53 protein-coding genes, 1 pseudogene and 1 riboswitch are annotated in these 57,671 nt (G+C 64.9%); of the genes and pseudogenes, 32 read left to right on the top strand and 22 right to left on the bottom strand.

What is annotated here, in order from left to right:
* Window positions 1–48: 48 nt before the first annotated feature.
* From LJE61_RS13285 to LJE61_RS13255, 7 genes are all read right to left on the bottom strand, one after another.
* Entirely contained in the window at window positions 49–444 is a 396-nt protein-coding gene (locus LJE61_RS13285; RefSeq protein WP_296911896.1) for a CPCC family cysteine-rich protein, read from the bottom strand.
* 115 nt (window positions 445–559) lie between these two features.
* Window positions 560–1,624, bottom strand: coding sequence for a class II fructose-bisphosphate aldolase (gene fba, locus LJE61_RS13280; RefSeq protein ID WP_296911894.1), 1,065 nt, complete (start codon window positions 1,622–1,624; stop codon window positions 560–562).
* Window positions 1,625–1,838: 214 nt separating this feature from the next.
* On the bottom strand, window positions 1,839–3,281 hold the full coding sequence (gene pyk, locus LJE61_RS13275; protein ID WP_296911892.1) for a pyruvate kinase: 1,443 nt from the start codon (window positions 3,279–3,281) through the stop codon (window positions 1,839–1,841).
* Window positions 3,282–3,357: 76 nt separating this feature from the next.
* Window positions 3,358–4,539, bottom strand: a complete 1,182-nt coding sequence (locus LJE61_RS13270) for a phosphoglycerate kinase (protein ID WP_296911891.1) — start codon at window positions 4,537–4,539, stop codon at window positions 3,358–3,360.
* Between the two features lie 324 nt (window positions 4,540–4,863).
* The gene (gene gap / locus LJE61_RS13265) at window positions 4,864–5,865 is read right to left on the bottom strand and encodes a type I glyceraldehyde-3-phosphate dehydrogenase (RefSeq protein WP_296911989.1); all 1,002 of its coding nucleotides are present in this window, start codon (window positions 5,863–5,865) and stop codon (window positions 4,864–4,866) included.
* 182 nt (window positions 5,866–6,047) lie between these two features.
* Complete coding sequence (tkt, locus tag LJE61_RS13260) at window positions 6,048–8,054, bottom strand: transketolase (RefSeq protein WP_296911991.1); 2,007 nt, start codon at window positions 8,052–8,054, stop codon at window positions 6,048–6,050.
* A gap of 379 nt (window positions 8,055–8,433) precedes the next feature.
* Window positions 8,434–8,991: a thioredoxin family protein gene (locus LJE61_RS13255; RefSeq protein ID WP_296911993.1), complete on the bottom strand. Its 558-nt coding sequence runs from the start codon at window positions 8,989–8,991 to the stop codon at window positions 8,434–8,436.
* Between the two features lie 187 nt (window positions 8,992–9,178).
* Here LJE61_RS13255 and metK point away from each other — a divergent pair, with 187 nt between their 5' ends.
* The 6 genes from metK to LJE61_RS13225 all read left to right on the top strand — a co-directional run bounded on the left by metK (window position 9,179) and on the right by LJE61_RS13225 (window position 17,171).
* A complete protein-coding gene (metK, locus tag LJE61_RS13250) occupies window positions 9,179–10,369 on the top strand; it encodes a methionine adenosyltransferase (protein ID WP_296911996.1) in 1,191 nt (396 codons plus the stop codon).
* A gap of 16 nt (window positions 10,370–10,385) precedes the next feature.
* Window positions 10,386–10,472, top strand: a riboswitch (S-adenosyl-L-homocysteine riboswitch).
* Between the two features lie 21 nt (window positions 10,473–10,493).
* The gene (gene ahcY / locus LJE61_RS13245; protein WP_296911998.1) at window positions 10,494–11,900 is read left to right on the top strand and encodes an adenosylhomocysteinase; all 1,407 of its coding nucleotides are present in this window, start codon (window positions 10,494–10,496) and stop codon (window positions 11,898–11,900) included.
* A gap of 60 nt (window positions 11,901–11,960) precedes the next feature.
* The gene (gene metF, locus LJE61_RS13240) at window positions 11,961–12,824 is read left to right on the top strand and encodes a methylenetetrahydrofolate reductase [NAD(P)H] (RefSeq protein ID WP_296918610.1); all 864 of its coding nucleotides are present in this window, start codon (window positions 11,961–11,963) and stop codon (window positions 12,822–12,824) included.
* A gap of 579 nt (window positions 12,825–13,403) precedes the next feature.
* The gene (locus tag LJE61_RS13235) at window positions 13,404–13,832 is read left to right on the top strand and encodes a sulfur globule family protein (protein ID WP_296912002.1); all 429 of its coding nucleotides are present in this window, start codon (window positions 13,404–13,406) and stop codon (window positions 13,830–13,832) included.
* 263 nt (window positions 13,833–14,095) lie between these two features.
* Window positions 14,096–14,875, top strand: coding sequence for a hypothetical protein (locus tag LJE61_RS13230; protein WP_296912005.1), 780 nt, complete (start codon window positions 14,096–14,098; stop codon window positions 14,873–14,875).
* Between the two features lie 97 nt (window positions 14,876–14,972).
* On the top strand, window positions 14,973–17,171 hold the full coding sequence (locus LJE61_RS13225; protein ID WP_296912007.1) for a sodium-translocating pyrophosphatase: 2,199 nt from the start codon (window positions 14,973–14,975) through the stop codon (window positions 17,169–17,171).
* Between the two features lie 138 nt (window positions 17,172–17,309).
* Here LJE61_RS13225 and LJE61_RS13220 read toward each other — a convergent pair whose 3' ends face one another.
* The 8 genes from LJE61_RS13220 to nifH form a co-directional block, all read right to left on the bottom strand.
* On the bottom strand, window positions 17,310–17,627 hold the full coding sequence (locus tag LJE61_RS13220; protein ID WP_296912010.1) for a hypothetical protein: 318 nt from the start codon (window positions 17,625–17,627) through the stop codon (window positions 17,310–17,312).
* A gap of 478 nt (window positions 17,628–18,105) precedes the next feature.
* A complete protein-coding gene (locus tag LJE61_RS13215; protein WP_296912012.1) occupies window positions 18,106–18,381 on the bottom strand; it encodes a DUF6129 family protein in 276 nt (91 codons plus the stop codon).
* Window positions 18,378–19,085, bottom strand: coding sequence for a dinitrogenase iron-molybdenum cofactor biosynthesis protein (locus LJE61_RS13210; RefSeq protein ID WP_296912014.1), 708 nt, complete (start codon window positions 19,083–19,085; stop codon window positions 18,378–18,380). The genes LJE61_RS13215 and LJE61_RS13210 overlap by 4 nt, the downstream gene beginning before the upstream one ends.
* Before the next feature lie 75 nt (window positions 19,086–19,160).
* Window positions 19,161–19,361, bottom strand: a complete 201-nt coding sequence (locus tag LJE61_RS13205; RefSeq protein WP_296912016.1) for a 4Fe-4S binding protein — start codon at window positions 19,359–19,361, stop codon at window positions 19,161–19,163.
* 26 nt (window positions 19,362–19,387) lie between these two features.
* On the bottom strand, window positions 19,388–19,606 hold the full coding sequence (nifT, locus tag LJE61_RS13200; protein WP_296912019.1) for a putative nitrogen fixation protein NifT: 219 nt from the start codon (window positions 19,604–19,606) through the stop codon (window positions 19,388–19,390).
* Between the two features lie 99 nt (window positions 19,607–19,705).
* Entirely contained in the window at window positions 19,706–21,277 is a 1,572-nt protein-coding gene (nifK, locus tag LJE61_RS13195) for a nitrogenase molybdenum-iron protein subunit beta (protein ID WP_296912022.1), read from the bottom strand.
* A gap of 127 nt (window positions 21,278–21,404) precedes the next feature.
* The gene (gene nifD, locus LJE61_RS13190; protein ID WP_296912024.1) at window positions 21,405–22,889 is read right to left on the bottom strand and encodes a nitrogenase molybdenum-iron protein alpha chain; all 1,485 of its coding nucleotides are present in this window, start codon (window positions 22,887–22,889) and stop codon (window positions 21,405–21,407) included.
* Between the two features lie 150 nt (window positions 22,890–23,039).
* Entirely contained in the window at window positions 23,040–23,921 is an 882-nt protein-coding gene (nifH, locus tag LJE61_RS13185; protein WP_296912027.1) for a nitrogenase iron protein, read from the bottom strand.
* A 182-nt stretch (window positions 23,922–24,103) separates the two neighbouring features.
* Here nifH and LJE61_RS13180 point away from each other — a divergent pair, with 182 nt between their 5' ends.
* The 8 genes from LJE61_RS13180 (at window position 24,104) to LJE61_RS13145 (ending at window position 29,938) form a co-directional block, all read left to right on the top strand.
* Complete coding sequence (locus LJE61_RS13180; protein ID WP_296912029.1) at window positions 24,104–24,961, top strand: NAD(+)--dinitrogen-reductase ADP-D-ribosyltransferase; 858 nt, start codon at window positions 24,104–24,106, stop codon at window positions 24,959–24,961.
* 413 nt (window positions 24,962–25,374) lie between these two features.
* Window positions 25,375–25,737 carry a L,D-transpeptidase gene (locus LJE61_RS13175; protein WP_296912031.1) on the top strand — a complete coding sequence of 121 codons (363 nt, stop codon included), beginning with the start codon at window positions 25,375–25,377 and terminating at the stop codon, window positions 25,735–25,737.
* Window positions 25,738–25,840: 103 nt separating this feature from the next.
* Entirely contained in the window at window positions 25,841–26,251 is a 411-nt protein-coding gene (locus LJE61_RS13170; RefSeq protein WP_296912035.1) for a Tat pathway signal sequence domain protein, read from the top strand.
* 33 nt (window positions 26,252–26,284) lie between these two features.
* A complete protein-coding gene (locus LJE61_RS13165; RefSeq protein ID WP_296912037.1) occupies window positions 26,285–27,091 on the top strand; it encodes a MotA/TolQ/ExbB proton channel family protein in 807 nt (268 codons plus the stop codon).
* Complete coding sequence (locus LJE61_RS13160) at window positions 27,081–27,470, top strand: ExbD/TolR family protein (RefSeq protein WP_296912042.1); 390 nt, start codon at window positions 27,081–27,083, stop codon at window positions 27,468–27,470. The genes LJE61_RS13165 and LJE61_RS13160 overlap by 11 nt, the downstream gene beginning before the upstream one ends.
* Window positions 27,471–27,475: 5 nt before the next feature.
* Entirely contained in the window at window positions 27,476–27,877 is a 402-nt protein-coding gene (locus LJE61_RS13155; RefSeq protein WP_296912044.1) for an ExbD/TolR family protein, read from the top strand.
* Window positions 27,874–28,710, top strand: coding sequence for an energy transducer TonB (locus LJE61_RS13150; protein ID WP_296912047.1), 837 nt, complete (start codon window positions 27,874–27,876; stop codon window positions 28,708–28,710). The genes LJE61_RS13155 and LJE61_RS13150 overlap by 4 nt, the downstream gene beginning before the upstream one ends.
* 460 nt (window positions 28,711–29,170) lie before the next feature.
* Window positions 29,171–29,938, top strand: a complete 768-nt coding sequence (locus LJE61_RS13145) for a hypothetical protein (protein ID WP_296912050.1) — start codon at window positions 29,171–29,173, stop codon at window positions 29,936–29,938.
* Between the two features lie 150 nt (window positions 29,939–30,088).
* Here the strand turns inward: LJE61_RS13145 and LJE61_RS13140 are convergent, their stop codons facing one another.
* Complete coding sequence (locus tag LJE61_RS13140) at window positions 30,089–31,045, bottom strand: acetyltransferase (protein ID WP_296912052.1); 957 nt, start codon at window positions 31,043–31,045, stop codon at window positions 30,089–30,091.
* Window positions 31,046–31,298: 253 nt separating this feature from the next.
* Here LJE61_RS13140 and ndk point away from each other — a divergent pair, with 253 nt between their 5' ends.
* The 8 genes from ndk to der all read left to right on the top strand — a co-directional run bounded on the left by ndk (window position 31,299) and on the right by der (window position 39,448).
* On the top strand, window positions 31,299–31,727 hold the full coding sequence (gene ndk, locus LJE61_RS13135; protein WP_296912054.1) for a nucleoside-diphosphate kinase: 429 nt from the start codon (window positions 31,299–31,301) through the stop codon (window positions 31,725–31,727).
* A gap of 9 nt (window positions 31,728–31,736) precedes the next feature.
* A complete protein-coding gene (gene rlmN / locus LJE61_RS13130; RefSeq protein WP_296912056.1) occupies window positions 31,737–32,831 on the top strand; it encodes a dual-specificity RNA methyltransferase RlmN in 1,095 nt (364 codons plus the stop codon).
* The gene (gene pilW, locus LJE61_RS13125) at window positions 32,828–33,622 is read left to right on the top strand and encodes a type IV pilus biogenesis/stability protein PilW (RefSeq protein ID WP_296912058.1); all 795 of its coding nucleotides are present in this window, start codon (window positions 32,828–32,830) and stop codon (window positions 33,620–33,622) included. Before rlmN ends, pilW begins: the two co-directional genes overlap by 4 nt.
* Window positions 33,623–33,633: 11 nt before the next feature.
* Window positions 33,634–34,716: a RodZ domain-containing protein gene (locus tag LJE61_RS13120; RefSeq protein WP_296912060.1), complete on the top strand. Its 1,083-nt coding sequence runs from the start codon at window positions 33,634–33,636 to the stop codon at window positions 34,714–34,716.
* A gap of 61 nt (window positions 34,717–34,777) precedes the next feature.
* Window positions 34,778–36,106 carry a histidine--tRNA ligase gene (gene hisS, locus LJE61_RS13115; RefSeq protein WP_296918607.1) on the top strand — a complete coding sequence of 443 codons (1,329 nt, stop codon included), beginning with the start codon at window positions 34,778–34,780 and terminating at the stop codon, window positions 36,104–36,106.
* Window positions 36,103–36,726, top strand: coding sequence for a tetratricopeptide repeat protein (locus LJE61_RS13110; RefSeq protein ID WP_296912065.1), 624 nt, complete (start codon window positions 36,103–36,105; stop codon window positions 36,724–36,726). Before hisS ends, LJE61_RS13110 begins: the two co-directional genes overlap by 4 nt.
* Window positions 36,727–36,743: 17 nt before the next feature.
* Entirely contained in the window at window positions 36,744–38,045 is a 1,302-nt protein-coding gene (gene bamB / locus LJE61_RS13105; protein ID WP_296912066.1) for an outer membrane protein assembly factor BamB, read from the top strand.
* Between the two features lie 5 nt (window positions 38,046–38,050).
* Window positions 38,051–39,448, top strand: a complete 1,398-nt coding sequence (gene der / locus LJE61_RS13100; RefSeq protein ID WP_296912068.1) for a ribosome biogenesis GTPase Der — start codon at window positions 38,051–38,053, stop codon at window positions 39,446–39,448.
* Between the two features lie 488 nt (window positions 39,449–39,936).
* Here the strand turns inward: der and LJE61_RS13095 are convergent, their stop codons facing one another.
* Window positions 39,937–40,788, bottom strand: coding sequence for an isocitrate lyase/PEP mutase family protein (locus LJE61_RS13095; RefSeq protein ID WP_296912069.1), 852 nt, complete (start codon window positions 40,786–40,788; stop codon window positions 39,937–39,939).
* A gap of 508 nt (window positions 40,789–41,296) precedes the next feature.
* Between LJE61_RS13095 and LJE61_RS13090 the strand changes: the two genes are divergently transcribed.
* The 5 genes from LJE61_RS13090 (at window position 41,297) to LJE61_RS13070 (ending at window position 47,987) form a co-directional block, all read left to right on the top strand.
* Window positions 41,297–42,724, top strand: coding sequence for an MBOAT family O-acyltransferase (locus LJE61_RS13090; protein WP_296918605.1), 1,428 nt, complete (start codon window positions 41,297–41,299; stop codon window positions 42,722–42,724).
* Between the two features lie 11 nt (window positions 42,725–42,735).
* Window positions 42,736–43,977 (top strand): alginate O-acetyltransferase AlgX-related protein, encoded by a 1,242-nt coding sequence (locus tag LJE61_RS13085; protein ID WP_296912074.1) that lies wholly within the window; start codon window positions 42,736–42,738, stop codon window positions 43,975–43,977.
* A gap of 442 nt (window positions 43,978–44,419) precedes the next feature.
* Window positions 44,420–45,136, top strand: coding sequence for a hypothetical protein (locus tag LJE61_RS13080; RefSeq protein ID WP_296912076.1), 717 nt, complete (start codon window positions 44,420–44,422; stop codon window positions 45,134–45,136).
* Window positions 45,137–45,386: 250 nt separating this feature from the next.
* Complete coding sequence (gene ald, locus LJE61_RS13075; RefSeq protein ID WP_296912078.1) at window positions 45,387–46,514, top strand: alanine dehydrogenase; 1,128 nt, start codon at window positions 45,387–45,389, stop codon at window positions 46,512–46,514.
* A gap of 351 nt (window positions 46,515–46,865) precedes the next feature.
* A complete protein-coding gene (locus LJE61_RS13070) occupies window positions 46,866–47,987 on the top strand; it encodes a cytochrome-c peroxidase (protein WP_296912080.1) in 1,122 nt (373 codons plus the stop codon).
* Between the two features lie 941 nt (window positions 47,988–48,928).
* On the opposite strand, the gene LJE61_RS13065 is transcribed toward LJE61_RS13070, so the two are convergent.
* Window positions 48,929–49,597: a hypothetical protein gene (locus LJE61_RS13065; protein ID WP_296912082.1), complete on the bottom strand. Its 669-nt coding sequence runs from the start codon at window positions 49,595–49,597 to the stop codon at window positions 48,929–48,931.
* 549 nt (window positions 49,598–50,146) lie between these two features.
* On the opposite strand from LJE61_RS13065, the gene LJE61_RS13060 reads away from it, so the two are divergent.
* Entirely contained in the window at window positions 50,147–51,079 is a 933-nt protein-coding gene (locus LJE61_RS13060) for a glutathione S-transferase family protein (RefSeq protein WP_296918603.1), read from the top strand.
* Between the two features lie 183 nt (window positions 51,080–51,262).
* Here the strand turns inward: LJE61_RS13060 and LJE61_RS13055 are convergent, their stop codons facing one another.
* The 4 genes and pseudogenes from LJE61_RS13055 to LJE61_RS13040 all read right to left on the bottom strand — a co-directional run bounded on the left by LJE61_RS13055 (window position 51,263) and on the right by LJE61_RS13040 (window position 52,786).
* Window positions 51,263–51,619 carry a hypothetical protein gene (locus LJE61_RS13055; protein WP_296912086.1) on the bottom strand — a complete coding sequence of 119 codons (357 nt, stop codon included), beginning with the start codon at window positions 51,617–51,619 and terminating at the stop codon, window positions 51,263–51,265.
* Between the two features lie 142 nt (window positions 51,620–51,761).
* Window positions 51,762–51,914, bottom strand: a complete 153-nt coding sequence (locus tag LJE61_RS13050) for a DUF3096 domain-containing protein (protein ID WP_296912099.1) — start codon at window positions 51,912–51,914, stop codon at window positions 51,762–51,764.
* Between the two features lie 9 nt (window positions 51,915–51,923).
* A pseudogene (locus tag LJE61_RS13045) lies at window positions 51,924–52,058 on the bottom strand (DUF3096 domain-containing protein); the annotation flags it as partial.
* A gap of 20 nt (window positions 52,059–52,078) precedes the next feature.
* A complete protein-coding gene (locus LJE61_RS13040) occupies window positions 52,079–52,786 on the bottom strand; it encodes a type 1 glutamine amidotransferase (protein ID WP_296918601.1) in 708 nt (235 codons plus the stop codon).
* Window positions 52,787–53,211: 425 nt separating this feature from the next.
* Between LJE61_RS13040 and LJE61_RS13035 the strand changes: the two genes are divergently transcribed.
* The 4 genes from LJE61_RS13035 to LJE61_RS13020 form a co-directional block, all read left to right on the top strand.
* Window positions 53,212–54,183, top strand: coding sequence for an SLAC1 anion channel family protein (locus LJE61_RS13035; RefSeq protein ID WP_296912089.1), 972 nt, complete (start codon window positions 53,212–53,214; stop codon window positions 54,181–54,183).
* A 91-nt stretch (window positions 54,184–54,274) separates the two neighbouring features.
* Window positions 54,275–54,589 carry a hypothetical protein gene (locus LJE61_RS13030; RefSeq protein ID WP_296912092.1) on the top strand — a complete coding sequence of 105 codons (315 nt, stop codon included), beginning with the start codon at window positions 54,275–54,277 and terminating at the stop codon, window positions 54,587–54,589.
* 147 nt (window positions 54,590–54,736) lie between these two features.
* Window positions 54,737–55,408: an ABC transporter ATP-binding protein gene (locus tag LJE61_RS13025; RefSeq protein WP_296912094.1), complete on the top strand. Its 672-nt coding sequence runs from the start codon at window positions 54,737–54,739 to the stop codon at window positions 55,406–55,408.
* The coding region (locus LJE61_RS13020) for an FtsX-like permease family protein (protein WP_296918599.1) at window positions 55,405–57,671 on the top strand (2,267 nt) is incomplete at its 3' end. The genes LJE61_RS13025 and LJE61_RS13020, both read left to right, overlap by 4 nt.

Below are 57,671 nucleotides of genomic sequence, written 5' to 3'. Positions count from 1 at the left end.
CAACAAACCAGCACGGCATCTTACGCCGCACGGGACGCGCTGAATCGTTCAGCCCACGACCCGGCGCCAGTACGTCATTCGCCAGTAGTAGAGGACCGTGGTGTCGGGCCAGGGGTAAGACTCCGCGTAAGAGGCGCCACGATGCGGTTGTTCGATATTGTCGCGCGTGGGATCGATCGGCCGCCATCCGTCGTCCAGCGTCTCGCCTTCTACTGGAGGGCGGGTCCTGCCGAGATTGCGGCGCTCCGAGGCGCCATAGTCGCGGTAATTCTGCTGCGCGTCCTGGAGGCTGACGGTGTTGCTGCTCCCGGGCATCTGGGCGAAGCGCAGTTGGGTGAGATCGTCCTCCCAGCCACAGATCGGACAGACCTGGTGAAATCCGGGCTCGTAGTCGTGTACGCGGTGGCCGCAACAGGGACAAGGAAACTTCTCATGCTCGGTCACGACGACCTCCGTCTGAACAGCCGGTTTATGGTCAACGAGCCTCCAAACCCTGCGCTCTACAAAAAAGGGGCGCTCGCGCGCCCCTGTGCCTCCTTTCCTGCCGGGCAGGGAACCCTCAGTTGACCTTTGGATCCAGCTCGCCCTTCGCATAGCGATTGGTCATGGCCTCCAAAGACAACACTTTGATCTTGCTTGCGTTTCCGGCTGTACCGAAGGCCTCGTAGCGAGCCTTGCAGATGCCCTTCATCGCCTTGGTGGCAGCAGAAAAGTATTTGCGCGGATCGAATTCCTTCGGGTTCTCGGCAAGGAACTTGCGGATGGCGCCGGTGGATGCCATTCGCAGATCGGTATCGATGTTGACCTTGCGGACGCCGTTCTTGATGCCTTCGGCGATCTCTTCGACCGGGACCCCGTAGGTCTCGCCCATGTCGCCGCCGTACTGGTTGATAATCGCCAGCCAATCCTGCGGCACCGAGGAAGATCCGTGCATCACCAGGTGGGTGTTGGGGATGCGCGCATGGATCTCACGGATCCGCTGAATGGCAAGGATGTCGCCGGTCGGCGGACGGGTGAATTTGTAGGCCCCGTGAGAGGTGCCGATCGCGATCGCAAGGGCATCGACATGTGTATCCTTGACGAAGCGGGCAGCCTCTTCCGGATCGGTCAGGAGCTGATCGTGCGTGAGCACGCCTTCCGCACCCGAGCCGTCTTCCTCGCCGGCCATGCCGGACTCCAGCGAGCCGAGACAGCCGAGCTCACCCTCGACCGAGACACCGCAGGCGTGTGCCATCTCGACAACCTGCCGGGTGACGCGCGCGTTGTACTCGTAGTTCGTCGGGGTCTTCATGTCCTCACCCAGCGAGCCGTCCATCATGACCGAGGAGAATCCCAGTTGAATCGAGCGCTGACAGATCGCGGGAGAGGCACCGTGATCTTGGTGCATGCAGACCGGGATGTGGGGCCACTCTTCGATGGCCGACAAGATGAGGTGGCGAAGGAAGGGCGCACCGGCATATTTGCGGGCACCGGCGGATGCCTGCACGATGACCGGGGAATCGGTCTCGTCGGCGGCCTCCATGATGGCGCGCATCTGCTCCAGGTTGTTGACGTTGTAGGCGGGAACGCCGTAGCCGTGCTCGGCGGCGTGGTCGAGCAGTTGACGAAGCGAAATCAGGGCCATGTAGGTTCTCCTCGTATCGGACTGACAGTGAACAAAACAGAATCGCGGGCCTAGGGGCCTGTCGGACTTAGGATGAATCGGCTACGGAAGCGGGACAATGGTCCGTCTCGCCCGGCTCTTTCGTTACATAGCCCCACTATGCGCCTCGAAACCGGAACGAAATGGCCTCGCTCTCCCACTCCCTCGCTGCTATCCCCCTAAGTCCGACAGGCTCCTAGTCCTTGGTAAGGAGCTTATGCTCACCGACCCGCATGATTTTCATGATATTCGTCTGACCTTCAACCCCCGAGCGGTCGCCCTTCGTGATGATCACCAAGTCGCCGTCGCGGACGGTGCCACGCCGCAGCAACTCGTCGATCACCTCGCAGTTCACCTCGTGGATGTCGGTGCTCGAGACGTCGAAGCTTACCGGATAAACACCCCGAAACACCCTTACTTTTCTGCGGGTTGGCGCGGATCTCGTGATCGCGTAGATGGGAATCCCCGAGCGGATGCGCGACATCCATTTCACCGTCGATCCGGTCTCCGTCAAGGCAGCGATGGCCTTTACGCCGAGATGGTTGGCGGTATACATGGCGGCCATCGCAATCGCCTCGTCCACGCGGCCAAAGACCGAATCCAATCTGTGCCCCGAGCGGGTAACGTGCTTCTCCGCCTCAAGACAGATCCGATCCAACGCCTCGACCACTTTGGCCGGATTCTTTCCAATCGAGCTCTCCGCCGAGAGCATAACGGCATCCGTGCCGTCGAGCACCGCGTTCGCCACGTCGAAGACCTCCGCCCGGGTCGGGATCGGATTCTCGATCATGGACTGCATCATCTGGGTAGCGGTGATCACGACGCTGTTGAGCTCGCGCGCCCGGCTGATCAAATGCTTCTGAGCTGCCGGCAGCTCAGCGTCCCCGATCTCCACGCCCAGATCACCCCTTGCGACCATGATGATATCGGCGGCATTGATGATGTCGTCGATCGCCCGCAGCGCCTCGGCGCGCTCGATCTTGGCGACGATGCCGCCGTGCCCGCCAGCCTCATGAAAGAGCTCACGGGCCAACCGAACGTCATCGCCGTTGCGCACGAAGGAGACCGCCAGATAATCGGCGTCGATCTCCGCCGCGAAGCGCAGGTCATCGTGATCCTTATCGGTCAAGGCGGGCGCGGACAGACCGCCACCCTTCTTGTTGATCCCCTTGTTGTCGGACAAGGTGCCGCCGACGACCACCCTGCAATCAATCCGCCCATCGCTGACGGCTTCCACCCAGAGCTCGATCGCACCGTCGTCGAGCAGCAGCGTATCGCCGTGGCCCACGTCACCCACGAGCCCCGGGTAGGTGGTACCAACCCGTTCCCGGTCACCTTCGTCCAGGGCACAGGACGTGTCGATTGCGAAGCCCTCGCCGCGCATGAGTGAGACCGGGCCATCAGCAAACTGGCCGATACGGATCTTGGGTCCCTGCAGATCGATGAGGACCGCAACCTCCCGTCCGGCCGCAGCGGCGCGCTCACGGATTCTCTCCGACCGGTCACGGTGGCGCGCATGACTGTCGTGTGAGAGATTCAGGCGAACGACGTCCACCCCAGCGGCGACGAGCTCGTCCATCACCGACGGCGAGTCGGTGGCCGGGCCGAGGGTGGCGACGATCTTGGTACGTCTTGGCATGTTCAGCCTCCGGCCTCCACCGTCCGGCCTCAGACCTCCCGCCCACGGGCGGAGGACAGCGGCCGGCGAGATTCGATCAGTCTTTCGCCCGCGCCTCCAGCATAGCTACCGCCGGGAGGGTCTTGCCCTCCAGATACTCGAGAAACGCGCCCCCGGCAGTCGAGATGTATGAGATCTGATCGTAGATCTGATATTTCTGAATCGCCGCGATGGTGTCGCCGCCGCCGGCCAGGCTGAAGCCCGGGGCGGATGCGATCGCCATGGACACGGTCTTGGTCCCCTCACCGAACTGGTCGAACTCGAACACGCCGACGGGGCCGTTCCAGACGATGGTCCCGGCCTTGCTGATGACATCGGCCAGCTGCTGGGCCGACCTGGGGCCAATGTCGAAGATCATGTCGTCCTCGGCGACCTCCGCGACATCCTTGGTCACGGCCGGCTCGTTCTCATCGAACTTCTTGCCACACACCACATCGACCGCGATCGGAATACTGGCGCCACGCGCGCTCATCTTCTCCATCAACGCCTTCGCGGTGGGGATGAGGTCGTGCTCGCAGAGCGACTTGCCGACCGGATATCCGGCCGCCGCGAGGAATGTGTTGGCGATGCCACCGCCAACCACCAGTTGATCGACCTTCTCCGACAGGGACTCCAGCACGGTCAGCTTGGTGGAGACCTTCGACCCGCCGACAATCGCGACCATGGGGCGTGCCGGATCGGCGAGCGCCTTTTCAAGCGCATCAAGCTCTTCGGCGAGCAGCAGTCCCGCACAGGCGACCGGGGCAAACCGACCGACGCCGTGGGTGGAGGCTTGCGCGCGGTGCGCAGTGCCGAAAGCGTCCATGACGAAGACATCGCAGAGCGCGGCGTACTGCTTGGACAGCTCCTCGCCGTCCTTGCCCTCGCCGCGGTTGAAGCGGACGTTCTCCAGAAGCACCAGCTCCCCGTCAGCCACTTCTGGCGCCCGTTCAAGGTAGTCGCGCACGAGTCGCACCTCTTGGCCCAGCTTGGCCCCGATGGCCTCGGCAACCGGCTTGAGCGAGTCGACGTCCGAGAAGACACCCTCCTCAGGCCGGCCCAGGTGCGACATCACCATCACCTTTGCGCCCGCCTTCAGACAATGGTCGAAGGTCGGAATGGAGGCCGTGATTCTAGCATCCGATGTGACCTTACCGCCCTTGACCGGGACGTTCAGGTCTGATCGGATCAGCACCCGCTTGCCGGACAGATCGAGATCCGTGAGTTTGATGAAGGACATGGGTACCCCCGCAGAGTGTCGAGATCGAAAGAATTCAGGACCAAGGCCGGCCTTGCCTGAACACCCTCATGGAGCGCACGGCCAGCACCTCTAGGAGCCTGTCGGACTTGGGGCCGATCTACTGCGCCGGCGGGAGAGCAGCCCATATCCGCACGATTTCTCGTTACATAGACCCACTATGCGCCTCAAAATCGGTCGAATCTGTCCTGGACCCCCCACTCGGCTCGCGACGATCGCTCAAGTCCGACAGGCTCCTAGCCACCAGCGCCCAGCCCGGACGCCTGAACACCGGCGGCTGGAGGCTGGTCGCCGAACGTGGATCGTTTAGGCAGCGACGTGCTCGACCATGCGCAGCATGTTGCAGGTATATCCGTACTCGTTGTCATACCAGGCGACGACCTTGATGAAGGTCGGGTCCAGGGCAATCCCGGCCTCGGCATCGAAGATGGAGGGGGTCGAGCGGCCGCGAAAATCGGTGGAAACGACCTTCTCGTCGGTGTAAGCGAGCACACCCGCCAGATCGCCCGACTCGGAGGCGGACTTCATGGCCGCGCAGATGGCGTCATAGGTGGCATCCTTGCTCAGCTCAACGGTCAGATCGACCACGGACACATCCGACGTCGGCACGCGGAAGGCCATCCCGGTCAGCTTGCCGTTCAGCTCCGGCAGCACCTTGCCCACCGCTTTGGCCGCACCGGTCGACGACGGGATGATGTTCTCGAGGATTCCCCGACCGCCCCGCCAGTCCTTCATCGAGGGACCATCGACAGTCTTCTGCGTCGCGGTGGCAGCATGCACCGTGGTCATGAGGCCGCGCTTGATGCCCCAGTTGTCATGCAGCACCTTGGCCACCGGCGCCAGACAGTTGGTGGTGCAGGACGCTGCGGAGATGATGGCCTGCCCCGCGTAGGCCTGATGATTGACGCCGTAGACGAACATCGGGGTCGCGTCCTTCGACGGCGCGCTCTGCACGACCTTCTTGGCGCCGGCGTCGATATGCTTCTGGCAGGTCTCCTCGGTCAGGAAGAAGCCGGTGCACTCGATGACCAGCTCTGCGCCGACGTCGCCCCATTTGAGATTGGCCGGATCGCGCTCGGCTGTCAGACGGATCGCCTTGCCGTTGACGACCATGGTGTTGCCGTCGACCGCGATGTCGCCCTGGAAGTTGCCGTGCACCGAATCGTACTTGAGCATGTAGGCCAGATAGTCCGGCTCGAGGAGGTCGTTGATGCCGACGACCTCGATCCCGGGAAAATCCTTTGCAATGGCGCGAAATGCCATACGGCCGATCCGGCCGAACCCATTGATGCCGACTTTAAGTGTCATTTAGAGATACTCCTGTGAGGGGAAGAGGGTGTTCGGTCTCTGGGCACCGGGTGCGCGATGGTTGACCAACGCGAGACCGGAGATCCATGCCAGAGGACGAGCGACCGATCGGTGTACCGATGCGCTGCATTCGCGCGGATCGGGCCGCCGCGGGATGGTCCGCCCGGACGGCCGGCCCACGGTCAGAGCACACTTCGGACCTGAGCCACCAGGTTCTCAACGGTGAACCCGAACTCTTTGAACAGCGGGCCGGCAGGCGCCGACTCGCCGAAACGGGTGATGCCGAGCACCGCCCCGTCTTGACCGACATACTTCCACCAGCCATCGGGGACCGCCGCCTCCACCGCGACCCGGGCGGTCACGGCCTTGGGCAGGACGGATTCGCGATAGCCGGCATCCTGTGCATCGAAGATGTCAGTGGACGGCATGGACACCACTCGGATTGCCTTGTCTACCATGGCCTCGGCAGCCTTCACCGCCAGCTCGACCTCGGATCCGGTCGCGATGATGATGGCGGCGGGGGTCCCGTCGCAGTCGCGCAGGATATAGCCACCCCGAGCGATCGCGTCGACCTGCTCGGGGCTGCGGCTCATGTGTGCCAGGTTCTGCCGTGAGAAGATGAGGCAGCTCGGACGATCACGGCGCTCGATCGCGAGCTTCCAAGCAACCGCGGACTCGACGGCGTCGCATGGGCGCCAGACACTCATATTCGGGATCATCCGCAAGGTCGGGATCTGCTCGACCGGTTGATGGGTCGGACCGTCTTCGCCCAACCCGATGGAGTCGTGGGTGTAGACGAAGATCGATTGAATGCGCATCAGCGCCGCCATGCGCAGCGCATTGCGGGCATACTCGGAGAACATCAGGAAAGTGGCACCGTACGGGACGAACCCCCCATGGAGGGCAACGCCGTTCATGATGGCCGACATGCCGAACTCGCGCACGCCGTAGTAGACATAGTTGCCGGCGGCCTGGCCCTTTCCGATGCCCTTGGCACCCTTCCAAAGGGTCAAGTTCGAGCCGGCCAGGTCCGCCGAGCCGCCGAGCAACTCGGGGAGCAGTGGCCCGAAGCCGTTGAGGGCGTTCTGAGATGCCTTGCGCGAGGCGATGGTCTCACCCTTGTCGACGACGGCAGCGATGAAGGCGTCGGCCTGCTCGGGCCAGTCCTGGGGCAGATCGCCTGCCATGCGACGCTTGAGCTCGGCGGCCTCGGCCGGGAAAGCAGCTGCATAGGCAGCGAACCTGTCATTCCAGTCCGACTCGGCCGCCGCACCGCGCTCTCTCGCATCCCACCCCTGATAGACGGCCTCGGGCATTACAAAGGGCGGATGGCTCCAGCCCAACGCCTCCCGGGTCAGCGCGACCTCATCCTCCCCGAGCGCGGCACCGTGGCACTCTTCCTTACCCTGCTTGTTCGGCGAGCCGTAACCGATGATCGTCTGACAGCAGATGATGCTCGGTCGGTCCGTGACCTCGCGGGCCTCCTCGATCGCGGCTTTGACGGCCTCCGGATCGTGGCCGTCGACCTTCGGGATGACGTGCCATCCATAGGCCTCGAAGCGCTTGGGCGTATCGTCCAGAAACCAGGCCGGGGTATCGCCGTGCCCCCGGACCTCGCCGTCGATCGAGATGTTGTTGTCGTCATAGATCGCGATCAGCTTGCCGAGCCCGAGGGCACCGGCCAGGGAGCAGGCCTCGTGGGAGATCCCCTCCATCAGACAGCCGTCACCCAGAAAGACGTAGGTGAAATGGTCGACAATCGTATGGCCCGGGCGGTTGAACTGGGCAGCCAACGCCCGCTCCGCCAAGGCCATGCCGACCGCGTTGGAGATACCCTGTCCAAGCGGACCCGTGGTGGTCTCGATACCCGGCGCATAGCCATACTCGGGATGACCCGGGGTCTTCGAATGGAGCTGACGGAACTGCTTGAGGTCCTCGATTCCGAGCTCATACCCTGTGAGATGCAGGAGCGCGTAGATCAGCATCGAGCCGTGACCATTCGACAGCACGAATCGATCACGATCAATCCAGGCCGGATTCGCCGGGTTGTGAGTCATGAAGTCGTTCCAGAGCACCTCGGCGATATCGGCCATGCCCATCGGCGCACCAGGGTGACCGGAATTGGCCTTTTGGACCGCATCCATGGCGAGCGCCCGGATGGCATTGGCGAGTTCTTTTCTTGAGGACATCAGCCCCTCCTAGGTTCGGAAGCAATGGTCGATTCGGCGAAACGTGCCGGGGATAACGACCGCCGATCATGTGGCGGGGTGCGCGGCACGGAAGGTGGCACGGCATTGGAAAGTGGTGTTTGGGGCTCGGGACCTTAGCGCCCTCGGGATCGCTCGACGGGGACTCGAGTGCTCGAACGAAATGGCCAGACCGCGCTCCTTTACAAAGGACCGTCATTGTGGACGAAGAGCACCCACCCGAAAATCAAAACAAACTTATACCTCCAAAAAGGAATTTATAAGTTCCTAATATTCAGACTTACGCAGCGAGGGGGTCAGTCATCTCAGCCGGTTCGTCGTCAGCGAAACGCCCTGCCCCATGTCCCATCCCGCCGGCACCCTAAGCGCGCTTCCATTTGATCGAGCAGCCCATGCTCGGAATCTGTTTCTCGGGACCCCTGCCCGTCTGCGCCACCCGCTTCATGGCCTCAAACAGGTCGCGCCCGGCATCATCCGGGGCCGTTTCCTTGCGACTCGCATCCAGTCGCCCACGATACTGGAGCTCGAGCGCCGCGTTGTAGCCGAAGAAGTCGGGGGTGCAAACCGCGCCGTACGCCTTGGCGACAGCCTGACTCTCATCGAGGAGGTAGGGGAAGGGGAAAGCGAGCGCCTCGGCGATTCGCCGCATGTTGTCAAACGAGTCTTCCGGATAGTCGCGGGTATCGTTCGACATGATCGCAACGCTGCCGATGCCGAAATCGCGGAGATCGCGCGCATCCCGGACGATGCGTTCGCGCACCGCTTTGACGTACGGGCAATGGTTGCAGATGAACATCACCAGCAGCCCGCGTTCGCCGGCGCAGGCATCGCGGGTCCAGGTCTTACCGTCGACGCCGGGGAGCGAGAAATCCGGCGCGAGACGCCCAAAATCGCAGACGGGGGTTTCAAGCGAGGCCATTCGGGGCCCTCCGAGTGAGTGACTGGGTCGGGCGGGGTGGGGCGGCATGTTACCGGAAGCCGAGCGGTTTCCAAACCTTTCTGCGCGAAACGGCCGGCGTCAGCGGTTTTGCAGTCACTCTCCGGATCGCTATTATAACGCGTCCAGACACGCCTCCTTCCGGCGCCAAACGCAGGCCATCGACACTATGAGCAAGGACTACATCTTCACATCCGAATCCGTCTCCGAAGGGCACCCGGACAAGATGGCGGACCAGATCTCCGATGCGGTGCTCGACGAGATCTATCGCCTCGATCCCAATCACCCCAGGGCGCGCGTCGCCTGCGAGACGTTGGTCAAGACCGGATTCGTGGTCCTGGCCGGGGAGATCACGCTCACCGATGGAAGCCTCAAGATCGACTACGAGGGCGTGGTCCGTGAGGTCGTCTGCGACATCGGCTACCTTGGGTCGGATGTCGGCTTCGATGGCCAGACCTGCGGTGTGCTGGTTGCACTGGGTGAGCAGTCCAAGGATATCGGGCAAGGTGTCGACCGGGAGAGCGAGGAGTCGCAGGGGGCCGGCGACCAGGGCATGATGTTCGGTTACGCCACCAACGAGACCGAGCAGCTGATCCCCGCGCCGATTGACTACGCGCACCGGCTGGTCAAACGCCAGGCCGAGGTCCGCAAGAACGGCACCTTGCCTTGGCTGCGTCCGGATGCGAAGTCGCAGGTGACCTTCCGATACATCGACGGCAGACCGGCTGCCGTGGATGCCGTGGTGCTCTCCACACAGCACAGCCCGGAGGTCAGCCAGGGCGTGCTGCACGAGGCGGTCATGGAAGAGGTCATCAAGCCCGTCCTGGGCGGCACGGGTTGGCTGACGCGCGAGACCAGCTACCATATCAACCCGACCGGGCAGTTCATCATCGGCGGCCCGGTCGGTGACTGTGGTCTGACCGGACGCAAGATCATCGTCGACACCTACGGCGGTATGGCGCGCCATGGCGGCGGCGCTTTCTCCGGCAAGGACCCGTCGAAGGTCGATCGATCGGCGGCCTACGCCGGCCGCTATGTCGCCAAGAATATCGTCGCGGCCGGTCTCGCCGAAAAGTGCGAGATCCAGGTCTCGTACGCGATCGGCGTGGCCGAGCCGACGTCGTTGTCCATTGATACCTTCGGAACGGCCAGCATCAGCGAGCATCGGATCATCGAGCTCATCCGTGCCCACTTCGACCTGCGCCCGTACGGCATCACGCGGATGCTGGACCTCAACAACCGCGATCTCATCAAGTTCCGCAACACGGCTGCATACGGTCACTTCGGACGCTCCGAGCCGGGTTTCACCTGGGAGCGGACAGACAAGGCCGAGATGCTGCGGGAGGCCGCGGGGATCTGATCTGTAGGCACACCTCGCCGCCGAGGAGCGTTGCAACCCGGATGGCCGGCATTCGGGCCAGGCTCGGCGGCCTGGTCGACACGACCAACGGCGCTCACTCACGATTCATCAGGAGCTGATAACCATGAGTGAGTTTACCGACTACAAGGTCGCCGACCTGTCCCTGGCCGATTTCGGCCGCAAAGAGATCGCCATCGCCGAAACCGAGATGCCGGGACTCATCGCCCTGCGCGAGCGGTTCGGGGGCAGCAAGCCACTTGCCGGTGCCCGCATCACCGGCAGTCTGCATATGACGATCCAGACCGCGGTGCTGATCGAGACCCTCGTCGCGCTAGGCGCCCAGGTCCGCTGGTGCTCCTGCAACATCTTCTCCACCCAGGACCATGCCGCCGCCGCGATCGCGGCTGCCGGAATCCCTGTCTACGCCTGGAAGGGGGAGACCCTCGACGAGTACTGGTGGTGCACCGAGCAGGTCTTGAACTGGCCCGACGGCGGCGGCCCGAACATGATTTTGGACGACGGCGGAGACGCGACCTTGATCGTCCACAAGGGCGTCGAGTACGAAAAGGCCGGGACGGTGCCGGCCCCGCGCGCCGACGACAGCGAGGAGTGGCAGGCCATCCTGGGCCTGCTCGCCCGCACCTTCGCCCGTAACCGGCTGCACTGGCACGGCATCGCCGAGGGGATCCGGGGCGTGACCGAGGAGACCACGACCGGCGTCAAACGGCTCTATCAGATGGCCCGTGACGGGCAGCTCTTGTTCCCGGCGATGAACGTCAACGACTCGGTCACCAAGTCAAAGTTCGACAACCTCTATGGCTGCCGCGAGTCCCTGGTGGACGCAATCAAGCGCGCGACCGATGTCATGATCGCCGGCAAGATCGCGCTGGTCTGCGGTTTCGGCGATGTCGGAAAGGGCTCCGCGGCGTCGCTTCGGGGGCTGGGCGCGACCGTCTGGGTAACCGAAATCGACCCGATCTGCGCCCTGCAAGCGGCAATGGAAGGCTTTCGGGTCGTCACCATCGAGGACGTCGTCTCGATGGTCGATATCTTCGTCACCGCGACCGGCAACACCGATATCATCACCCACGATCACATGGCGGCGATGAAGGATCAGGCCATTGTCTGCAACATCGGCCATTTCGACAACGAGATCCAGGTCCAGTCGCTCAAACGGTATCAGTGGGTCAACATTAAACCCCAGGTCGATCAGATCCTGTTTCCGGACGGGCATCGCATCACCCTGCTCGCGGAGGGCCGCCTCGTCAACCTCGGCTGCGCGACCGGCCATCCGAGCTTCGTGATGTCCAACAGCTTCACGAACCAAGTCCTGGCACAGATCGAGATCTTTACGAAACCCGCGGACTATCCGATCGGCGTCTATGTGCTGCCGAAGCATCTGGACGAGGATGTGGCTCGTCTACACCTGGGCAAGATCGGGGCGCACCTGACGACCTTGACGCGCGACCAGGCCGACTATATCGGCGTCGCCGTGGAAGGCCCTTATAAGTCCGAGCATTACCGTTATTAAGGAGACAGCCCCAGGTCGCGCGGCTCCGCGCCGCCTGGGAGGCTGGAGGGCCACAACGCCATGCCGCCCGAAACTGACCGAGCACCCGTCTACAGCGTCGAGCTCTTCCCGCCGAAGACGCCCGAGGGGATGGATAAGCTCAAGCTGGAGCTCGAACGGCTCAACAGCGTCGCGCCCGACTACTTCTCCGTCACCTACGGGGCTGGCGGGTCGACGCGAGAACGCACCCTCGAAACCGTCGCCTGGCTGCGTCGGCACGACATCGAGACCGCACCTCACATCGCCTGTGTCGGCTCGACGCGTGCCGAAATCCGCAACATCCTGAGCCTGTACCGGAAGCAGGGGATCCGACACGTCGTCGCCTTGCGCGGTGATCTCCCCTCCGGAATGGGTGGGGGCACCGGCGGCGATTTTCGTTATGCCAACGAGCTCGTCACCTTTATCCGCGCCGAGTTTGGGCTGGCCTTCAAGATCGAGGTCGCCGCCTACCCCGAGTACCACCCGCAATCCGGAAGCCCCGCCCGCGACCTGGAGAACTTCAAGCGCAAGGTCGAGGCAGGCGCCGACGCCGCGATCACCCAGTACTTCTACAATTCCGATGCCTACTTCGCGTTCGTCGAGAGCTGCGACCGGGCACACATCAGAGTGCCGATCGTACCCGGCATCATGCCGATCACGAATTACACCCAGCTGGCCAGGTTCTCCGACGCCTGCGGTGCCGAGATCCCGCGCTGGGTTCGCCGCCGCCTCGAAGGCTACGGCGATGACGTGGACAGTCTGCGTGCGTTCGGTCACGAGGTGGTTCTCCACCTGTGCCGCCGACTCATGGAAGGCGGCGCCCCGGGCCTGCACTTCTACACCATGAACCAATCCGCCCCGACCTTACGGCTGTGGAAGGAGCTCTCGCTGCCTGGATCGACCTGAGCGCATGGATGATGCTGCCCTGGAGCGGAACAAGATCCGCGTGGATTCCCGGCCCGACTCCAAGACCAAGTCAGAACCTGTGGCTCGGATCGACCCGAGCCGTCCGGACGCGACACTCAGGACGCGTCCCATGTGATGCGGAAGGTCCCTGCGCACCATCGGGTGACGCGCCGGTGGGCATCTCAGGCAAACCAAGCAACGGACTCTTCCGGCCGGCCGGGCGCAGTTCGCTGCCGTGTGAGGACTCGATAAGACGTTGCGTCCGGAGCCCGGGAAGCCTACACTCACGGCGCCATCATCGGTACATCAAAGGCTTCCTGCTCGTATCGAGGGGCCTTTTCCGTTGGGCCGTCGAGCCCGCAACCTCCCCTTCAGTCCTGATTTGCGCATCACGGCAAATCGCGCCGTTCGGCAGCTTGCGTTTTCATACGGTTTTCTTCGGAGATCCACCCCGATCAACGGGCTGGAATCCCGTTCCCGCTTCAGGTCCACGGTCGGGGCCAACGACGTCCCCCGTGGTGGGGACGAGCCCGCGGCAATGCCCGCATTTAACGTTTCGTGACAACAGGTAGGATGACAATGAAGAGAGCGATCAGAGTGTCCGGTCTTGCAGCCATCGTTGCCCTGGCCGGCGCGTCCTTCTCGGCGGGCGCCTGGTGGGGCGGCCCGGGCTATGGCGGCCCCGGTTACGGCAGTGGCCTGATGGACAACTTCGGCGACATGTTCGGCGACGGCACGGGCGACTTCGACATGAACATGAGCGGGAGCGGCAGCGGCTACGGTCGCGGTCTGGGCCGTGGCTATGGGCGCGGTTATGGCTACGGCGAACCCTACGGCTATGGCTATGGCGCACCCTACGGTGGCTATGGCGCGCCTTTCGGCGGAGGCTACGGCGCCCCGTATGGCGGCGGCTATGGCATGCCTTACGGCTATGGTGCCGGACCTTATGGTGCGGCGCCCCCGATGCCGGCTCCGGCAGCGGCCCCGCAGGCCACCCCGGCCCAATAACCGGGAGTCGCTTCGGACGAAGCCGAATCGGCAGCCCCAACATCCGGAGCTTTGCAGGATACAGGGACGTATCCGCCCCCGGCCATTCCGACCTGTGTGCCGCTTGACCTCGGCGCGCCAGCCAGGTTGCGCATTCCGGTCCTGACCGTCGGCCCCTCATCCGCCGGAACGGCATCGCATCTCCACACCGCTCGAATTTACGGCGATAATGACCAGGCACCGGTTCCAGTCGGACACCCGGGCACATTACGGCGAGGCTCGGCATGGCTGAAAAGCACCTCTATCTGTCCCTGATCCCTCAGGCCCTGATCGCTTCGATGCTCAAGCCGGAAGAATTCGGCAGCTACTATGCGGTCGGCACCAAGGTCCATGTGAAGGGCGAGGCCATCTTTTTCGAGGTCGATCCCTCGTTCCGCTCCGACGACTTCCCCTTTCGTTTGGTGGATGAGCGTTGTGTCGTCCAGCCCGACGGCGCCCCCAAACGCTCGGTCTACCTCTCCATCTACCACGTCCTCTCGCGGATGCCCGTTTCGGCGCTCGGCCACCTGTATCTGGTGACGAATGACGGCAAGACCCTTGAGCTGCAGCGCGCGCCCTACGTCCCCGAGTCTGGCGGACGGCTGCACCTCTACCAGGAGTTCTGTCCGATCACACCCATGGTCGCCAGCCGTTCGGAGCCGCACGATTTCTGTAACGCCATCACTGATCCGGCGCAACCCATCCATGTCCCGCGGATCGTCTTCTCCGAGCTGCGGCTCGGCGAGCTCGCCCGCGATCCCGAGAACGGCTCGGCCGACGATCTCCCCTATTCGAACCTCGCCCACCTGCGCGACGTGCTGAGCGAGCTGCAGCAAAACGACACCAAGCCGAGCAAGCTGGTGTTGAAGCAGGTCAAGGAGGGCGTGCTGTATCGCATGGTCCAGGGCGGCTTCTACGTCGGTGACCAGGACGATTTCGCCTTCTATCGTTTCCCGGACGCCGAGGAGTTGGAGAACCGCCATCGAAGCTGGTGGCGATCGGCCCAGGTGACCGCCCTGGAGTGACGCGCCGCCCCGGATTCGCCCGGACTCAGTCCAACTCGGTGCCCGACGCACCATTCGTGGCGGGCTTCTTTGTCATCCCATATCGCTTGGAAAACCCATGAACGAGCCTGTCTTTTGGATTGCGCCGCTTGCCGCGGTCTTGGCGATGGTCTATGCGTGGATCTTTTTCAAGGACATGGTCCGTCAAGACCAGGGGACCGCGCTGATGCAGGAGATCGGCGATCATGTGCGCCACGGCGCCATGGCCTATCTTCGCCAGCAATACAAGGTCATGGCGCTAGTCTTCGTGATCCTGGCCCTGATCTTTGCGTTCCTCGCCTATTACCTGAAGGCCCAGAACCCCTGGCTGCCCTTCACCTTCGTCTTCGGCGGCTTCTTCTCTGCACTCGCCGGCTATTTCGGTATGCAAACCGCCACCCGTGCCTCGACACGGACCGCCGCGGCCGCACGCTCGTCGCTCTCGGACGCCTTGCGGATCGCATTTCGCAGCGGGGCGGTCATGGGGCTCGTCGTGGTCGGTCTGGGGCTCGGCAACATCGTCGTCTGGTTCATCCTCGCCAATTGGCTGATACCCGGCGGCGACGCCGGCGAAGGGGTGCGGATGGTCCTCATCACCACCACCATCCTGACCTTCAGCGTAGGTGCCTCGATGCAAGCCATGTTTGCGCGGGTCGGGGGCGGCATCTTTACCAAGGCGGCAGACGTGGGCGCCGATCTCGTTGGCAAGGTGGAGTCCGGCATCCCCGAAGACGACCCGCGCAACCCGGCGGTGATCGCCGACAACGTCGGCGACAACGTCGGCGACGTCGCCGGGATGGGGGCCGATCTCTTCGAGTCTTACTGCGGGTCGATCCTGGCCGCATGCGCCTTGGGCGCGGCCGCCTATGTCTCCGAGCCCACGCTCCAGATCAAGGCCGTGGTCGCCCCCATTGCCATCGCCGGCCTCGGCATCCTGCTCTCGATCGCCGGGGTGTTCCTGGTCAAGACCAAAGAAGGCGCAACCCAAAAGGACCTGCTCGGGTCACTCTCGCGCGGGATCAACGCCAGCGCCATCATGATCGTCATCGCAGCCGCGGGACTCTTGCTCCTCTTGGGTATCCCTAATGTCTGGGGCATCTGGGGCGCTGTCGTGACCGGCTTGGTGACCGGCATCATCGTCGGGCGTTCCACCGAGTACTCGACCTCGGCAAGCTACCGCCCGACGCGTCTCATCGCCAGCCAGGCCGAAGGCGGGCCGGCGACGACGATCATCGCAGGCATCGGCGTGGGCATGCTGTCGACCGCGATTCCCGTGTTGGCCGTCGGCACCGGGACCCTGCTGGCCTTTCTGCTCGCCTCCGGTTTCGACCTGACTCGGATGAACCTCGGACTGTACGGCGTGGCCGTGGCAGCGGTCGGGATGCTCTCCACCCTGGGGATCACGCTCGCCAGCGACGCCTACGGGCCCATCGCCGACAATGCCGGCGGGAACGCCGAGATGAGCGGTCTGGGGCCCGAGGTGAGAGAACGAACCGACGCACTGGACTCGCTCGGCAACACCACCGCGGCCACCGGCAAAGGATTCGCGATCGGCTCCGCCGCGCTGACGGCCCTGGCACTGATCGCCTCATACATCGAGGTGATTCGGATCGAGCTGGTGAAATCCGGACAGACGCTGCTGGCGCTCGGTAACGGCGCAACGATTGAGACGGCTCAGGCCAGCCTCACCGATTTCATGAGCTTCTACAATGTAACGCTGCTCAACCCGACCGTTCTCGTGGGGTTGATCATCGGCTCGATGGTGGCCTTCGTCTTCAGCGGACTGACCGTGCAGGCGGTCGGGCGCGCCGCCATCATGATGGTCGAGGAGGTGCGCCGGCAGTTCAGCGAAGACCCCGGCATCCTCCAAGGGACATCGCAGCCGGACTACGAGCGCTGTGTCGCCATCTCCACCGTCGGCGCTCAACGCGAGATGGTGCTCCCGGCGCTGCTCGCGATCGTCGCCCCGATCCTGGTCGGTTTGGTGTTGGGCGTCGCCGGGGTGATCGGGCTGCTGATGGGCGGTCTCGCAAGCGGCTTCGTGCTTGCGGTCTTTCTCTCAAACGCTGGCGGCGCTTGGGACAACGCCAAGAAATACATCGAGTCCGGTTATCACGGCGGCAAGAACTCACGCGCACACCGCGCCTCCGTGATCGGTGACACCGTGGGTGATCCCTTCAAGGACACCTCTGGGCCGAGCCTGAACATACTCGTCAAGCTCATGAGCATCATGGCCATTGTGGTGGCGGGGATCACGGTGACCTTCAGTCTGCTCTGAGCTGCCTCTCACCGGGGAGACCCGGACAGCCTTCGCAGCGGGGCTTTCTCAAGGAGCCTGCCGGGCTTTGGCCCAATCGGCGCTATCCGATCGAGTCTGACGGCGAGTCGGTCGAGGCGGTCGTGCGCATGCGGGCCGTCAATGCGGGGGGAGCTCGTCCGGCGGAGCCTCGTGGGCGAGCGGATCGCCCAGCTCCGCCCAAGTGAAGAGGTTGAAGGCACGATGTCCGTTGTGGTCAAGGACACGGAGGCTGTCGGACTCGGTAAACCCGTTCATGACCTTCTTGAAGTGGCCCTTGTAACGCTCCTCGGCCAGCTCCAACGGGATCTCGTAGGCCAGGAATTTCGGAATGCCTTTTTCGTTCAGGCGCTGCAGCAAGTCCGGGTTCTCGAGCGAGTCATAGGACGTGACGATCACGATCGGGCCGTTACCGGTCACCAGCATTGCGCATTTCATCGATTTCCTCCACTGGATTGTCTGCCGCGACGGGCTGGGTAAACGAAGCACACGTCGCCTACGTGCTGCCGGCCGGGGCGCGCCACCGGCAAGGCTGACGGCGGGACTCTTTGGCAGCGGACCCTGACACTGCAGGAAGTGGGTCGGGCGTGCCGCAACTGCAAGCGCGCGTGTGGGAGCTGCAGTCGCACGCCGACCCGGTGCGCATGGACACGTCACACACGGGTATTGCGGAAAGCGAGGGACGTTTATCGTGCCCGAGAGCAAGACGGGACGAGGAGGAATCGTGGGCTCTATTGCGAGCAGTCGCAACGCAGCACGCGGGTGCGCGAGGCGTGCGTCGCGGCGGAACAACGCCGATGTGACGCCTAGGGACAAGAGACAAGGCCGCCATCGCCCACACGCTCGGTCGGCGCAGGGCCGTTGGGCCGATTCGGGCACAAACCGGACGCCGGGTGCTGGTCGCCGGCGGCGGCTCTCAGGGCGCGTCCTCGTCTTCGACATGCGCGAGGACCACCCCGGTGGCGCTGGCCGGATCATTCGTCAGGACCGGACAGTGGTCGCGGCCATCCACCAGATAGAGCCTCAAGCCCGGGGAGGTCCGCACCGGTGCGCCCACCGTGATCTCGTCGTCGCGGCAATATGTGAAGTGGAGCTCGTGGAACGCCTCCCGCAACGCCGCCAGCGTCACGTCACTGAGACCCGCGCGGCGCACCACCGCGGTAATCTGGTCGAGGCGCTCTTCCGGGATCATGCCGCGTCGCCCGGGCGGGTCAACCGCACCCGCTCCTCCGGCGCACGGCCCATCGCCTTGGCGAGCCAGGGCGGGGCCTGATCGCCAAGGACCCGCTGTAATGCGACCATACGCGTCCGAGCACTGCCGCCGTCGGGGTCTTTGATCGGGTGGATGCCGGCCTTGACGACCTTGGCCGCGGCGGGACCTCCGATGGAGGCCACGTAGACCAGCTGGCAATCGGCGATCGAAGCCGCGCGAGAGCCGTTCTTGTCTTCTCCGGGACCAGAGTCCTGCGTCTCGCGCGCATCGATCAGACGCACCTCGGCGGCCGAGACCTGGTAGACCAGGAAGCGCCGCGCGGCCCCAAAATGTCCGTCGAGCGCCTCGCCCCCGTTCGAGGCGCACGCGACCCGGATCGAGTCCGGCATGTCGCCCTCGGCGTAGGGCTCGATCGGCGGGGCCGGGGCAACGGTCTGTCCGGTCTCGCCCTTGAGGATCGCGAGCATGGATTTGAGCGCGTCCGCGTCCAGCTCGGCCAGCTCGCTGTCGGCCGCCTGCCTGAGGTCCTTTAAGCGCAGGGCCTCAAGCGCGGCCGCAGTGGGCGGCAGGCCAACCGCGTCGGCGAGGACACGAAGCATTCGGGCGGGGTCCGCTTCCGGCAGGATCCGGGCGGCAAGGCCGATACGCAGCGCAATCTCATCGGAGAGGGTATCGTTTGACATCGGATCGGATCCAGGCTGGTGACTGATCCCAAGGCAGGGCCTCAATCCCTGGCACAGGGGGCTAAGGGATACGCCTCAGGCAGGGACGATGCAGTCCTCTTCCATGCAGGCGTCGAGGCATTGCGGCGATCCGGGCTCCCCCTCACCCTCGCACTCGCTGCAGGTGCCGGCATCGATACGGTAGACGCCCTTCCAGGCCGAAATGGATTGGGTCGGGCAGAGCGGCTCACAGTCGCCACAGGCGGTGCAGAGCTCACGGATGATTTGCAGGGCCATGTCAATACTCCTGATCGGGTCTGGTCTCAGTCTTCGCTGCGCTTGAAACGGAGCGTGGTCGGAAAGGCTGGCGGCGGGCTGATCGGATCGATGTACCAGCGCGACCCGTCGGTCAGCTCCACCTCGCCGCCCCAGCACTCGCAGGTATCCGTCTCCACTGAGGCGATGGTCTCCTCCATGTCCTTCTTGGCGACATAGAAGAGCAGCTCGCCGGCGTCGTTCTTTCGAATCATCACATTGGGCATCAGTCACTTGCCTCTTCGAGCGGTTAGCGAGCCGATCGCTTTCCACGCGGCATTCAGTGCCTGGGAAAACGCCGCGCGGTCCGCGCGGCGATCGCCGAATCAGCGCACCAGGTCGTAGTTGAAATCGGTCACACCCATCTCGCGCGTCTCCTCATCCAGACGCTCGAGCACCGCGTTGACCAGGGTCGTGAGGACGTACATGGCGCCCTCGTAGCCCAGCGTGGTCATCCGATGCAGGTGATGACGATCAAAGATCGGGAAGCCGATCCGGATCAGCGGGACCTCGTGCTCCTTTCCCTTATGCAGGGTGTCGCGCTGGATGAACTTCCCGTAGCTGTTGCCGATCATGAAGTCGGGCTTGTCGGTGAAGCACAGCGAGCGGAAGTGCCAGAGATCAGCGCCGACATAGACCTTGCCCTCTTTGCCGTAGGGTGAGGAGGCCAGCAGCCCTTCCACCTCCTTCTTCCAGCGCTTGTTGGCATGGTTGCACAGGATGTGCGTGGGCTCGGCCCCCAACTCCAGCAGGAACTTGACCATGCCGAGCACGAAGTCGGCGTCGCCGTAGAGGGCGAACCGCTTGCCGTGCAGCCATGCATGGCTGTCGGTCATCATGTCGACCAGGCGGCCCCGTTCCTTGGCCAGCGACTCAGGGATCGGCTTGCCGGTCAGCTCGGAGACCTTCATCAGAAACTCGTCGGTCCACTCCAACCCCATCGGAATGTTGACGTGGGCCGCCGGCTGCTTCCAGGTCATCTGCACGAGCTTCTTGGTTTTGGGCAGCTGCCAGGGCTGCAACAAGAGCGTGTCGATCGCGTTTGGGGCATCCTTGATCTCGGCGATGCTGGTGCCGCCCTCATACATGCGGTATTGGCCATCGGCCGGGGTGTCCAATACCTCCGTCGGGTCGCACAGCAGACTGTAGTCGACGCCCATCTCCTTCATCATGCGATGCATGACTCGATAGTTGCCGAGATAGGTCTCGAAACCGGGGACCAGATTAATCTTGCCGTTGGAGCCGACGACCTTGTCGTCCATCTCGTTCAGCGTGAAATAGCGCTGGATCCCCTCGAACATGTTGTCCCATCCGGTCGTATGGCTGCCGACAAAGCTCGGGGTGTGCGCGAAGGGGGTTGGAAACTCGGGCGGGATATGCCCCTCCTTTTTGGCGTTGCCGATGAAGGCGTTGAGGTCGTCACCGATCACCTCGGCCATACAGGTGGTGCTCACCGCGATCATCTCGGGCTTATAGAGCGCGCGGGCATTTGCCAGTCCGTCGAACATGTTCTTCTGGCCGCCGAACACGGCCGCATCCTCGGTCATGGAGTCGGACACGCAGGCGATCGGCTCTTTGAAGTGACGGTTGAAGTAGGTCCGGAAGTATGCAACACATCCCTGGGAACCGTGCACGTAAGGCAGCGTCTTCTCGAACCCGAGGGCACAGAGGACGGCACCGAGCGGCTGGCAGGCCTTGGCCGGGTTGATGGTCAGGGCCTCGCGCTTGAAGTTGAGCTCTTGATACTCCTGCGTCGTGGTCCACTGGAACACCTCTTCGATCTTCTCGTCGGAGTGGCGCTCCTCCACACCCTCGCGCTTTCTCGCAAGGTTCTCAACATAGTCGGCTTCCCTGAACAAGGGGTAGCTGGGCTTGATCCGGTCAATGGTCTGGCTCATAAATGTGCTCCTGCCGCGCCGCCAATCCGCGGACAACGACATGGTTGATCCTGAATTCGGTGTCCTGGCCAAGCCCCGGCCTCCAGCTAGGGCAGCTGGAGACTCGAGGTTGGCTACTGGCTATCGGTCACGCGCTGGCGGCCATCGTCTGGGCCTCGCCCTCGGCGGACTGCTGCCAAGGCGCCTGCATCGTCCGCCAGCAGGGATTGTTGATCGTCATGTCCATATCGCGGGCGAAGATGGCGAAGCCGTCATAGCCGTGATAGGGGCCCGAGTAGTCCCAGGAATGCATCTGGCGGAAGGGGATGCCCATCTTCTGGAAGATGTACTTTTCCTTGATGCCGGAGCCGACCAGATCCGGTTTGACCTTCTTGACGAACTCCTCGAATTCATAGCCCGTGATGTCGTCGTAGAGCAGGGTTGCGTTGCCCATCTCCTTCATTGTCCGGTCATAGTCGTCGTTGTGGGCAAACTCGTAACCCGTGCCCACCACTTCCATGCCCAGATCCTCGTAGGCGCCGATCACGTGGCGCGGGCGCAGGCCGCCGACATAAAGCATGACCCTCCTGCCTTCCAGACGCGGACGGTACTTGGCGATCACCGCCTCGTACTCTGCCCTGTATTTGTCGATCACCCGCTCGGCGTTGGCCTGGATCGTCTCGTCGAAGAAGGCGGCGATCCTGCGGAGCGACTCGGCGATCTTGGTCGGGCCGAAGAAGTTGTACTCCATCCACGGGATCCCGTACTTCTCCTCCATGTGTCGCGAGATATAGTTCATGGAGCGGTAGCAGTGAATCAGGTTGAGCTTCACCTTGGGAGTCAGCTCCATCTCCGACAGGGTACCGTCACCCGACCACTGGGCAACGACGCGCAGCCCCATCTCCTCGAGCAGGATGCGCGACGACCAGGCGTCGCCGCCGATGTTGTAATCCCCGATCACGGCCACGTCGTAGGGGCCGGCCTGGAAGGCGTGGTCGCCATCCCGGTTGCCAATGACCCAGTCCCGAATGGAGTCGTTGGCGATGTGATGACCCAAGGACTGAGAGACACCCCGGAAGCCCTCGCAACGCACCGGCACGATGGGTTTGTCGAGCTCCTTGCTCTTCTTCTTGGCGACCGCCTCGATATCGTCGCCGATCAGACCGATGGGGCACTCGGACTGGATGCTCAGCCCTTTGCTCAAGGGGAAGAGCCCCTCGATCTCGGTGATCAGCTTATCGAGCTTCTTGTCACCACCGAAGACGATGTCCTTCTCCTGAAAGTCCGAGGTGAAGTTCATCGTCCCGAAGGTATTGACCCCGGTGTGGCCGACATAGTAGTTCCGACGCCCGGCGCGCGAATACTGGCCGCATCCGACCGGGCCGTGCGAGATGTGGATCATGTCCTTGATCGGACCCCATACCACCCCCTTGGAGCCGGCGTAGGCACAGCCGCGTATGGTCATCACGCCCGGCAGTGATTTCCGATTGGAGATGATGCACTTCTTGGACTGCTCGACGGACGGGTCGTTGACCGCCAAGTGCTTGGCACGGTCCTTCTTGGCCTTTTCCGGGTAGACCTCGAGGACCTCCTGGATCAGGGCCTGGGTCTCTTCGCGAGTCAATGCTGACATACTGGCTTTCCTCAGATTCGGCGCCGCAGCCCATCCGCCGACGGTCGCGCGTTGAGAAATGGAGGCGCAAACGGACTGCGGCATCCGCGTGCCGCGTCCGTTCACAAGGAGAGGTCCGGTGCTAGAACCCCAACCCACTCCGGACGCGGTCTAGGCGGCCAACTCTTCGGCCGCGGTCTTGCCGACGATGCTCTCGTCCTCGCCGTCCATCAGACCGAAATCCATCAGGAGGTCCTCGAGGGCGTCCATGGTGATCGGGGTCGGGATCACGAACATCTTGTTGTCGACGATCTTCTGGGCCAGCGTGCGATACTCGTCGGCCTGCTTCGCCTTGGGGTCGTACTCGATGACCGTCATCCGGCGGATCTCGGCACGCTGCACCACGTTGTCGCGCGGGACGAAGTGGATCATCTGTGTGCCCAGCTGTCGGGCCAACTCGGTGATCAGCTCGTCCTCGCGGGCCGTGTTGCGGCTGTTGCAGATGAGACCGGCCAGACGCACACCGCCGGAGCTCGCGTATTTCACGATGCCCTTGGCAATGTTGTTGGCCGCGAACATGGCCATCATCTCGCCGGAGACGACGATATAGATCTCCTGCGCCTTGTTCTCGCGGATCGGCATGGCGAAGCCGCCGCAGACGACGTCGCCGAGCACGTCGTAGAAGACGAAGTCGAGGTCGTCTTCATAGGCCCCTTCTTCCTCGAGGAAGTTGATTGCCGTGATGACACCGCGACCGGCGCAACCCACGCCCGGCTCGGGACCGCCGGATTCGACACACTTGATGTTGCCGTAACCAACCTTGAGCACGTCCTCCAGCTCGAGGTCCTCGACGGAGCCTGCGTCGGCGGCCATCTGCATGATGGTATTCTGTGCCTTGGCGTGGAGGATCAGGCGCGTGGAATCGGCCTTTGGATCACAACCGACGATCATGACCTTCTTGCCGAGCTCGGCCAGACCGGCCACGAGGTTTTGAGTGGTGGTGGACTTACCGATTCCGCCTTTGCCGTAGATGGCGCATTGACGCATTGCCATGAGTGGGGTCTCCTTTTGGCCCGCTCTGGCGGGCATTGAACAGATGGACGTTCACGGCCTCACGACGCAAGCCATGTGCCAACCAGTTCGATGCGACCTATCCCGATGTTTTGATTGGCAATCAACAAGACCCCCCGATGCTGCCGCGTTGGTGGCATCCACGACAAAGCCGCAAGGCATGTATGGACAACAACCGACAAAGCGGGCAACCGGCTGCCGGGCCGCCCGCGACGCTTCCGGTCAACGCCCGACTTCCGATCAACCACTGCAACCTCCCGGCGGTGATCCTGGGCAGCCTGACCTATCAACAGCATCCAGTCCCCCTGGAGTTGGACGGCGTTCGTCAGTTCCACGCCGAGTTGTTCCGCAGCCTGGCGCAGCTGGCAGAGCACAGTGCACGCGCCGAAGCCTTTCAGGACTACATGCGCGCCCACTTCCTCCTTGACCACCTGGACGAGGCGGGGCTCGCCCCCGGTAAGACGAACAAGAAACGCGTCAATGCCAACTATCTACGCATGGCGCGTGGCTGGTCCTTCGACTCGGACGGGCGCGAGGGAGCCACCCTCAAGCGCTGGGTCGAGAGCCGCTTCGGCCTGCTGGCACGGCACCATGCCGGTCCGCTGCAGGGACACCGCAGCGAGGCCTATCAGCACTATGTCCTCGAAGGCACGCGCGGACTCTACGCCACCAATGCCTTGGAGGCGCAACTCGACCTGCTCTATACCTACTGTCAGTACGAGCTCATCCTCGCGCATCCGGAAGAGACGCACCTCAGCCTCTATCGCGGCATCAACCGCATCGATGAGCATGAGATCCTCGAGACGCTCGGTGGCGGCCGCCACCGGGTCCTGCTCAACAACCTCAACAGCTTCACCAGCAGCCGAGAGCGCGCCGACGAGTTCGGCGACTACATCCTGGTCGCGGAGGTGCCCTTGCCAAAGATTTTCTTCTTCAACCGCTTACTGCCCAGAATGCTGAAGGGAGAGGACGAATACGTGGTGATCGGCGGAGCGTACGAGGTGGGGATTAGCTCGTTTTAGCGTCCCGAGACGGCCGGCACGGCAAGGACGACCTGCAGGTCCCGTCATCGGCCGGGCGCGACGTTGTCCCGGAAGAGAGCGGCGACTCGCAATCTGAGCGCGCGCGTCAAGCCCCGTTTGCGCGGTGACGACAGGGCCGGGGGCCGACAGATATCGCCCGGCTGGTTCCTAACCTGTCGTTTGGGCTATAGTCGCCGTGGAGATCGCCGCCTCTCAGGATGACCTGGAACGTCCGTCCGCCGCCCGATGCCCCCTGCACCATGCCTCCCACACACTGGATCGCGCTGTCCGCAATCGCCGCCATTCTCGTCGGCGGCTGTGCGCAGACACTGTCCCGTCCAGCCCCTGAGCGCAAACGAGCCGAGGCATCAACGCCCCTGCGAGCGGAGAGCCGAGCCGCGGATCGCCCGGCGATGGAGCCAACAAGCCGCTCCCTGACGATCAAGCTCGGCAGCCAGCGGTTTGTCTATGCCGAGGATGATCGGGTGGTCCGCAGCGGACCGGTCTCGTCGGGCCGCCAGGGCTACGAGACGCCCCGCGGTCGCTTCTCGGTTCGGAGCAAACAGATGGACAAGGTGTCGTACCGCTACACCAACTCGCTCGGGATGCGCGCCTGGATGCCCTACTCGATCCAGTTCCACGGGGATTATTTCCTGCACGAGGGCTGGCTGCCCGGCTACCCGGATTCGCACGGCTGCGTGCGCGTGGGCGAGCAAGACGCGCGATTCCTGTTCGATCGGCTGAGGATCGGGGACCGCGTGACAGTCGTCGACTGAAGGCGAGGGCCCTCGCGATCGATTCGCTCCGCTTTGTTTGCGCCGCAACCCGGTGGCGGCGAAGATGCTGATGCTTGACGATGCAACCACAAGGAGCCGTTGGATGACCTACCAGAACCTGATCAGTGGACTGACCCTGCTCGCCGTGAGCGCCGTGGCCACCGCCGACGAGATCAAGCTCGAGCTCAACAAGCTTGAGCCTCAACCGAATGCCTGTCGCGCCTACCTGGTCTTCGACAACAGCTCCGGTTCGGCGATCGACGCCCTGCTGCTGGATCTGATCCTCTTCGACCGCGACGGGGTCATCGCGCGGCGCCTGGCGGTGGACACGGCGCCTTTGCGTGCAGCGAAGATGACCGTGAAGCTGTTCGAGATCCCCGATCTGGCCTGCGCAGACATTGGCCGAATCCTCGTCAATGAGGTGCTCGACTGTCGTGACGCCAACGGGGAGCATGATGACTGTATCGAGCGTCTGAGCGTCTCCTCGCGCGCAGACGCGGAGCTGCTGAGGTGAACCCCGCCGCCAGGGGGTATCCAGCGATGTCTGATGTCTGAGATCGAGACCGCTGCCGCCCAACCGTCGATCAGCATGGCGGCGCCGGACGCCCTGGATCCGAGTGCGGCGACACCGACTTGGCTCGGCTCGATTGGCCTGTTCCCGGCATCGATCCCGATACCGGATCCGCTTCGCGCACTCCTTGATGCCGGCGGTCCCGTCATGGTAATCCTGGTGGGCCTGTCGATCCTCGCCCTGACCATCGTCCTGGTCAAGCTCTGGCAGTTCGCAAGCCTCAGACGCGGCGGCGCCGATCTCATTGAGGAGGCGCTGGATGACTGGCGGGCCGGTCGCCGCCGCGAGGCGGCTGAGCGCCTCGCGGCGGCGCCGAGTCCGCTCGCGCAGGTCGTTCAGACCGCCATGGCCGGGAGCCTTTACGACAATGACCAGGCGGCGCTGCGTGAGGAGGTCGACCGCCGCGCGGGACGCCTGTTGGCCGCATTGCGAAGTCATTTTCGCGGCCTCGAGGTGATCGCCAGCCTGAGCCCCCTGCTCGGCCTCCTCGGTACCGTGATCGGGATGATTGAGGCCTTTCGCGCACTCGAGGCGACCGGCGGCCGGGTCGACCCGGCAGTGCTGTCCGGCGGGATCTGGGTCGCATTGCTGACCACGGCCGCAGGGCTGTCCGTCGCCATACCGACTTTGATTGCACTGAATTGGCTCGAACGCCTCCTCGAGGGCGTCACCCGGCGCCTGGAGGACCAGGTCACGCGGGTCTTCACCGGGGGTTTGCGGCTCACCGGGCCCAGCCGTTCCCCGGGTGCAGTGACGATGGGCTCGACCACCGATGCGATTTGAGTCGAGCACGCCGCACCGCCGACTGATCAGCCTGACCCCGTTGGTCGATGTGGTCTTCATCCTGCTTGTCTTCTTCATGCTGGCCTCCACCCTGGACAAATGGCACGCGCTCGAGCTGGATGCGCCGGCGTCGGCAGCAGACGGGACGCCGCTCGTCGGATCGTGGCTGGTCCGCCTGCGAGGCGATGGCTTGGATCTCAATGGCGAGGCCATGGACGCGGGCGAGCTCGCCCAACGGGTCGCGGCCCGAATCGCCGAGTACCCCGATCAGCGCATCCTGCTCCAGCCAGCGCAAGGCGTCAGCCTCCAGCAGCTGGTGGACATCATCGATCGCCTGCGTGACGCGGAGGCCGCGCACCTCACCCTTTTGCAACCCTGAGTCAAATGAGATTCACGCGCCCGAGAGCCACGCGCGACAGCGAGCCGAACCTGATCCCCCTCATCAATGTCGTCTTTCTCCTGCTGATCTTCTTCATGCTGGCGGGCCGACTGGCCCCGAGCGAGCGCGCCACACCGGAATCCCCCCGTTCCGACAGCCCCCGAGGGACTCGACCGGCCGCGCTGGTCATCCTCATCGATCGCACGGGGCAGGTCAGCTTGAACGGTGAGCCGGTGGACGAGCTGAGCCTCGCCGCGCGAATTGCCGGCGGGATCGGGGGTCGCCGGCGCGTGCAGGTCAAAGCCGACGCCAGACTGGATGCCATGCGACTGATCGGGCTCCTCAACCGGCTGCGCGCCGCCGGTGCCGAGGAGCTTGACCTCTTGACCCTGCCTCGCGGGCAATGATGAAGCCAAGCCGCGCACAGTGGGGCCTCGCGCTGGTTCTCGCCCTGCTGGTCCACCTCGCGCTGGCAGCGCTGCTCGAGCGGCCAGGGCCGGTCGCGTTGGATGGGACCGGTGTCCGAATCGCGCTCGGCGGAAGCGGCCCCGCCGGCGGGAACGGCGACACGCAAGCAGCCGAGTCGGCCGCACCGCTGACCGAGACCTTGACCCCGGTCAGTACCATCGCCGAGACGGTCCCGGCCACCGCGCCTCCCCCGCCCGTTCAGGCACCGGAGGTGTCCGAGCCGCTCGATCCGGCGACCAAGGCCGCCAGCATCCAGCGCGTTGAACCGTCTTTTCCAAAGACGGAGCAGCCGGCTCGCGCCGGGGCCAAGCCCAGGCCACGAGCCCAAGCGCAACGAAGCCAGCCGCCTGCGCCCAAGGCTGCACCGGCGCATACCGGCAACGGCGACCCCGCCGGCAAGCCCGGTTCTGGCCGGGGGGGCGGGCGATCGGAAGCGGGCGCGGACGGCCATGGCGGGATGGGGGGGGCCATCCCGGGCGGCAAGGCAAGTGACCGCTACCACGCCCAGCTCGCCGCCTGGCTGGAGCGCCACAAACGCTACCCGCAGCGTGCACGCCAGATGCGCCAAGAGGGCGTGGTGCGGGTCCGCTTCGTGATCGATCGAAGTGGAAAGGTCATCTCGCACCGCGTCGAAAAGAGCTCTGGACATGCCATTCTGGACGGTGCCGCATCCGACCTCTTGCGCCGCGCATCGCCCATGCCCGCGATCCCCGCCGACATGGACCAGTCGAGGCTGGAGATCGTCGTGCCAATCACCTATCGGCTGCGTTAGACATGACGTCTAGCTGGGCATGGGCCGCTGCGTTTGCACCATGTCAGGCGGCTCGCCCGAGCATCGAGGCAGCGCCGCTCCGACCTCGGCGGCCACAGGCCTTCAGGGCGCGTCACCGCTGGACAGCCCTGGAACGTCGGGCGCTTCCCGTGGGGCAGGACGGCCAAACCATCAGCGGCCTTTGGAAACGGGCATCAACCCAGCCTTGTGCTAGGCTTCGGTATCGAGCGCCGACGGATGCGTTTACTGCAACCGGATCGCTGCGACGCCTCGCCGTTGCCGCGATCGATCGGCCGAATCTCTTCACTCATGGCCCGAGCCGACCTGGGACGGGGCCAACGGCGCAGCATAGGACGTCGGTCGCGACCGGAACCCGGACAGGGAGGAAATCCTCTTGATGCTCTTCGACCGTTGCCAGCTTCACAATCGCCTCGCGCATTACACATTTCGCGAGAGATTGTTGACCTGGCGCATCCGGCTCAATTTGCGCAGGACGCTGCTTGAGCTGCTCTCCCGAGCGAGGCCCAGCCTCAGGCGGGTCGGGAAGGCGTCTCGTTTCGCGCCCGGCAGCTGGGTGCGCATCCGGGACGCCGACGAGATCCGCCGGACTCTGAATTCGGACGACAAGCTTCGGGGGCTCGCGTTCGTCAGTCAGATGTGGCCCTACTGCGGCACCACGCACCGCGTCTTGAAACCGATCCGCCGCCTGATGGATGACGCGGGGCATGTACGGCCCGTAGCGAGAACCGTGCTCCTCGCAACGCCTTGCGGCGGCGTCGACGGCACGGCCGGCTGCGGGCGCGAATGCCCGCTCTGGTACCGCGACGAATGGCTGCAGGAGGTGCCACCCCCCGCCGACGCAGGCGCGCTCGATCATCGGCATCTGCGTGACACGGACCTCTATGCGACGGTGAAGAGCGCCGCAAAGATCGATCGCACCCTCGACCGCCGCAGCAAGCATCGCGGGTTGATGTTCATGCCGGAGATGTACGCTTACGAGGGAATGCGCTTCCGCGTGGTCAAGAAGGTCGACAGGGTCTGGGAGCTCCGGGAAAGGACCGCTGTCGAGCCGATCTACATTCTCGAGGGGCTGAATTGCTCCGGCGCCGTGCTCGGCCCAGATGGCCCTTGCGATCGCGGCTGCAGACTCCTTTGGCATGAGGCCTGGCTCAATCTGGAGCAGACAGGCCGGAAAGGTCAACGGCGGGGCGAAGCAGAGACCCACTGAAACCGCGCGCCGGGCTGTCGGAAACGAAGACTCGCATCCTGCGCGTTGACGACCGGTCGGATTCCCTCGCCGATGGCGTGCGCAACTCGACGGCTCCATTCGTTCCGAGAGGCTTTGGGGATCCGGCCAATGTCTACTGGCGCGACAGTCTCACCGAAAGGCCGCGCGGAACCGCTCCAGGAAGGTGTCGTACGCCCCGTCGGGGAGCAGGTTGATCCCGGCCGCCGCCTTCCGCCCACCGCCGCTCGGGAAGCTTCGACAGAGCACATCCGCCCCGTCGGGCCGCGCGATCGGGGCCCGGACGCTCACGATGAATCCGCCCGCGGGCAGCCGGGTCAGCATCGCATGGGCCTGGTCTGGGGCCTGCTGGGCGAGCTCATTGGCCAAGACCCCGCTGGCCCGGCGCGCCCAGGGTTCGGCCGGGAGGATGACGAGACGGTGATGCGCGTCCTCGAACGCGGGCGCGACGGCGCGCGCACGGTCCATGTCGTCGGCGTAGCCGTCACGCAGGGCCGCAAACGTCGGATCCTCCGCGACGAAAGTCAAAGGGTCGGCGTAGGGCTGCAGACGCCGAAAGAGGTCATCGGGTGCGAACAAGAGGTCATCGACCGTCTCGCCGTAGCCGTTGTAGTTGAGGTAAATCCCCAGCTCCCGCAGCAGGCCGAGCTCGCCTTCCGACAGCTTCAGGGGTGCGGCGGCCCGGGCGGCCGCCGCGTCGAAGTTGTCCCCAAAGGTCCCGACCACGGCCCAGGCACGCTGGGTGCCCTGCAGGAAATCGTCGACCAACAGGCTGGTTCCCTTGTCCGGCAGGGTCTCGATGTGAACGTCGAGTGCGGGATGAGTCGGGATCTCGCCGGCGAAATGGTGATCGAAGTAGCGGAGATGGGCGCCCTGTCCCAACAGGCGCTCGACCGCCCCCCGGTTCTTGTCGAAGGAGACATCGAGCACGGTGATTTGGTCGCCTTTCGCCGCGTCGACCCGCTCGAGCAAGGCGATGTCGCGTTTGACGCCGGTGACGAGGATGCTGTCGACCGGCTCGGCAAGGCGCAATTGCTGGAGGGCACAGAGTCCGTCGGCGTCGCCGTTGAAAACATCGTAATGGGCCATGGTGAATCACCGGTGACGGATGGATGAAGTCTGCGGATTATCCTCTCAATCCGTGGATTGGTCCAAACTGATCCCGTGATGGCCGGCGTTGCTCGAGGGGATCGTGATCGGTAGACTTCACGGTTCCACTCAAGACTCCATGGACGGCGAAAGACCGCGAGGCGGGGGACCGGTTGCCGGCAGAACCCTGCCTCATCCCCACACGGATTCAGCCTGTCCCATTTGACCTCGATATCTCCCAACTGGAGCCGCTATGGCCATCGAGCAGACCCTTTCGATCATCAAACCCAACGCGGTGGCGAAAAACGCCATCGGCGCCATCTTGAGCCGTTTCGAGGACGCCGGCCTGCGCATCGTCGCAGCGCGAATGCTCCACATGAGCAGGGAGCAGGCATCGGCCTTCTACGCGATTCACCAGGGCAAGCCGTTCTTCGAAGAGCTGGTGGAGTTCATGACGTCGGGCCCGGTCATGGTGCAGGTCCTCGAAGGTGAGGACGCGGTCGCGAAGAACCGCGACGTCATGGGTGCAACGAATCCCGCCGATGCCGCACCCGGCACGATCCGGGCCGACTTCGCCGACTCCTTGACCGAGAACGCCGCGCACGGGTCTGATGGGCCCGAGACCGCGGCCACCGAGATCGCCTTCTTCTTTCCCGAAGGCATCTGCGAGCGCACGCGCTGAGAGACCCGCGTGTCGAACCTCGCCCTCAAGCCCAACCTGCTCGATCTGAATCTCGCCGACTGCGAGAGGCTGGTGCTCGGGCTCGGCTTCAAGGCGTTCCACGGCCGCAACCTGTTCAAATGGATCCACAAGCATGGCGTCGTCGATTTCGACGCCATGACAGACCTGTCCAAGGGGTTGCGGGACACGCTGCGCGACAGGGTCGAGATTCGCCTGCCGCGCATCATCCACGACCGGCCGTCCGCAGACGGGACTGTCAAGTGGATCATGGAGCTCGGGGACGGCCAGCGCATCGAGACCGTCTTCATCCCGGAGGGCCGCCGCACCACCGTCTGTGTCTCGTCCCAAGTGGGTTGCGCGTTGAGCTGCTCTTTCTGCGCGACGGCGACTCAGGGGTTCAACCGCAACCTGTCGGTCGGCGAAATCGCCGGCCAGATCTGGCACGCCACCCGACGGATCGGCGCCGCGCCGTCCAACGTGGTCATGATGGGGATGGGCGAGCCGCTGGCCAATTTCGATGCAGTGGTCAAAGCGATGGACATCATGCAGGACGACCTGGCCTACATGGTCGCCAAGACGCGCCTGACCCTGAGCACCTCCGGGATCGTCCCGAACATCTATCGGCTGCGCGAGGTCAGCGACGTGTCACTGGCCGTCTCGCTGCACGCACCGAATGATGCATTGCGGGATCAACTGGTGCCAATCAACCGCAAGTATCCGCTCGCCGAGCTGCTTCCCGCCTGTAAGGCCTATGTGTCCGGTGACCGGCGCCGGCGCGTGACCTGGGAATATGTGCTGCTCGACAGCGTCAACGACAGCCCGGCGCATGCCAAGCAGCTGGTCCGGTTGCTAGAGGGTATCCCGTCGAAAGTCAATCTGATCCCCTTCAATCCCTTTGCCGGAAGCACCTACGGGACCTCGCCTCCCGAGCGGATCGAGGCGTTCCGCGGGCGACTGACCCGCTCGGGCATCTTCACGATGACCCGGAAGACACGCGGCGACGAGATCGCGGCGGCCTGCGGTCAGCTCGTAGGACGTGTCCAGGATCGCACCGGTCGCATGGGACGCGTCCTCGTGGACAGCCGCAGGATGGCGACGTCATGAGAATCGGCATCCTGGGCGGAATCCCCGCCCCGCGCCTGCTTGGGCTCCTCGCAATGTGCCTCGGCCTGGCCGGCTGCTCGGGCACCGCGAGCCGCCAGACGGGGGATCCGCTCGGACTCGACCCGCAGGGCAGCCCGGCGGCGCTCTATGTCCAGATGGCCGAGGAGTATTACAACCGAGGGCAGACCGAGATTGCCTTCCGTCGCGCCCAGCAGGCGATCGCGGCCGACAAGAACTACCCCAAGGCGCACATCTGGCTGGCCTTCCTTTACGAGGAGATGGGCAAGCCCGACCTCGCTGCGGAACACTACGACCGGGCAATCAAGCTCGCGCCCAACAATCCGGAGATCCTCTACGCCGTCGGCGCCTATCAGTGCCGCCAGAAGCGGTATGCAGAGGCGGATGTCAACTTCAGGAAGACACTGGACAATCCCCTCTATACCACACCCTGGATCGCGATGACCAACGCCGGGAACTGCGCAAGCAGCGCGGGTCAGACGATGAAGGCGGAAACCTACTATCGGGCCGCGATTGCCGCCAACCCGGGATTCGGGCCCGCGCTGGCCAAGCTCGCGGAGCTGGAATTCAGACGTGGCAACGCCGAGGGAGCCAAGGTCTATCTTGACCGCTATTTCGAGCCGGCCACCTTGCGTACGCCAGCCACCGCCCAAGCCGCCCTGGGCATCGCCGTGAAGACCGAACGTCAACTCGGGAACCACGCCCGCGCGGCGGAGTACGAGAAGGTGCTGCGCGCCAACTTTCCCGACGCACCCGAGATCCGCGAGCTGTAGGGACCTCCAGCGTGACAAACCAGACGATAGCGACCGATCAAGACGATCAGAACGTGGTCGAGTTTGGCGATAGCCCCGGACGACGCCTGCGCGTGCAACGCCAGGCCCGCGGGCTGGCCGTCGAGCGCATTGCCAGCCAGCTGCACCTTCGCCCCGAGACGGTCGAGGCATTGGAGCAGGATCGTTTCGATCTGCTGCCCGACCCTGTCTTCGTCGCCGGCTACCTTCGCAACTACGCACGCCTCCTGGCGCTGGATCCAACACCGCTGATTGCGGCCTACCAAGGTCAAGCGGACCTCCGCCACGTTGCTGCCGCCCGCCGGACCGACCGTCCGGAGGCCGACGGTGCTGGTCCGCGCCTGCTCGTGCGTGTCATCAGTCTGGCGTTGGCGGCCGCCGTCATCGGCATCGTCATACTGTGGTGGCATGATCGCGGCGGGGCGGATGTCGAGTCGGCCATGGGGGAGGCCGGGGCACCCACCCTCGAGCCGGAACCGATGGTCGAGGAGATGCAGCCGGACGAGCTCCCCGCGGAGCCGTCGAACGTTGCTGAGCAGACAGCCGAGGAGGCACCCGACCGCTCTGCCCCCGACCTGCCAGGGCCGGGCTCGCCGGCAGCGTCGCTCATCTTCACGCTGCCTGAGGCCGGCCTCGAGCCGATCCCGGAGCTGGCCCGTCCCCTCGTCGACTCGCTGCCTTCCGACCCGACCGCGACCCCAGCCGCGGAGGCAGAGGCGGAGGCGGCGCCGATGGCGACCGAGGCGGCGACGAGACCGCCTCCACCAGACGCCGACCTGGACGCCGAGGCCGATACGGCTTCCCAGACCCCCGAGGCGACCGAGCCGAAAGGGGTCTTGCTCGAGTTCACCGGACCGTCTTGGGTCGAGGTGCAAGACGCCGACGGCGTTCGACTTATCTCGGGGGAGATGCAGGCGGGTGAGCAGCGCGGGATCACGGGTCGATCGCCGTTTCGATTCACGATCGGACGTGTCAGCAACACCCGGATGACCGTCGATGGGGAGCCCTTCGATCTGCTCGGTAACTCAAAGGGCGACGTGGCGCGTTTCACATTGGACCCGGAATCCCACGAGTGACGCAGCACCTGTTTTATATGCATGCACGGGCGCCTTGGCTCGGCGCCTTGAACCGCCGCCCGTGAGCAGATTCATCCAGGCAATCCGTGGGATGCATGACATCCTGCCCGAGGCTGTCGCGTCATGGCACCGCATCGAGGATGTGTCACGCCAGGTCCTGACCAGCTATGGCTACGCCGAGATCCGCACGCCCATCCTGGAGGTCACCGATCTGTTCAAGCGCTCCATCGGGGAGGTCACCGACATCGTCGAGAAGGAGATGTACAGTTTCGAGGACCGCAACGGCGACAGCTTGAGCCTGCGTCCGGAGGGCACCGCGAGCTGTGTGCGCGCCGCAATCGAGCACGGACTGCTGGTCCAGCCGCAGAGGCTCTGGTACCGCGGCCCCATGTTCCGCCATGAGCGCCCCCAGCGCGGACGCTACCGGCAGTTCAATCAGATCGGCGTCGAGGTGTTCGGGCTCCCTGGTCCGGATATCGACCTGGAGATCATCTTGATCACTGCCCGACTCTGGCGGCGCCTCGGGTTCGCGGGCCTTCGCCTGGAGCTCAACAGCCTCGGCGATCCGGACGAACGGCAGGCCTATCGGAATGAGCTGGTGGCGTATCTGAGCAGCCATGGCGACCGGCTTGACGCCGAGAGCATCCGCCGGCTGCACACCAATCCCTTGCGCGTCCTCGACTCCAAGCACCCCGAGACACAGAAGGTCATCGCCGACGCACCCACCTTGATGGATCATCTCGGCGAGTCGACCCGGAGCCATTTCCAGAGCGTCTGTTCCGGCCTCGACCAGGCAGGCGTTCCCTATCGACTCAATCCGCGGCTGGTTAGGGGCCTGGACTATTACAACCGAACCGTCTTCGAATGGATCACCGATGACCTGGGTGCCCAGGGGACCGTTTGCGCCGGCGGACGGTACGACGGTCTGGTCGAGCAGCTGGGAGGCCGGCCCACCCCGGCGGTCGGCTTTGCAATGGGGCTGGAGCGAATGGTCGAGCTCCTCGCGCTCGCGGGCCACGCGAGCGACGCGCCGGTCCATGCCTACCTGGTGGCGGTCGGCGAGCAAGCCCAAGCGGAGGCGCCCTTCCTCGCCGAGCGCCTGCGCGATGCCCTGCCGCGGCTGCGCCTCATGACACACTGCGGCGGGGGCAGCTTCAAGAGCCAGTTCAAGCGGGCAGACAGAAGCGGGGCGAGTTACGCATTGGTCCTCGGCGAGGCCGAGTTGGAGCGTGGCATCGTCGGCATCAAGCCACTGCGGGAGCAGACCGGCCAGCAGGAGCTCGACTTCGGCGACCTCGTCTCCTTCCTGGCCGGGCTAACGAAAGATACGCTGGACCGCGGCGCATCCGCGCAGCTATCGGGGTCGATATCAACACGGAGACTGCAGTGACCTACGAAACCGACGAGGAAAAGGTCGAAGCCATCAAGGCATGGTGGAAAGAGAACGGCGTGGCGATCGTCGCCGGTCTCGCCATCGGCGTGGTCGCAATCGTTGGCTGGCGCTACTGGGGCGACTATCGCGACCGCGTCGCCGGCCAGGCATCGGCAGTTTTCGACCAAGTGCTCGCCAATGCTGCCACCGGCCAGACCGAGACGGTCGTCGAGCAGACCCGAACGCTAGAGAACAGCTTCAGGTCCACGCCGTACGCGGCCCTGGCCTCACTCGTCGAGGCCAAGGCGCTCTATGAGGCGGGCCAGGCGGAAGACGCCATTGCGGCCTTGACGCGCGCGATCGGCGACGCACCGGATCCGGCGATCGCGCGCATCGCCGCACTGCGGCTCGCGCGGATACAGGTCGCTGAAGGGCAGCTGAACGAGGCCGTCACGACGATCGCCGGGCACGATACCAGCCCCGAATTCGCCGGCGAGTTCGCCGCGGTCCGCGGCGATATCGCCGCGGGTCGGGGGGACTATGCCGAGGCACGCCAGGCCTACGAGCTGGCAATCGCCGACGGGAGCGGCTTAGCCCAGTTGATCCGACTGAAGCTCGACAACCTGCCCCCCGGTTAGGGTGTACTGAGCCGCCTATGGTCACTCAACGCACATCGGGAGCCGGCCATCTCGGCATGTTCCTTCTCGCCTCGCTGCTGAGCGGTTGTGGCATGATCCCCTGGCTGGGTGGCGAAAAAGACCCGAACCCGCCGACCAAGCTCGGCGACATCGTCGAGACGGTCGGCCTGACCACCCTCTGGTCGGTGCGCGCGACCCGGGGCACGATGGGGCGAAGGCTCTATCTGGTCCCGGCACTGGCGGGCGAACGCATCTATCTCGCAGATTCACGCGGTCGCCTGGCTGCCGTGGCCACCGACAGCGGACGCGTCCTCTGGGAGCGTGACACGGGACTGCATTTCAGCGGTGGGCCGGACGTCAGGGGCGATCGACTTGTGATCGGCACCAGCCGGGGCGAAGTCCTCGCCTTCTCCAGCGCAGACGGTGCCGAGCAGTGGCGCACCCAACTCGGGAGTGAGGTCTTGTCGGTGCCACGCCTGACCGACAATGCCCGCGTCGTGGTCCACACCCTTGACGACAGCATCTACGGGATCGACGCGAACACGGGTGCCGAGCAGTGGCGCATCAACTACCCGGCTCCCGTGCTGACGCTGCGCGGGAGCAGCAGCCCGGTCGTCACTCCGGGCGGGGTCATCGTGGGACTCTCCGGCGGCAAGCTCGTCAAGCTCGACCCGTCAGACGGCAGCCCGCTCTGGGAGGTCACGATCACCCGCCCGAGCGGACGTTCGGAGCTCGCGCGCATCGCCGACATCGACGCCGATCCGCTCGTGATCGGGACCATTGCATTCGTTGGCTCCTACAACGGCGATCTGGCCGCCGTCGACATCACCACCGGCACCGTCCTCTGGCGCCGTGAGCTCTCTGCCCACGCCGGACTCGCCGCCGACCAGTCTGACCTGTTCATCACGGATTCGAGCGACCAAGTCTGGGGGGCGGCCCCGAGCGACGGGGCCGGACGCTGGCGTCAAGAGGCGCTTCGCTACCGTCAGCTCACCGCCCCCGCGCTGCTGCCCAACCTGGTCGCGGTCGGCGACCTGGATGGTTACGTCCACCTGCTTGCACGATCGGACGGCCGCCTGGTCGGCCGCACCCGCATCACCGGTAAAGGGGCGATTACGGCACGACCGCTGGTTGCGGGCGGCCGTCTGTATGTCTATGCCGATGATGGCACGCTTGCAGCCCTCAGCCTCGGTAGCGCTTCGCCCACGCGGTCGGGGCTGCGCGGCGCGCCGCCGGCCGGAGCCGGGGCAGCCGCACGAGATGTCGACACCGGAACAGCGCAGCCGACGGATGTCCCGCCAATGGACACGACGCCCTGAACGGCATGCTGCCCGTCGTCACATTGATCGGCCGGCCCAACGTCGGCAAATCGACGCTGTTCAACCGCCTCACGCACACCCGGGATGCCCTGGTGGCCGACTTCCCGGGTCTGACCCGCGACCGCCAGTACGGGATCGGGGTGGTGGGCCCTGGGCCCTACGTCATCGTCGACACGGGCGGGATCAGCAAGTCCGCGGATGGCGTCCAAGCCCTGATGGAGCGCCAGGTCCAGCTGGCGATCGACGAGGCCGACCACCTGCTCTTCCTGGTCGATGCCCGCGACGGCTGCACGCCGGGCGACATCGACATCGCCTCGCGCCTGCGCCGGCTCGGCAAACCCGTCTCGCTGGTGGTGAACAAGAGCGACACCACGGACCCGGCCATCGCAACTGCCGACTTCCACCGCCTTGGCCTCGACGAGCCCAGGGCGGTTTCCGCCACCCAAGGGCTGGGTGTGCGCGACCTGATCGACAAGGTCTTCAGCCGGCTGCCGACACCGAGCGCAGAGGCGGAAACCTCGGCGGCAGGAGAGGGGATCCGCGTGGCCGTCGTCGGACGCCCAAACGCGGGCAAGTCGACGCTCATCAACCGCCTGCTCGGCGACGAGCGGGTCGTCACCTTCGACAGCCCGGGAACCACCCGCGACAGCATCTTCATCCCCTTCGAGCGCCACGGCCGCCACTACACGCTGATCGACACCGCAGGGGTGCGGCGCCGCGCGCGCGTCGAGGACGCCATTGAGAAATTCAGCGTCATCAAGACACTCCAGGCAATCGACGCCGCCAATGTGGTCATCCTCGTGCTTGACGCCCACCAGGGGGTGGGCGAGCAGGACGCCACGCTCGCGGGCCACATCATCGAGCGCGGCCGCGCGCTGGTGGTGGCAATCAACAAGTGGGACCGCCTCGAGTCCGACCAACGCGAGCAGGTCAGGACCCAGTTCGCACGCAAGCTCGCCTTTCTCGACTTCGCCAAGATGCAGCTGGTCTCCGCCCTCCACGGCAGCGGGGTCGGCCTGCTGCTCGACGAGGTCGATCACGCCTATGCCAGTGCCACCCGCGATCTGTCGACGCCCGAGCTGACACGCCTCTTGGAGCTGGCCATCCGGGAACATCAGCCTCCGCTCGTTCACGGTCGACGGATCAAGCTCCGCTACGCGCATCAAGGCGGTCGCAACCCACCCATCATCGTCATCCACGGCAACCAGACCGAGGCCTTGCCGGACAGCTACCGGCGTTATCTGATCAATCGCTTCCGTCGCGAGCTCGACCTCGTCGGCACACCCTTGCGCCTCGAGCTCAAGAGCGGCACCAACCCCTTCGAAGGGCATCGCAACAAGCTCACGCCTCGTCAGATCAAGCACCGCCAACGTCTCAAGACATTCGTCAACCGCAAGCGATAACCCGCACTCCCCGCGCAGCCCGGCCGGAGCGCGCGGGGATCCGGTGGCGGCCTCATGCGATGGCAGGGGACATCGGATTCCGCGTTACTCCCTCCAGGCTAAAGGTGGAACCGCATCACGCAACTCGCTGGAGCCCTCCCCTGACGGGCTCACCCGCGCCACCAGCTCTTGGGACCCGTTGGACTTGAGGCTTGATCGACTACCACGTCGTTCCGGCAGGACACCGCCCGCCCCTCGCTCGAGGTCTACGAGAACGATCCGCGTCGCGTCGCCCACAGCAACGAAATCCTGACTCGGATCTTCGTACCGATCCGCTGAGCGATGACGGAGGGCGCTCCCCCGTTCTCGACGACCGTCATCCAACGATTGAGGCCCGTCGGCAATCTCATGGTGCAAGGGACCGGCTCCATGGGGGCACGGCGTGCGTCCGGATACGGCATCGGCCGACGCCGAGCGGATGCAGTCCCGCTGATGTCCACAGGGGCAAGTCAGTAGCGCTTCAAGAGCGCGTCGTAGGCATCGAAACCGACCAGCTCGCGCAGCGTCCCGAAGTCGACCCGCCGGGCCGGCGTCCGCCCGACGGCAAGCTCAATCAGGGCCTCGCGCATGGCGAGGACGGCCGAGCTGAGCAGGGTCAGCGGGTAGGCGGCGATGCGGTAGCCGATCTCCGCCAGGCGCGCCGGCGGCAGGATGGGGGTCACGCCCTCCTCCAGCATGTTGGCCATCCGGATACCCGGGACCTCCGCGCAGAAGCGGCGCATCTCCGCCTCGTCGCGAGGAGCCTCCAGGAAGAGAATGTCGGCGCCCAGATCGGCGAACGCGCCGAGGCGCCAGAGCGCTTCCTCGAGACCCAGCGCGCTTCGGGCATCGGTGCGGGCGACGATCAGGATCCCCGCACCGGCATCGCGGGCATCGATCGCGGCCCGCACCCTCCGCATGGCCTCGTCGCGTTCGACTACCTCCTTCACCCCGGTGTGGCCGCAGCGCTTCGGCATGACCTGATCCTCGATCATGACGCCGGCGAAGCCGGCGCGGGCGTATTGAGCGACGGTGCGCCGGACGTTGGCCGGATTGCCATAGCCTGTGTCACCGTCCCCGATCACCGGGATGCGAACCGCCTCGCAGATGTTGCGCCCCTGGTCGAGCATCTCCGTTACCGAGATCAGACCGGTGTCCGGCACCGCCAGCCGGCTTGCCGAGACCGCGAAGCCGCTCATGAAGGTCAGGGGAAAGCCAGCCTGCTCGATCAGCCGCGCCGACAAGGCATCGAAGCAGCAGGGCATGGTGAGCAGATCGCCGCGCTCGAGGAGCGCGCGCAGGCGGGCGGCGGATTCGCTCATCCCTTACCCCTCCGCGGCGAGTCGAGCGGATCGGCCGGCGCCCCAAAGTAGCGTGACGGCCCAACGATCTTGTCCGCCGCATGTGCATCTCTGGGGCGAATCAAGCAGCCACACGCCGGGCGGAAGCGGAGGGTTGCCGGAAACATGGAGTGGCTCGTGTCAGGATCTTCTCGACTTGAGTATACCGATCCTCCTGCGATCCAGCCCGGCGCGATTGACCGGATCGACAGCACCGCGGACGACGACGGCCCGGCGACCGCCGGACTCGATCCGGCGGCCGCGATGCGCCGTATCCGAACCGAATTCTTGGCGCGCCTTCCAGACGCCCCGCAGCCCCGCTGGCGCAACAATATGCCAGAGGATGCTGCGGAAGTCCGGCCGCACCGGGCGGTGACCGATAATGAGCGGCCCACAGTCCCATCATTGCACCCCGCATCTGCGACATCTCCGCGGCTCGGAGAACTGAGGTAAACTTGCCCTTCCGATCCCAGCGCGAACCCCTCCGAACGTGGTCTTTTCATCCGTTACCTTTTTGTTCTTCTTCTTGCCTGCGTTCTTGCTCTGCTACGCGCTTCTACCTTTTCGAAATGCGACCCTGCTCCTGTTCAGCTCTTTGTTTTATCTGTGGGGCGAGGGGGTCTTTTTTCTCGTCCTGATCGCCTCCGTCATCATCAATCATCTCGCTGGGCGACAGATCGCGTCCGCATCGCAGGGCCACCGCCGGGTCGCACTGACGCTAGGCCTTATTGCCAACCTCTCCTTATTGTTCTATTTCAAGTACTTTGGTTTCCTCGTTTTCGACATACTCGGTTTGACCGCGTTCGACCCCGCATCCGTTCCGCATTTGCCTTTAGGCATCTCATTCTTTACCTTCCAGGCAATCTCCTATCTGATCGATGTATATCGTCGGGACGCACGTCCAGCAGACTCGGTCTGGGATGTCGCGCTCTATATCATGATGTTCCCTCAGCTCATTGCAGGACCCATTGTCCGCTATGCGGCTGTCGCCCGACAGATCCAGCGGCGCACCATCCATTTCAACTACGCGATCCATGGCATTCTGTTCTTCGCCGTAGGACTGAGCCAAAAGGTTCTCATCGCGAATAACGTCGCGGGCGTCGCTGATGGCGTCTTTGCCCTCCCCCAGGCCTCGCTCGATGCTGCGCTCGCCTGGACCGGCACTGTCGCCTACACGCTGCAGATCTACTTCGATTTCGCGGGATATTCTAATATGGCGATTGGCCTCGGTTTACTATTGGGCTTCAAGTTCCCCCACAACTTCAACTACCCATACATCTCGCAGTCCATTACCGAGTTCTGGCGACGTTGGCACATGTCCTTATCCAGCTGGTTTCGTGACTATCTCTACATCCCGCTCGGCGGTAACAGGCATGGCGCGTTGACGACCTATCGGAATCTGCTGGTCGTCTTTCTGCTGTGCGGCCTATGGCACGGCGCAAGCTGGACCTTCGTGGCCTGGGGCCTCTTTCATGGCGCGCTGCTGATCGCAGAACGTGCCGGTTTGTCGCGCGCCCTTACCCTGCTACCTCCGGGACTTCGCCACGCCTATGCGTTGGTGTCAGTCTGCGTCGGATGGGTTTTGTTTCGTGCGGAGAGTTTCGGGCAGGCCGGGCGTTTCCTTGAGCAGATGTTCTTTTTCTCCCCCGGCCCTGCGAGTGCGCCGGGTATGTGGGAGTATGTTTCCACGCAGCAACTCTTCTTTGGCGTACTGGGGGTGATTGCCGCCACTCCGATGGCGCGGCGGGTCGCGACAAGGTTCATCACGGATCGAGACCTGACCGTCACCCGTCGGGCAGCCCATGGGGGTAAGGCGCGCGTCGCCACCGACCTGGGCTTTGCCTTGGTGTTGATCGCCATCTGTGGGGTTTACATCGCGTCTGGCACCTATAACCCATTCATTTATTTCCGTTTCTAGGGAGCTCCCAGATGTCCGCAAAGGGCGCCCGCCGCCGAAAGTATGTCTACGACGCGGAGTCTCGGCTTTTCACCTTGTTCTTGGCCTTTTTTTTCGGTCTCCCAGCACTCCTTATGCCTTTCACCGATGGCGAACTCCGGTCCCGATGGGAGAATCGTCCGCTCGCGAAATTCCCTTCCGATATTCATCGGTCAGGTGAAGCATCCTTTTTCAGAGAGATCGACGCCTATTTGAACGACCATTTCGGATTTGCTCTGGAGATGAATCGGATCTATCGACAAATAGTCTTCTATGTATTTCATGACAGCCCTACGCCCAGAGTCACCCGGGGAGAAGACGGCTTTGTTTTTCTCAACGCCCATGCACCTGGCAAGCCTTTCGACGCTTTCCGCGCTCTTTGCTCTTTACAGGTTGGTGACACAGTTGCAGCCGCTGCTGTCGATTCGTGGAAACACGTCTTTGATTTCTACGCGCCCAGAGTTTCTCGCGTCGCTTTGTTGATCCCACCGAGCAAACCTGCATTGTATCCTGAGAAATTGCCACTTTCGGTCCCGCGGGAGCTCCGAAACACGTGCGCACAATATCGGGCCAGGCTTTCAGTACCAAAAGCCATCTCGGACTGGGGCCAATCATCCGGCGTCCGGATTGTGTACCCGATCGACCGCTTCTTCAAGGAGCGCTTCAATGGAAACTTCTATCCGCGTGAGAACTTTCACTTCAGCGGCGCCAGCGCTCATCTTCTAGCGTCACTGACCTTGGCGTCTTTGGGGATCGAAACGCCCGCTGTTTTTGACCGTTTCACATTGGCAAAGGCGCGTAACGACATGGACCAGGTTATCGGGTTCACGCGATCTTCAACCTTTCCGAGCTTCGATTACACCAGCTTCAAGACGAAGAGGGTATTCCGCGAGCCAGCAGGGGTTCTTCGTTATTATCGCAAGGCGACAGATTTTGGCACCTTGAACACCGGGAATCCATTGTCAGACCGCAACGCCCTGATGATCTCAGACTCATTCGGGGCGTTCCTCGTAGAGCATCTTGCTCCAGGTTATCGATCCCTGATCTATGTCAATACGAATCATCTGGAGCAAGATGAAATGGCTTTGTTTTTTTCGGAATTCATCCAAACACAAAAGGTAGACGACCTTCTCTTCGTCTTTCATGACGGTGCAGTCGGCAGTCGCGGACGCAGCCTCGCGGCCGTCCTGGCTGACGTCGGTCGTCGATGGCCTGTGATCGGCGCGCTTGAATAGGTGACCGGAGGCGGCTCGACGACTGGACGTCCCGGCAGGCCTTACGGACGCCAATGCCGGCAACCGAGGAGAAGCCAACGTTGTTCTGGCGTAGACTTGGGGGTCGCGGGGTTTGAAGCGCCCCCCGAGATGACTCGCGTGCACCCCATTCGGCCCACTGACCGTGACCGCAGTCCGCCGAGCTGGAAGCGCGCCGCGGCCTCGTCCGGTTCTGGGTGTGCCGGCACTGCAATCGGCTTATGGAGCGCTCGTGCCCCGGCGGCACAGGATGTCCGCTACCGGTCTCATCGGGGCTCTCTGCCCCCAAGGGGTCAATGCCTCGTTCGAAGGTGCCTTCTTTATTTTCGCAGAGACCCGGATGGCGCCTTTAGCCAAGGCAAGTCCGTCTCCGCGGTCGATTCGGTCTCTCGATCCAACACCGCCAACCCCGTGGGAGGACGCCATGACACAGCCCCAACAGCGACCGCCTGAGGCGTATCAGCCGGCCGAGCCGGCGAAGCCGGGCATGGGCATCCTGAAGGTCGCGGCCTTGGTGCTGTTGACCGTGGTCATCTCCGTGGCCATCACCGTTTGGTTGATGACCACCTACATCTTTCCGAAAGAATTCAAGCCGGTCGAGCTCACCAGCAAAGAGGAAGCCGTCTTGGAGAAGAAGCTGCAGCGGTTCGGCCTCCAGAGGGAATCGACCGACAAGCCCATCGTGGCGCCTTCCGGCGACGTCGTCGAGGGCAAGCTGCAGCCCGAACCCTACAGTGAGGTCGGGGCCAAGCGCGAGGTCGCCTTCTCCGAGCGCGAGCTGAATGCCTTGCTGGCCAAGAATACCGATCTTGCGGACAAGCTGGCGATCGACCTGGCCGACAATCTGGCAAGCGCCAGACTGCTGTTCCCGATCGACCCTGATTTTCCGGTGCTCGGAGGCAAGACATTGAAGGCATCCGCCGGACTGGAGCTGGCCTATGCCAAGGAGCGCCCAATCGTCATCCTGAAAGGCGCCAGCGTTTGGGGCGTACCGGTTCCCAACGCCTGGCTTGGCGGGCTCAAGAACGTGGACCTGGTCAAGGAATTCGGCGGCCAGGAGGGATTTTGGAAGTCCTTTGCCGACGGCATCGAGAACATTCAGATTCAGGAGGGCAATCTGGTCATCAAGCTGAAGGAGTGAAGGTGCTGCTAGAGATGCTCCCGTTTCCGGATCACCCTCGACCGCGTTCGCGGTCCTCTGAACGGGGAACCGATTCGCCGGTGCGCGAAGACGCGTCGACATCCGCTCGGCCGGATCGAACGCGGCGCCACTGACGACTTGGGTCACGGCACTTCTCTGAGAGCACAGTGCGCCCCATCTCTCCTCCCTGTGGCGAATCATTCGTGCCGTCGAGGGGCACGAGGCCACGACAAATCGGGAGACCATCAGGATGCTGATCGGCGTTCCACGCGAGATTAAGACGCAAGAGTACCGTGTCGGCATGTCGCCCGAGTCGGCGGCGGAAGCGGTGCACCGGGGGCATGAGGTGCTGGTCGAGACCGCGGCCGGCGGCGGGATCGGCGCGAACGATGAGGCCTACCGGGCCGCCGGCGCACGGGTCTGCGAAACGGCGGAGGAGGTCTTCGACCGGGCCGACCTGCTGGTCAAGGTCAAGGAGCCCCAGCCCGAGGAGCGCGCGCGGCTGCGCGCTGGGCAGGTCCTGTTCTGCTACCTGCATCTCGCCCCCGACCCCGTGCAGGCGCGGGATCTGATCGCCTCGGGCGCCGTCTGTATCGCCTATGAGACGGTCACGGACACGCGCGGCCTATTGCCGCTCCTGCGGCCGATGAGCCAGGTGGCGGGGCGACTCGCGATCCAGGCCGGAGCCACCGCCCTTGAGATGGCCCATGGGGGGCGGGGCGTGCTCCTGGGCGGTGTGCCCGGCGTCGCGCCGGGACACGTGCTGATCCTGGGCGGCGGCGTCGTCGGTTTCAACGCCGCACAGATCGCGGTCGGCCTGCACGCGGACGTGACCATCCTGGACCGCGACCCCGCGGTGCTGGATCAGCTCGCGTTGCACTTCGAATCACGCGCACGTGTCGTCCACTCCAACCGGGCAACCCTCGACCGGTATCTTCGGGAGGCCGACCTGGTGGTCGGTGCGGTCCTAGTGCCGGGCGCCGCCGCACCCCGTCTGGTGACGCGCGAGATGCTCGGCTGGATGCGGCCCGGCGCCGTGCTGCTGGACGTCTCCATCGATCAGGGCGGGTGCTTCGAGACCTCGCGGCCGACCACCCACGACCTGCCGACCTTCGTGGTCGACGGCATCGTCCACTACGGCGTCGCCAACATCCCCGGTGCAGTGCCCCATACCTCGACCTACGCGCTGAACAACGCCACCCTGCCCTATGTGCTGGCGCTGGCGGGCAAGGGGTGGCGGGCGGCCATGCGCGACGACCCGCATCTGCGCGATGGCCTCAATGTGTGCGAGGGTCAGGTGACTCACCCGGCGGTCGCCGCAGCCCTGGGCTACGCGTACGTGCCGGCAGAGGACGTCCTGGGAGTCTGTGAGCCCTGACGGCGCCGTTGAGGCCCATCCGTCACCCCAGCATCCAATCAGCCCTGTCTGGGTCGGCCTCGGCGGCGATGCCGGTGTCGGCCCGCTGCCCGGCCGATGCGCCGGGGTGCTGGCGTTTTCCGTCCGGCAAGGAATGCGACGAGCCGGTCGCCGCGCTCGGCACCCGGTCCAACGCCTCCTGACCGTCCGAACAGCGCCCGCATGAGCAAGGTTTCTGCGCCTCGGCGAGTTGCTGTAAAGTTGCCGAGCCCGTTGCGCCACACTCCGGTCAGGGGCCGAACACCGGCCTGAAGGCTTCGTCGACCGGGAGGGTGCCGCCCGCAGACCGACAATCACCTGAGGAGACAAGACATGAGCGATATCCGCTATCCCATTGCAGGACTGGTCCTGATCCTGTCCCTGTGGATTATCTACGACCGCAACAGGGAGACCCCGCCACCGACACCTCCGGCTGAGCAACCGCCCGTTGCGGCTGCGGATGCAGTGGAACCCGCTGCGGCATCGGAGACCAAGAGCCCCGCTGTCGAGCCCGCGCCCGAGCCCCCGTCTGGCTACGCGGCCGGGCGCCTGTCGGCCCTGCCCCCGATGACCCACCCGGAGGACAACCCGGCCACGTCCGCGAAGATCGCGCTCGGCAAGCAGCTCTTCGTCGATCCGCGTCTGTCGGGCAGCGGAAAGACGGCCTGTCAGGGCTGCCACTATCGCCACCTCGGCTGGGCGGACGGCCGCGTCGCTTCGGCGAAGGACAACGGGGAGCTGAACACGCGGCATACGCCATCGCTGTACAACGTCGGCTACCAGACGGCCTGGTACTGGGACGGCCGCGCCACCACGCTCGAGGGACAGGTGCTGGCGGCCTGGAAGGCGCAGATCAACGCGGACCCGGAGCAGGCCACGGCGACCATCCAGGCGATACCCGAGTATGCCGCGCAGTTCGAGGCGGTCTTTGGCGGTCCAGCCACGCCGGAGACGATCGTCAAGGCCCTGGCCGCATATCTGCGGACCAAGAACAGCGACAATACCCCTTGGGACCGCTACGAGATGGGCAATCCCAGCGCCGTGACCCCGGACGCGATCGCCGGCCATGCGCTCTTTGTCGGTAAGGCAGGGTGCGCCGCCTGTCATGCGCCGCCCTACTACGGCAACAGCACCTTCTACAACGTCGGCCTCGAGCACGGGAAGGAGAACCCCGACCCAGGCCGTTTCAACGTGACCAAAGACGAGGCCGACCGTGGGGCCTTCAAGACGCCCTCGCTCCGGTCCGTGGCCCTGAGCGCCCCTTATTTCCACGACGGGAGCCGCGCCACGCTGGACCAGGCGGTCCGCTACATGGCCTCTGGCGGCAACCCGGACCCACGCAAGTCCGAGCTCCTGGTCGACCGCGAGCTGAACGACATCGAGATCTTTCAGATCGTCGCCTTTCTGCGCTCGCTGACAAGCGACGAAACCTGGGACATGCCGGAGATCCCCTGACCTGATCGGGTGTGACGAACGGATACCGACTCCACGACATGCACCCTGTTCGCCCCTCGATATCGATGAGCGCCGACGCCAGCGTCCGTCTTGGGCGCTGGTGTGACGACCGCCGGGACGGCCTGCCGATCAGCTTCCACCGACCCGCGATCAACCCCGCGGTGACCATGCAGAGTCCATCCCGCCCGCCCGGCATTGCTTGCGGGTGCCCGCCCTGCACAACCAGCCACGGACACCAGCCACCATGATCCGTCTTGGTCCCCTCGGCCTGCTGCTGCTCTATGCGCTGAGCGCCCCGCTGCTTCGCCACCTGGGGGCGGCTGATCGAGCCGCTGTCCACCCGAAGAGCGGCAGTTTGACCTTGCCCTCAGACTCGTCACTGGCTGAAATACCGGGGCATGGAGGCGCCTATGACCAATCAGACGCTTCACCCTGTGGGTGAGAGCGAAGGCAGAGAGTCGGGGCCGGTGCTCGATGAGCCCTGGATTCTCGGCGCCGACGTCACGGTCAAGCCACTCGATGGCCACCAGGAAGGAGCGGTGAAGGGGTACAAACCCACATCAGCCGGGGCGGCCATCGCACAGCTTACAAGTCCAGCGCCCCGGGCTGTGGGAGCTGCTCGGGCGTCTGCCGCGGGCGCACTGGCCGGCGCTGCTGCGCGGGGATCGTGACTGGGGCAGCGAGGCGAACATGGCCCGGGCCGAGCAGGACGGGATTCCCTTCCTGTTCAAGTTGCGCCTGACCCGAGGGGTCAAGAAGACCATCGAGCGTCTCATCCGGGCGCGTCCTGCTCTCGCGTGCCCTGGTGAAATAACTCGGGGGACGCCAGCTACGCGGACCGCCCGCGCTCCCCGCCCCGTCGTAGACGATTCGTCGCTCCCGTCCCGTGCGCCTCGCGGCCGGCGAACGGCCCGCGATAGGGGTAAGCTGGCGCGCTTAGGCTAACCGGCCCCGCCTGCGCTCGACATGGGCCTGGCGTACTTCGGAAACATCGCATCGAACCTGGGCCTGAGCTTCTCATGGTGCTGATGTGAGGTGTCGCGAAGGTCCAACTCGTAACGCAACACAGCCAGCTCAAAAAGCTGGCGCAGTTGCCGCGCGTCCACCTCATAGGAGTGGTCTGTGTCTTTTAGTTGCCGGATGACCGTCTCCATTCCGCGAGCCAGGATGAAGTTGTAGGTCGTGACGCAACCGTTCTTGTCTCTCCTCTCGGAATGGAGACCGCATCCGTCCAGAAGGGCATTCCGCAGCTGGTACAGCAGCTCCGCGTTGAGCGAGGAGAAGCCGAGATAGCGCTTCGTGAAGCGCTTGAAGCGCTTGCGGCCTTTTGAGAAGCGGCCGTCGCCGCGCGTCTGATCCGTACCGACGAGGAACTGACCAAGTAGGTCTATGCCCGCCAGGATCGCCATCGTGCCCGGTCGGATTGCTTCCCGGTCGATGGGGGCACCGGTGGCCTGATCGATCGCATCGATCCGCGCTCCGGTATTGGGGTCAAATCCGAAACAAGTGTCGATGTCCCGCCGCAAGAGATACAGGCAGCTGACTGTCTCGCCGGGAGACGCAGGCGCTGCTTCACGGGGGCTGCGAAAGAACCAATCAAGCTCCGACATGTCTGCTCCTCTGCGTTGCGCTTACGGGGCTCGCCATTGAGCTGCTCCTCGAGCCGGTTGGCATGGCCCCAGCCAAACGGCTTGTGCTTGATTCTACCCCTGACAGATCGTCAGTCGGACAAGCTCAACGGAAGGCATTCCACGCGCCCGCATTTTGTCTGCAGAGGTGCAGCAGGTCGCCCATGGGTCCGCGGTCCCCGTGACACCCCCGGTAAGGGATTTGGCTTATATACCCATCGCATGTGGGTTTTCCGGTCAGCAAGGTGCGTCGATCGCGCCCGAAAGCCAGACGCGACGAGGAATAGCCGGCTCTATTGCGAGGAGTCGCAACGCCGCTGTCGGGCACAAGAGACGTGCATCGCGGCGGAAAATCCCGATGCGACGGGTCTACATTTGCCCCGGACCGGCCGAGTGGCGTCTCGGGCGTGATTCGGCCCCAGCTCGCCCCCATGCTACTTCTGGATGGGCATGACTCACCCCTGCGCTCTGCAGGCGCCTCGACGGCGCCAGGGGACCCGGGCCGGCCGGAAACCGACGAGGAGAGATCGAATGCAAGGTGAGTTCGTCCGCTCGGAATCGAGCTTCAGGAGCTGGGTCACCGCAGACGGAGCACCCGGCCCGACGGGGGAAGGCGGCTTTCCGGCCGAGCCCGGTCGGTATCATCTCTATGTATCCTATGCCTGCCCCTGGGCCCATCGGACCCTGATCGTGCGGGCATTGAAGGGGCTGGAGGACGGCATCCGGGTCTCCGTCGTCCATCCGGTGATGCCGCCCGAGAGCTGGACCTTCAGGGACGACTACCCGGGTGCCACAGGGGATCGCGTCGAGGGCTTCAAGACGCTCGGTGAGCTCTATCGACAGGTCGAGCCCGGGTTCAGCGGCCTGGTCACCGTTCCCGTGCTCTACGACACCCGCCGCCGGACGATCGTGAACAACGAGTCATCGGAGATCATCCGCATGCTCAATCGCGCCTTCGATGCCTGGGGCCGGGGCGACCTGGATCTCTACCCGGAGCCCCTGCGGGCCGAGATCGACGCCATCAATGCCGAGGTCTACGAGAAGGTGAACAACGGGGTCTACCGCGCCGGTTTCGCGACCACACAGGCGGCCTACGAGGCGGCCTTCGACGCCTTGTTCGAGATGCTCGACGCGCTCGAGGCACGCCTGGCCCGGCAGCGATACCTGATGGGGATCCGGCCCACGGAGGCGGACTGGCGGCTGTTCACGACCCTGGTCCGATTCGACGCCGTCTATTACGGCCACTTCAAATGCAATCGCCGGCGTCTGATCGACTACCCGAGTCTATGGGCCTACACACGAGAGCTGTACCAGATGCCGGGCATCGCCGGGACGGTGCACATGGACCACATCAAGACCCACTACTACGCCAGTCACCGTCACATCAACCCCACGGGGATCGTCCCGAAGGGGCCCGAGCTCGACTTCAACGCTCCGCACGAGCGGGCGCACCAATCCGGCTGACCCGAGCGGGGTCGGGGTCCTGGTCGGCCGTTTCGCCGATTCCTGCTGCGCCGCGCCGACTGCAGGCGCCCGTCCGTGCCACCGGATTCCGGCCTCCGTGCCGGCTTGACGGCGAATTGATGCCTGCGACCGCGCGCGGAACGAGACACAGGGAGTGACGAGCGCCGCGGGCTCCCTGCGGACTCACTCGTCCCGCGGGGGGTCCAGACCGATCGGGCTGTACTGGATGCGCACGGACATCCAAAAGGCATAGGCCATGAGGACCAGCAGGAATCCGGCGATATCGAGGATCGAGAAGACGCGCTCCTGATCGACGACGAACCAGATGGCGGCCAGGACCACCCCGGTGAAGAGGATAGCCAGCACGTAGAGCGGGGCCAGGCCCATGCGCATGGCCTGGAGGTGCTGGTGGATATGCTGCTCGCGGTTTTCGGCGGCGGCGCGCGCGCGCGCGGCGACCACGGTGCGCCGATGGGTGAGCGCCTGATAGACCAGCCAGGCGCCGATGAGGACGCACACGGCTCCGAGATAATATTTCATCGCTTCGCTACCTCGATCATCAGCTGTGTGGCGGTGGCCTCGATGCCACCCCGTTTCGGATCCTACTCGCGCTTCGAGGACGCGACAAGCGAGGCCGGACCTGCCTCGCCCTTCCCCCGCGACAGGCGTGTCGGCCCCGGCTTCAGACTCGGATGATCCCTGCCTCCAGCACGCCGATGACGATGAGATAGATGCCGACCACGTAGTTCAGGATCGTCGGCTTGATCAGGATCACCACCCCGGCGACCAGAGCGATGACCGCCTGGGGCCTGACACTCTGGCCCTGGAAGAACACCAGGAGTCCGAGCACCCCGACGGCGAGCAGGTAGATGGAGAGCGCATAGCTCAGGACACGGGGAACGAGCAGGATGACCACGCCCGCGACGATGGCGAGCACGGACTGCAGCGGCCAGTTCGTGAGGAAGGCTGGAATCTCCATGCCCATGAATCAGCATCCCCTCAGGTGCCCGGCGGCGGGGTGAGATAATCCAACACCCCGTCCATGAGCGCGTTCGACTCCGTGTAGACGTCGGCCCCCGCGGCACGGATGGCGGCTTCGGTCTGGATCCAGGGCGCGGCCACCAGCTCGTCCCGGCAGTGGTCAATCAGGGCCGCGGCGCTCTCGGGCGTAGCCTCGAGATGGAACTGCAGGCCGATGACGTGGCGTCCGATCTGGAAGGCCTGATTGGCACAGGCGGCGCTGCTCGCCAGCCGGACGGCTTCGGGCGGCAGATCGAAGGTCTCGCCGTGCCAGTGGAAGACCCGGCTTTCGCACGGGAATCTGAAGCAATCGGCCGATGCACCGGTGCCGCCCGGGACCGACCAGACCGGAAACCAGCCGATCTCCTTCTCCGCATTCGGATAGACCCGCGCCCCGAGTGCGCTGGCAATCATCTGCGCACCGAGGCAGACGCCCAGCATGGGCACCCGGCGCGCCACCAGCTCGCGCAGGAACGCCTTCTCGGCGCGGAGCCAGGGCAGCTCGGCCTCGTCGTTGACGCTCATCGGCCCGCCCATGGCGATGACCAGGTCGATGCCGTCGGGCGCCGGCAGGTCGGGGTCGGCATAGAAGCGCGTGTAGCCGAGGGTCGCACCCCGTGCGGCGAGCCAGGGCCGCATCGAGCCGATGTCTTCGAACGGGACATGCTGCAGGACCTGGACCTTCATGGACGGCTCCGCCGGCGCAGTCGATCAGCCCTGGAGTCTAGCATGGCGCACGCGCGACAGGATCCGCCCGCCCCTCGCTGACCGCTTCGCGCGCGGCGAAGCAAACGATAACCAACCGAGCCAGTCTGAGATTTGTCAATGCGCGCCGTTTGCCTGCCCCCTAGACTGTGCCGTCAACCGATCCTGAATCTCCGAGGGCGTTCGGGGACCTCGCATCGCTGCGACCGACACCTCCCGACGTGTCTCGACCCAACCGGAGCCAGACCATGCCGCACCCTTCCCCGATCAGAGCACTCCCGCCAGGACAGGCCGAAGCGGTTTCTTACTGGCTGTGGGCTCCGGTGCTGGCGACGACGACGCTGCTCGCCGTCCTGTTGTTCGCGCCCACCCCACCCGTCCTCTGAGGCGCAACACCGGGAGTCCGCATGCATACGCAGAGTCTGCAGCCGAGTCGGCTCGAGCACTTTCCGATCTCCTTCTTCGCCATGGTGATGGGCCTCTCCGGCCTGACCATCGGCTGGGAGAAGGCTCAAAAGGTCCTCCAACTCGACCTGGGCATCACCCCCTGGCTGGTCGGCGCAACCGCAACCTTGTTCGTCATCCTTGCGCTCACCTACTTGACCAAGCTCGCGTTCTACCGGCAGGCGGTGGTCCAGGAGCTGCGGCATCCGGTCAAGCTCAACTTCTTTCCAACGATCTCGATCAGCCTGCTGCTGCTGTCGATCGCCTTTCTGCCGTTGATCCCCGTGGCAAGCCAAGCCTTGTGGCTGGCAGGCACCGCGCTGCACCTGGTGTTCACCCTGTACGTCGTGAGCGTCTGGATCCACCATGAGCATTTTCAAGTCCATCACATGAACCCGGCCTGGTTCATCCCCGCGGTCGGCAATGTGCTGGTTCCGGTGGCGGGAGTGCCGCTGGGGTACGCGGACGTCTCCTGGTTCTTCTTCAGCATCGGCATGCTCTTCTGGCTGATCCTCATGACGATCATCTTCTATCGGGTGCTGTTCCATAACCCGATCGAGGAACGACTGATGCCGACCCTCTTCATCCTGATCGCGCCGCCCGCGGTCGGCTTCATCGCCTACTCGCGGCTGGTCGGCGACCTGGACCCCTTCGGGCGGGTGCTGTACTTCGGCGGACTCTTCCTGACCCTGCTGCTGTTCACTCAGGCAGGCCGGTTCCTGAAGCTCGGCTTCTTCCTCTCCTGGTGGGCCTATTCGTTCCCGCTCGCGGCGATCAGCATCGCCAGCCTGCTCATGTTCGAGCAGTCAGGGCAGGACCTCTACCGCTATCTGGGCGTCGGTCTGCTGACACTCTTGACGGGGATCGTCGCCTTCCTGCTCGCACGCACCGCCGTGGCCGTGCGCCGTCAAGGGATCTGCGTGCCCGGACATTGAACCACCACGACAGGCTCCATGCCAACGGCCGAGGGGATCGACCCCCATCGGTCACGACGACCCGAATCGATTCTGCGCTCGAGGAGCAACCATGTCCGACACCGCCCCGCTGGTGCGATCGAAGCCCGGCCTCGCCCTGCTGTTTCTCATCCTCTCGTTCTCGGCCGGTCTGCTGCTGGTCTACAGCCGGGCACCGAATCAGCCGCCGGCCGCGGCGCCCGGCGAAACCGGCGGCGGTCCCGCGACGCCGTCGACCACATCGGACGGACGACCGGTCACCGAGTTGGACCTGGATGCCGCATTGACGGCCGTCCGGATCCAGTTGGCCGATGCCCAGACCCGGATCCTCAGACTCGAGCACGCGCTCGCAAGCATGCGCGCGCAGGCGCAGGGGGACGGGAGATGAGCGGTGCCCCTCCCCAGAGCAGCCCGCCGAGCTCCTGACCTGCAGGGGCTCTGCGGGAGCGGCACGCCTGGCCGACAACCCATGTGCGGTAGCTTCGGTGCGCGGGTATAGAATAGGGGCGGCCCCTCCCATCGATGCCGTGCCGCCATGCTGGAGATCGAGAACCTCACGAAGCGTTTCGACGCCGCCTTCGATCGCCCCCTGTTCGAGCGGGTCTCCCTGCGCCTGTCGCCCGGGGAGTCGGTCGCCGTCATGGGCGAGTCCGGTGTTGGCAAGTCGACGCTGCTCAATTGCATCGCCGGCCTGGAACCGGTCGACGGCGGCTGCATCCGCCTGCGCGACATGGATCTGACGACCCTTGACGAGGATGCCTTCGCGCGCCTGCGTCGTCGTCAATTCGGCTTCGTGTTCCAGGCATTTCATGTCCTGCCGCACCTCACGCTGGCCCAGAACGTCGCCCTGCCACTGTGGCTGCTCGACCTGGACGAGGCCGCTGCCGACCGGCGTGCCCGGACCATGCTCGGGCGGGTGGGTCTCGAGGAGCGGGCGGACGACTGGCCGCGCCACCTGTCCGGCGGAGAGATGCAGCGCGTGGCCATCGCCCGCGCGCTGGTGCACGGGCCGGCGCTCGTGCTCTGCGACGAGCCGACCGGAAACCTCGACCCCGAGCGGGCCGTCGGGGTGCTCGATCTCTTGTTCGAGAGTATCCATACCGCCGGCGCCATCGGCATCCTGGTCACCCACTCGCCGACGGCGGCGGCCCACGCCGACCGGATACTGCGTCTGACCCGGGGCGGATTGATCCCGGAGCCGATGTGATCGGCATCAGCCCCGCACTGTGGCATGTCTTCCTGGCAAGCCTGTGGCGCCGCCGCCTGGCCACTGCGCTCTCGCTGCTGGCGATCGCGCTGGGGGTAGCCCTGGGGTTGGCGGTGCAGCTCATCCACTCCGCCGCACTCGACGAGCTCGGCCGCGGCATGCGCCTGCTGAACGGCGAGGCCGATCTTCAGGTCGTGGGGCCGCGGCTCGGTTTCGACGACGTCCTCTATCCGCGGCTGGCCCTCCGGCCCGAGGTCGCCGTCGCGAGCCCGGTCCTGGAGATCGAGGCCCGTCTGCCCGGTCGGGACGAGACCCTGCGTGTCTTCGGGATCGATCTGTTCCGCGTCGGCGGGGTCACCCCATCGCTGCTGCCGGCAGCCGAGGCCCCGGGCGATGACGAGGCCGGCGCCTCGTCCCGGGCGGGAGACCGCCTGGCAGCACTGCAGCCCGACGCCCTGTTTCTGAGCCCCGCCGCATCGTCGCGCCTGGGGCTCGCATCGGCTGGTCCGCTTGCGGTCCAGGTGGGCATTCGCGAGGCGCACCTGCGCATCGCCGGCTCGGTCCCGGGCGCCGGGGTCGGCCAGGTGCTGGGCGTGATGGACATCGCCGCGGCCCAGCAGGTCTTCGACCGGATCGGTCGGCTGAGCCGCATCGACCTCCGTCTCGCCGCCGGGATCGAGCGCGAGCCGGCCCGCCGGAGCCTGGCCGACGGGCTGCCGCCCGGCGTCACCATCCTGACCCCGTCGGATGCGGAATCCGAGACCCTGGGCCTCTCGCGCGCCTATCGGGTCAACCTCACCATGCTGGCGGCCATCGCCCTGCTGACCGGCGGTTTCCTGGTCTTCTCGGCGCAATGGCTCGCGGTCGTGCGCCGCCGCCAGGACTTCGCCTTCCTGCGCGCGCTCGGGCTCGACCGCACCAGCCTGCGGCGCGGCCTGCTTGCCGAGGGCGCCACGCTCGGGCTGATCGGCGGCCTGGTCGGCGCCGTCCTGGCCTATCTGATGACCGCGCTCGCCTTCCGGGTGATCGGCGGGGACCTGGGCGCCGGCTTCTTTCGGGATGTCACCCCGGAGGTCCGCCTCCAGCCCCGACTGACCCTTGCCTATCTCGTCCTGGGGGTGCTCGCGGGCCTGGCCGGCGCCTGGCTTCCGGCACGCGAGGCGGCGCGGATGCTGCCCGCCCGCGCCCTGCGGGCCGGTGACGAGGCCGAGGTCTATCGGGCGCGCGCGCATTGGGGCGCGGCCCTGACCGTCCTCGCCCTGGCGGGTCTGCTCAGTCTCCTGCCGCCGCTCGACGGCGTTCCGGTGTCCGGCTATCTGGCGATTGCCCTGATTCTGATCGGCGCCGTCCTCGCGCTGCCGGGGACGACGCCCTGGGCGATGCGCCTGCTGACGGGGCGCCGCTCGACCCTGGTGCGGCTGGCGCGCGCGCGCCTGGCGGCCGCGCCTGGCCAGGCGGTGGTCGCCGGGGCCGGGGTCGTCGCCAGCGTCGCCTTGGCGGTGTCGATGGCAATCATGGTCGCCTCCTTCCGTGATTCGCTGGATGCCTGGCTGGGCCGGATGCTGCCGGCCGATCTCTATCTGCGTGCCTCCGAGTCCACCGCGAGCGGCTTCCTGGATCCCGCGTCGGTCGCCCAGGTCGCCGCCTTGCCGGGCGTGGTCTCGGTGCGCCCGGTCCGCTTCGAGACGCTCCGGCTCGCCGGGGTGCAGGGGGCAATCGCGCTGATCGCGCGCCCCGTGCACGGCAGCTCCGGTCTGCCGCTGGTCGCCGGGACGATCCAGCCGGTCGGCGGGCCGGACCCGCTCCCGCCGACCTGGATCTCTGAGGCCATGGCCGACCGGCTGCGTCTGGGGGTCGGCGATCGGCTGGACCTCCCGGTCGGCGATCGGGCGCGGCCCTTCCGGATCGCCGGCATCTGGCGCGACTATGCACGCCAACAGGGCGCGATCGTCATCGAGCTCGAGGATTTTCGGTCCTTCACCGGCGACAGCCGCACCAACGACCTGGGTCTCTTCCTCGAGCCGGGGACCGGGCCGGAGACGGTCATGACGGCGATCCGCGCGACGCTCGGCGAGCGGGTCAGCGAGATGATCCTGCCCGGGGAGCTGCGTACCATGATCCTCGGAGTTTTCGACCGCACCTTCCTGGTGACCTATGTGATGGAGGCGGTGGCGATCCTGATCGGCCTGTTCGGCATCAGCACCACCTTCGCCGCACTCGCCGCCAGCCGGCGCAGGGAATTCGGGATCTTGCGCCACCTGGG

It is taken from the genome of Thiocapsa sp. (genome assembly GCF_022340925.1).
GTDB lineage: Bacteria > Pseudomonadota > Gammaproteobacteria > Chromatiales > Chromatiaceae > Thiocapsa.
This window is presented reverse-complemented; position numbering and strand designations above follow the sequence as displayed.

Coding starts and splice junctions, on each gene's coding strand:
- LJE61_RS13230 (WP_296912005.1), top strand. CDS start 14,096: ATGGCTGAAAAGCACCTCTATCTGTCCCTGATCCCTCAGGCCCTGATC.
- bamB (WP_296912066.1), top strand. CDS start 36,744: ATGGTCACTCAACGCACATCGGGAGCCGGCCATCTCGGCATGTTCCTT.
- ald (WP_296912078.1), top strand. CDS start 45,387: ATGCTGATCGGCGTTCCACGCGAGATTAAGACGCAAGAGTACCGTGTC.
- LJE61_RS13215 (WP_296912012.1), bottom strand. CDS start 18,381: ATGATCCCGGAAGAGCGCCTCGACCAGATTACCGCGGTGGTGCGCCGC.
- LJE61_RS13040 (WP_296918601.1), bottom strand. CDS start 52,786: ATGAAGGTCCAGGTCCTGCAGCATGTCCCGTTCGAAGACATCGGCTCG.
- LJE61_RS13140 (WP_296912052.1), bottom strand. CDS start 31,045: ATGGCCCATTACGATGTTTTCAACGGCGACGCCGACGGACTCTGTGCC.
- nifH (WP_296912027.1), bottom strand. CDS start 23,921: ATGGCAATGCGTCAATGCGCCATCTACGGCAAAGGCGGAATCGGTAAG.
- LJE61_RS13035 (WP_296912089.1), top strand. CDS start 53,212: ATGCATACGCAGAGTCTGCAGCCGAGTCGGCTCGAGCACTTTCCGATC.
- LJE61_RS13175 (WP_296912031.1), top strand. CDS start 25,375: ATGGAGCCAACAAGCCGCTCCCTGACGATCAAGCTCGGCAGCCAGCGG.
- pilW (WP_296912058.1), top strand. CDS start 32,828: ATGAGAATCGGCATCCTGGGCGGAATCCCCGCCCCGCGCCTGCTTGGG.
- LJE61_RS13220 (WP_296912010.1), bottom strand. CDS start 17,627: ATGAAATGCGCAATGCTGGTGACCGGTAACGGCCCGATCGTGATCGTC.
- LJE61_RS13180 (WP_296912029.1), top strand. CDS start 24,104: ATGGACAACAACCGACAAAGCGGGCAACCGGCTGCCGGGCCGCCCGCG.
- ndk (WP_296912054.1), top strand. CDS start 31,299: ATGGCCATCGAGCAGACCCTTTCGATCATCAAACCCAACGCGGTGGCG.
- LJE61_RS13170 (WP_296912035.1), top strand. CDS start 25,841: ATGACCTACCAGAACCTGATCAGTGGACTGACCCTGCTCGCCGTGAGC.
- LJE61_RS13070 (WP_296912080.1), top strand. CDS start 46,866: ATGAGCGATATCCGCTATCCCATTGCAGGACTGGTCCTGATCCTGTCC.
- ahcY (WP_296911998.1), top strand. CDS start 10,494: ATGAGTGAGTTTACCGACTACAAGGTCGCCGACCTGTCCCTGGCCGAT.
- fba (WP_296911894.1), bottom strand. CDS start 1,624: ATGGCCCTGATTTCGCTTCGTCAACTGCTCGACCACGCCGCCGAGCAC.
- nifK (WP_296912022.1), bottom strand. CDS start 21,277: ATGAGCCAGACCATTGACCGGATCAAGCCCAGCTACCCCTTGTTCAGG.
- nifD (WP_296912024.1), bottom strand. CDS start 22,889: ATGTCAGCATTGACTCGCGAAGAGACCCAGGCCCTGATCCAGGAGGTC.
- LJE61_RS13150 (WP_296912047.1), top strand. CDS start 27,874: ATGATGAAGCCAAGCCGCGCACAGTGGGGCCTCGCGCTGGTTCTCGCC.
- LJE61_RS13055 (WP_296912086.1), bottom strand. CDS start 51,619: ATGAAATATTATCTCGGAGCCGTGTGCGTCCTCATCGGCGCCTGGCTG.
- pyk (WP_296911892.1), bottom strand. CDS start 3,281: ATGCCAAGACGTACCAAGATCGTCGCCACCCTCGGCCCGGCCACCGAC.
- metK (WP_296911996.1), top strand. CDS start 9,179: ATGAGCAAGGACTACATCTTCACATCCGAATCCGTCTCCGAAGGGCAC.
- nifT (WP_296912019.1), bottom strand. CDS start 19,606: ATGCCCAATGTGATGATTCGAAAGAACGACGCCGGCGAGCTGCTCTTC.
- LJE61_RS13025 (WP_296912094.1), top strand. CDS start 54,737: ATGCTGGAGATCGAGAACCTCACGAAGCGTTTCGACGCCGCCTTCGAT.
- LJE61_RS13235 (WP_296912002.1), top strand. CDS start 13,404: ATGAAGAGAGCGATCAGAGTGTCCGGTCTTGCAGCCATCGTTGCCCTG.
- LJE61_RS13065 (WP_296912082.1), bottom strand. CDS start 49,597: ATGTCGGAGCTTGATTGGTTCTTTCGCAGCCCCCGTGAAGCAGCGCCT.
- der (WP_296912068.1), top strand. CDS start 38,051: ATGCTGCCCGTCGTCACATTGATCGGCCGGCCCAACGTCGGCAAATCG.
- LJE61_RS13080 (WP_296912076.1), top strand. CDS start 44,420: ATGACACAGCCCCAACAGCGACCGCCTGAGGCGTATCAGCCGGCCGAG.
- LJE61_RS13210 (WP_296912014.1), bottom strand. CDS start 19,085: ATGTCAAACGATACCCTCTCCGATGAGATTGCGCTGCGTATCGGCCTT.
- LJE61_RS13255 (WP_296911993.1), bottom strand. CDS start 8,991: ATGGCCTCGCTTGAAACCCCCGTCTGCGATTTTGGGCGTCTCGCGCCG.
- LJE61_RS13160 (WP_296912042.1), top strand. CDS start 27,081: ATGCGATTTGAGTCGAGCACGCCGCACCGCCGACTGATCAGCCTGACC.
- LJE61_RS13205 (WP_296912016.1), bottom strand. CDS start 19,361: ATGGCCCTGCAAATCATCCGTGAGCTCTGCACCGCCTGTGGCGACTGT.
- LJE61_RS13270 (WP_296911891.1), bottom strand. CDS start 4,539: ATGTCCTTCATCAAACTCACGGATCTCGATCTGTCCGGCAAGCGGGTG.
- LJE61_RS13225 (WP_296912007.1), top strand. CDS start 14,973: ATGAACGAGCCTGTCTTTTGGATTGCGCCGCTTGCCGCGGTCTTGGCG.
- LJE61_RS13155 (WP_296912044.1), top strand. CDS start 27,476: ATGAGATTCACGCGCCCGAGAGCCACGCGCGACAGCGAGCCGAACCTG.
- gap (WP_296911989.1), bottom strand. CDS start 5,865: ATGACACTTAAAGTCGGCATCAATGGGTTCGGCCGGATCGGCCGTATG.
- metF (WP_296918610.1), top strand. CDS start 11,961: ATGCCGCCCGAAACTGACCGAGCACCCGTCTACAGCGTCGAGCTCTTC.
- LJE61_RS13060 (WP_296918603.1), top strand. CDS start 50,147: ATGCAAGGTGAGTTCGTCCGCTCGGAATCGAGCTTCAGGAGCTGGGTC.
- LJE61_RS13095 (WP_296912069.1), bottom strand. CDS start 40,788: ATGAGCGAATCCGCCGCCCGCCTGCGCGCGCTCCTCGAGCGCGGCGAT.
- tkt (WP_296911991.1), bottom strand. CDS start 8,054: ATGTCCTCAAGAAAAGAACTCGCCAATGCCATCCGGGCGCTCGCCATG.
- LJE61_RS13165 (WP_296912037.1), top strand. CDS start 26,285: ATGTCTGAGATCGAGACCGCTGCCGCCCAACCGTCGATCAGCATGGCG.
- LJE61_RS13030 (WP_296912092.1), top strand. CDS start 54,275: ATGTCCGACACCGCCCCGCTGGTGCGATCGAAGCCCGGCCTCGCCCTG.
- LJE61_RS13085 (WP_296912074.1), top strand. CDS start 42,736: ATGTCCGCAAAGGGCGCCCGCCGCCGAAAGTATGTCTACGACGCGGAG.